Annotated in this window: 42 protein-coding genes and 1 pseudogene (2 of these 43 only partly in view); 30 read left to right on the forward strand and 13 right to left on the reverse strand. The window is 66.4% G+C overall.

The window, feature by feature from the left end; genetic code table 11:
• On the forward strand, positions 1-80 hold the 3' end of the coding sequence (locus D5S08_RS02865; protein ID WP_126665478.1) for a DUF6491 family protein. 325 nt of this gene lie to the left of the window's left edge; only the last 80 of its 405 coding nucleotides appear in the window; its start codon lies off the left edge, out of view; the stop codon is at positions 78-80.
• A gap of 12 nt (positions 81-92) precedes the next feature.
• Here D5S08_RS02865 and D5S08_RS02870 read toward each other — a convergent pair whose 3' ends face one another.
• Positions 93-1,523: an AMP nucleosidase gene (locus D5S08_RS02870; RefSeq protein WP_121115278.1), complete on the reverse strand. Its 1,431-nt coding sequence runs from the start codon at positions 1,521-1,523 to the stop codon at positions 93-95.
• 434 nt (positions 1,524-1,957) lie between these two features.
• Here D5S08_RS02870 and D5S08_RS02875 point away from each other — a divergent pair, with 434 nt between their 5' ends.
• The 7 genes from D5S08_RS02875 (at position 1,958) to D5S08_RS02905 (ending at position 7,935) form a co-directional block, all read left to right on the forward strand.
• Complete coding sequence (locus D5S08_RS02875) at positions 1,958-2,560, forward strand: helix-turn-helix transcriptional regulator (RefSeq protein ID WP_162301906.1); 603 nt, start codon at positions 1,958-1,960, stop codon at positions 2,558-2,560.
• A gap of 250 nt (positions 2,561-2,810) precedes the next feature.
• On the forward strand, positions 2,811-3,218 hold the full coding sequence (locus D5S08_RS02880) for a curli assembly protein CsgF (RefSeq protein ID WP_241557176.1): 408 nt from the start codon (positions 2,811-2,813) through the stop codon (positions 3,216-3,218).
• 14 nt (positions 3,219-3,232) lie between these two features.
• A complete protein-coding gene (locus D5S08_RS02885; RefSeq protein WP_121115282.1) occupies positions 3,233-4,264 on the forward strand; it encodes a CsgG/HfaB family protein in 1,032 nt (343 codons plus the stop codon).
• 493 nt (positions 4,265-4,757) lie between these two features.
• Complete coding sequence (locus D5S08_RS02890) at positions 4,758-6,425, forward strand: beta strand repeat-containing protein (protein WP_121115283.1); 1,668 nt, start codon at positions 4,758-4,760, stop codon at positions 6,423-6,425.
• A 78-nt stretch (positions 6,426-6,503) separates the two neighbouring features.
• Positions 6,504-6,863 carry a hypothetical protein gene (locus D5S08_RS02895; RefSeq protein WP_121115286.1) on the forward strand — a complete coding sequence of 120 codons (360 nt, stop codon included), beginning with the start codon at positions 6,504-6,506 and terminating at the stop codon, positions 6,861-6,863.
• Entirely contained in the window at positions 6,860-7,303 is a 444-nt protein-coding gene (locus D5S08_RS02900; protein WP_121115288.1) for a hypothetical protein, read from the forward strand. The genes D5S08_RS02895 and D5S08_RS02900 overlap by 4 nt, the downstream gene beginning before the upstream one ends.
• Complete coding sequence (locus tag D5S08_RS02905) at positions 7,303-7,935, forward strand: hypothetical protein (RefSeq protein ID WP_121115290.1); 633 nt, start codon at positions 7,303-7,305, stop codon at positions 7,933-7,935. Before D5S08_RS02900 ends, D5S08_RS02905 begins: the two co-directional genes overlap by 1 nt.
• Positions 7,936-7,944: 9 nt before the next feature.
• Here D5S08_RS02905 and rarD read toward each other — a convergent pair whose 3' ends face one another.
• Both rarD and D5S08_RS02915 read right to left on the reverse strand, forming a co-directional pair.
• On the reverse strand, positions 7,945-8,838 hold the full coding sequence (gene rarD, locus D5S08_RS02910; protein WP_121115292.1) for an EamA family transporter RarD: 894 nt from the start codon (positions 8,836-8,838) through the stop codon (positions 7,945-7,947).
• An 84-nt stretch (positions 8,839-8,922) separates the two neighbouring features.
• A complete protein-coding gene (locus D5S08_RS02915) occupies positions 8,923-10,029 on the reverse strand; it encodes an NADH:flavin oxidoreductase/NADH oxidase (protein ID WP_121115294.1) in 1,107 nt (368 codons plus the stop codon).
• 262 nt (positions 10,030-10,291) lie between these two features.
• Between D5S08_RS02915 and D5S08_RS02920 the strand changes: the two genes are divergently transcribed.
• Positions 10,292-12,025 carry a M20/M25/M40 family metallo-hydrolase gene (locus D5S08_RS02920; RefSeq protein WP_121115296.1) on the forward strand — a complete coding sequence of 578 codons (1,734 nt, stop codon included), beginning with the start codon at positions 10,292-10,294 and terminating at the stop codon, positions 12,023-12,025.
• 198 nt (positions 12,026-12,223) lie between these two features.
• The gene (locus D5S08_RS02925) at positions 12,224-13,015 is read left to right on the forward strand and encodes a ThuA domain-containing protein (protein ID WP_121115299.1); all 792 of its coding nucleotides are present in this window, start codon (positions 12,224-12,226) and stop codon (positions 13,013-13,015) included.
• Positions 13,016-13,092: 77 nt separating this feature from the next.
• Here the strand turns inward: D5S08_RS02925 and D5S08_RS02930 are convergent, their stop codons facing one another.
• Positions 13,093-16,038 carry a TonB-dependent receptor gene (locus tag D5S08_RS02930; RefSeq protein WP_241557177.1) on the reverse strand — a complete coding sequence of 982 codons (2,946 nt, stop codon included), beginning with the start codon at positions 16,036-16,038 and terminating at the stop codon, positions 13,093-13,095.
• Positions 16,039-16,413: 375 nt separating this feature from the next.
• Between D5S08_RS02930 and D5S08_RS02935 the strand changes: the two genes are divergently transcribed.
• The 8 genes from D5S08_RS02935 (at position 16,414) to D5S08_RS02970 (ending at position 26,489) form a co-directional block, all read left to right on the forward strand.
• Positions 16,414-17,709, forward strand: coding sequence for a DUF2264 domain-containing protein (locus tag D5S08_RS02935; RefSeq protein WP_241557178.1), 1,296 nt, complete (start codon positions 16,414-16,416; stop codon positions 17,707-17,709).
• 173 nt (positions 17,710-17,882) lie between these two features.
• Positions 17,883-20,264, forward strand: a complete 2,382-nt coding sequence (locus tag D5S08_RS02940; protein WP_121115301.1) for a TonB-dependent receptor — start codon at positions 17,883-17,885, stop codon at positions 20,262-20,264.
• Between the two features lie 11 nt (positions 20,265-20,275).
• Positions 20,276-21,931 (forward strand): alkaline phosphatase D family protein, encoded by a 1,656-nt coding sequence (locus tag D5S08_RS02945; protein WP_121115303.1) that lies wholly within the window; start codon positions 20,276-20,278, stop codon positions 21,929-21,931.
• Between the two features lie 165 nt (positions 21,932-22,096).
• On the forward strand, positions 22,097-22,399 hold the full coding sequence (locus D5S08_RS02950) for an alkylphosphonate utilization protein (protein ID WP_121115305.1): 303 nt from the start codon (positions 22,097-22,099) through the stop codon (positions 22,397-22,399).
• A gap of 56 nt (positions 22,400-22,455) precedes the next feature.
• On the forward strand, positions 22,456-22,686 hold the full coding sequence (locus D5S08_RS02955; RefSeq protein ID WP_338322933.1) for a DUF167 domain-containing protein: 231 nt from the start codon (positions 22,456-22,458) through the stop codon (positions 22,684-22,686).
• A 322-nt stretch (positions 22,687-23,008) separates the two neighbouring features.
• A complete protein-coding gene (locus tag D5S08_RS02960) occupies positions 23,009-24,157 on the forward strand; it encodes a Gfo/Idh/MocA family protein (RefSeq protein ID WP_241557179.1) in 1,149 nt (382 codons plus the stop codon).
• Entirely contained in the window at positions 24,154-25,209 is a 1,056-nt protein-coding gene (locus D5S08_RS02965) for a sugar phosphate isomerase/epimerase family protein (RefSeq protein ID WP_121115309.1), read from the forward strand. Before D5S08_RS02960 ends, D5S08_RS02965 begins: the two co-directional genes overlap by 4 nt.
• Positions 25,210-25,256: 47 nt before the next feature.
• A complete protein-coding gene (locus D5S08_RS02970; protein ID WP_121115311.1) occupies positions 25,257-26,489 on the forward strand; it encodes an MFS transporter in 1,233 nt (410 codons plus the stop codon).
• A gap of 65 nt (positions 26,490-26,554) precedes the next feature.
• Here D5S08_RS02970 and D5S08_RS02975 read toward each other — a convergent pair whose 3' ends face one another.
• Complete coding sequence (locus D5S08_RS02975; protein WP_241557180.1) at positions 26,555-27,505, reverse strand: 3-keto-disaccharide hydrolase; 951 nt, start codon at positions 27,503-27,505, stop codon at positions 26,555-26,557.
• A gap of 303 nt (positions 27,506-27,808) precedes the next feature.
• Between D5S08_RS02975 and D5S08_RS02980 the strand changes: the two genes are divergently transcribed.
• Genes D5S08_RS02980 through D5S08_RS03000 form a run of 5 tightly spaced genes read left to right on the forward strand, consistent with a single transcriptional unit; the run spans position 27,809 to position 32,647 of the window.
• On the forward strand, positions 27,809-28,717 hold the full coding sequence (locus D5S08_RS02980; protein ID WP_241557181.1) for a hydroxypyruvate isomerase family protein: 909 nt from the start codon (positions 27,809-27,811) through the stop codon (positions 28,715-28,717).
• Positions 28,714-29,553, forward strand: coding sequence for a 3-keto-disaccharide hydrolase (locus D5S08_RS02985; protein ID WP_121115317.1), 840 nt, complete (start codon positions 28,714-28,716; stop codon positions 29,551-29,553). Before D5S08_RS02980 ends, D5S08_RS02985 begins: the two co-directional genes overlap by 4 nt.
• A complete protein-coding gene (locus tag D5S08_RS02990) occupies positions 29,550-30,110 on the forward strand; it encodes a gluconate 2-dehydrogenase subunit 3 family protein (protein WP_121115319.1) in 561 nt (186 codons plus the stop codon). Before D5S08_RS02985 ends, D5S08_RS02990 begins: the two co-directional genes overlap by 4 nt.
• Positions 30,107-30,952 carry a sugar phosphate isomerase/epimerase family protein gene (locus tag D5S08_RS02995; RefSeq protein WP_121115321.1) on the forward strand — a complete coding sequence of 282 codons (846 nt, stop codon included), beginning with the start codon at positions 30,107-30,109 and terminating at the stop codon, positions 30,950-30,952. The genes D5S08_RS02990 and D5S08_RS02995 overlap by 4 nt, the downstream gene beginning before the upstream one ends.
• Before the next feature lie 18 nt (positions 30,953-30,970).
• Positions 30,971-32,647 carry a GMC family oxidoreductase gene (locus tag D5S08_RS03000; RefSeq protein WP_121115323.1) on the forward strand — a complete coding sequence of 559 codons (1,677 nt, stop codon included), beginning with the start codon at positions 30,971-30,973 and terminating at the stop codon, positions 32,645-32,647.
• Between the two features lie 56 nt (positions 32,648-32,703).
• Here D5S08_RS03000 and D5S08_RS03005 read toward each other — a convergent pair whose 3' ends face one another.
• From D5S08_RS03005 to D5S08_RS03020, 4 genes are all read right to left on the reverse strand, one after another.
• Positions 32,704-33,087, reverse strand: coding sequence for a c-type cytochrome (locus D5S08_RS03005; protein WP_121115325.1), 384 nt, complete (start codon positions 33,085-33,087; stop codon positions 32,704-32,706).
• A gap of 149 nt (positions 33,088-33,236) precedes the next feature.
• Positions 33,237-36,302: a discoidin domain-containing protein gene (locus D5S08_RS03010; RefSeq protein WP_175578858.1), complete on the reverse strand. Its 3,066-nt coding sequence runs from the start codon at positions 36,300-36,302 to the stop codon at positions 33,237-33,239.
• Positions 36,299-37,738 (reverse strand): glucoamylase family protein, encoded by a 1,440-nt coding sequence (locus tag D5S08_RS03015; protein WP_121115327.1) that lies wholly within the window; start codon positions 37,736-37,738, stop codon positions 36,299-36,301. The genes D5S08_RS03010 and D5S08_RS03015 overlap by 4 nt, the downstream gene beginning before the upstream one ends.
• Before the next feature lie 82 nt (positions 37,739-37,820).
• Entirely contained in the window at positions 37,821-40,913 is a 3,093-nt protein-coding gene (locus tag D5S08_RS03020) for a TonB-dependent receptor (RefSeq protein ID WP_241557183.1), read from the reverse strand.
• A gap of 412 nt (positions 40,914-41,325) precedes the next feature.
• Here D5S08_RS03020 and D5S08_RS03025 point away from each other — a divergent pair.
• The 4 genes and pseudogenes from D5S08_RS03025 to D5S08_RS03035 all read left to right on the forward strand — a co-directional run.
• A pseudogene (locus tag D5S08_RS03025) lies at positions 41,326-43,053 on the forward strand (glycoside hydrolase family 3 N-terminal domain-containing protein); the annotation flags it as partial.
• A 174-nt stretch (positions 43,054-43,227) separates the two neighbouring features.
• Entirely contained in the window at positions 43,228-43,470 is a 243-nt protein-coding gene (locus D5S08_RS17440; protein ID WP_421757444.1) for a fibronectin type III-like domain-contianing protein, read from the forward strand.
• A gap of 62 nt (positions 43,471-43,532) precedes the next feature.
• Positions 43,533-44,327: a carboxylesterase family protein gene (locus D5S08_RS03030; protein WP_126665479.1), complete on the forward strand. Its 795-nt coding sequence runs from the start codon at positions 43,533-43,535 to the stop codon at positions 44,325-44,327.
• A gap of 114 nt (positions 44,328-44,441) precedes the next feature.
• Positions 44,442-46,292 (forward strand): M2 family metallopeptidase, encoded by a 1,851-nt coding sequence (locus D5S08_RS03035; RefSeq protein WP_121115333.1) that lies wholly within the window; start codon positions 44,442-44,444, stop codon positions 46,290-46,292.
• 71 nt (positions 46,293-46,363) lie between these two features.
• On the opposite strand, the gene D5S08_RS03040 is transcribed toward D5S08_RS03035, so the two are convergent.
• Complete coding sequence (locus D5S08_RS03040) at positions 46,364-47,461, reverse strand: metallophosphoesterase (RefSeq protein ID WP_206610269.1); 1,098 nt, start codon at positions 47,459-47,461, stop codon at positions 46,364-46,366.
• 241 nt (positions 47,462-47,702) lie between these two features.
• On the opposite strand from D5S08_RS03040, the gene D5S08_RS03045 reads away from it, so the two are divergent.
• A complete protein-coding gene (locus tag D5S08_RS03045; RefSeq protein ID WP_121115337.1) occupies positions 47,703-50,159 on the forward strand; it encodes a S9 family peptidase in 2,457 nt (818 codons plus the stop codon).
• 94 nt (positions 50,160-50,253) lie between these two features.
• On the opposite strand, the gene D5S08_RS03050 is transcribed toward D5S08_RS03045, so the two are convergent.
• Positions 50,254-52,038 carry an SLC13 family permease gene (locus D5S08_RS03050; protein WP_121115339.1) on the reverse strand — a complete coding sequence of 595 codons (1,785 nt, stop codon included), beginning with the start codon at positions 52,036-52,038 and terminating at the stop codon, positions 50,254-50,256.
• Positions 52,039-52,406: 368 nt separating this feature from the next.
• On the opposite strand from D5S08_RS03050, the gene D5S08_RS03055 reads away from it, so the two are divergent.
• Positions 52,407-54,401, forward strand: coding sequence for a BCCT family transporter (locus D5S08_RS03055; RefSeq protein WP_175578859.1), 1,995 nt, complete (start codon positions 52,407-52,409; stop codon positions 54,399-54,401).
• A gap of 16 nt (positions 54,402-54,417) precedes the next feature.
• On the opposite strand, the gene D5S08_RS16980 is transcribed toward D5S08_RS03055, so the two are convergent.
• Together D5S08_RS16980 and D5S08_RS03065 are read right to left on the reverse strand one after the other, a co-directional pair.
• Positions 54,418-55,590 carry a hypothetical protein gene (locus D5S08_RS16980; protein WP_206610270.1) on the reverse strand — a complete coding sequence of 391 codons (1,173 nt, stop codon included), beginning with the start codon at positions 55,588-55,590 and terminating at the stop codon, positions 54,418-54,420.
• 36 nt (positions 55,591-55,626) lie between these two features.
• The gene (locus D5S08_RS03065) at positions 55,627-56,412 is read right to left on the reverse strand and encodes a MipA/OmpV family protein (RefSeq protein ID WP_121115341.1); all 786 of its coding nucleotides are present in this window, start codon (positions 56,410-56,412) and stop codon (positions 55,627-55,629) included.
• A gap of 534 nt (positions 56,413-56,946) precedes the next feature.
• Between D5S08_RS03065 and D5S08_RS03070 the strand changes: the two genes are divergently transcribed.
• Positions 56,947-57,671 carry the 5' portion of an AraC family transcriptional regulator gene (locus D5S08_RS03070; RefSeq protein WP_241557185.1) on the forward strand. It continues 286 nt past the right edge of the window, so 725 of the gene's 1,011 nt are visible here — the first part of the coding sequence; the start codon lies at positions 56,947-56,949; the stop codon falls past the right edge of the window.

The raw sequence follows: 57,671 nt of genomic DNA on the forward strand, positions 1-57,671 counted from the left end.
AGCGCTGTCTCGTCAGCAACATCCGCAAGCTGTCCGATCAGGAGATGGCCACCGCCTGGGGCCGCCAGCCCGCCGATTGACGTCGCCGGAGGTCAGCGGAACGGCGGTTCGTCGAAGGCGCGCAGCTTGCGGCTGTGCAGCCGCCCGCCGACCTCCCGCAACTGCGCCACCGTCTCGATGCCGATGGCGATATGCTCGCGAATGGCGCGTTGGTAGAACCGGTTGGCCTGGCCCGGCAGCTTGATCTCCCCATGCAGCGGCTTGTCCGATACGCATAGCAAGGTGCCGTGCGGCACGCGAAACCGCTGCCCCTGGGTGGCGATGGTTGCGGATTCCATGTCCACCGCCACCGCGCGCGACTGATTGAAGCGCAGCGCATATTCGGCGTAGCGCAGTTCCCAATTGCGATCGTCGGTGGTGACCACCGTGCCCGTGCGCAGCCGGTCCCGCACTGTCGCCGCGTCTTCCCCCGTCACGATCTCCGTCGCGCGATGCAGCGCCTGCTGGACCTCGGCGATGGGGGGCACCGGGATCTCCGGTGCCAGCACCGCGTCCAGCACGTGATCGTCCCGCAGATAGGCATGAGCCAGGACGTAATCGCCGATCAGCTGGCTGGCGCGCAGGCCCCCGCAATGGCCGATCATGATCCACGCTTCCGGCCGCAACACGGCCAGATGATCGGTCAGCGTCTTCGCATTGGACGGCCCGACACCGATATTGACCAGCGTGATGCCTTCCCCACCGGGCGCGATCAGGTGATAGGCCGGCATCTGGTGCCGACGCCAGGCATCATCCGCCACCTCGTCCTCCGGCGGGCCGCCGCGTTCGTAATAGGCACCGCCGGCGGCGCTGAAGGCGGTGAAGCGGCTGTCCTCGCGCAACTGCTCCGCCGCCCAGCTGGCGAAGGCATCGACGTAGCGATGATAATTGGTGAACAGCACATAGCGCTGGAAATGCTCCGGCGGGGTGCCGGTATAGTGGTTCAGCCGCGCCAGGCTGAAATCCGTGCGCAAGGCATCGAAATGGGCGAGCGGCCGGAACCCGTCTCCGCGCCAGCTGCCGTCGGAGATCCGGTCCCCGACCAGCGCCAGCTCCGTCGTGGGCAGGATCGCGGCCAGATCGGCCGGGGGCACATCCTGCATGTCCAGACCGTCGATCGCGTAGGGGAACGGGATCTCCGCCGTGGACTGGCCCACCTCGATCTCGATCACATGGTCGCGCTCGACCGCGGCCAGCTGCTCCACCAGATAGCGGCGGAAAAGCGCAGGCCGGGTGATGGAGATGCGATATTCGCCGGGCGTCAGGAACTTGCGGTCGGCCCGCCGCGTGCCCTGTCCGCCGCGAGAGCCGATGACGCGCACACGCAATTCAGGATAGGTGAAGGCCCCCGCTGCCCGGCGCTCCGCCGCCGGGGCGCTGCCATCATGCACGAACGCGGTCACCGCCCCGCGCAATTCACTCAGCGCACGCTGGTATCGCTGTTCCAGCAGGTCCACGATCGCGTGCGCAGTCTCACCAGCCATAGTCTCTCTCCATCTCGCCTCTTGGTCCAAGGCCGGCAGATTTACAATGCAGCCCTGCGCCGTTGCCGGCCAATGGCGAACTTCCGAACCCGGGGCGCAGTGGCCGGTGATCCCTGCCCGCGTGCGGCAATCCAGTGCTATCCCCGTCGCGCCATGACAATGCAGTTCGAGGGCGTCGCAGTATAGTGACCGTTTCTGTCGTCCTGCCCCGGCAACTCTGCATGCATGAACAGAATCGCGGCATCATTCCGGCCGAACAGGGCCGGCGGCGACTTGCAGCACGTCGTTACCCAAATTGGGGCATGCGCAATCGCCTTGGCGCTGGCAATCCTGCGGCACGGCCGCGATGATGGCCGCCAAGAAAACAAGAGGATGCAAGAAACGGAATGCCAGACAGCAGGGGGCTGCCGTCTTCCGACCGGGATTCTGGGCAGATGATCGGGGCCGACAGCGATCAGGCCCACCGTTCGCCGGGACTCGCCGATGCGTTCGCGATGGACGTGCTGCGACGGTACGACGTGCCGGTGGTCGTGATCGGGGAAGGTAACGAGGTCCGCTGGACGAGCGACGGGGCCGAACGCCGGTTGTGCGCGCCATCGCCGGTATTCCTCCAGGCCGGGCGGTTGTGTTTCGATGATCAGCACTGGCGCGGCGGCATTGCCCGGCTGCGCACGCGGCTGGAAGGGACGGACCGCAGCCAGGTCCTGCTGGGCGATCCATCGGGATCGAGCTGGGTGATCATCACGGGATGGACCCGGCAACTGGCGGAGGAGCGGGTGCTGATCACCACCTATCGCCTGGCGCATCCGTCGCGGCGGGCCGCGCAGAGCGGGCTGGCAGAGCAGTTCCGGCTGACTCCGGCGCAATGCGCGGTGCTTGACCTGTTCGCTCACATGCTGCCACCCCGCGATATCGCGGAAGCGCTGGGCCTGACGGTGCACACGGTGCGCAGCCACTTCAAGACGATCCATGCCAAGATGGGCGTTCGATCCAGCATGCAGCTGCTGCAGCTCGTTCGGGCCTTCTGCGATGCTTGACGGGGAAAAGTGCCACATTCCGGGACATGTTCGCGATGAACCGTTCTTAACCATCGACGTACCCAAGTTGCGGGTAGTCACCAGCGAAACCGATCAATAACATGGCATTAACAAAGTAACGGCGGTCCACAGCAAGGGTCGCCGGATGGGGACGTCGAAAATACTGGCCTGGAGCCTGGCAGAAATGCCGTGACGACTTGGGGGATACCTGATGTTTCGTGTTACGTTGCCTCACGCCGTGAAAGCGGTGATGATGGCACTTGCCCTTTCGGCAACAGTTCCGCCTGCTTTGGCGCAGGACATGGTCTACGAGCCGGTCGATCCGAGCTTCGGCGGTAACGCATTCAACTCCGCCCACTTGCTGGGCATCGCGAATTCGCAAAACGACTACCGCGATCCGGCTGCCTCCACCTCCTCCACCGGGTCGCAGGCGGACATCTTCGCGCGTCAGCTGCAATCACGATTGCTGTCGTCATTGTCCGGGCAGATCGTGTCAGCGATCTTCGGCGAAAACCCGCAGGAACAGGGCACGATCAGCTTCGGCGGGCAGACCATCAACTTCGTGCGGGGCCTGACCGAAGTCACGCTGACGATCACCAATGACGAAACGGGCGAGATTACCGAAATCATCGTGCCGACCTTCGTGGACGTCAACTGACCGGACGGCTGGCGATGAACCTTTTCAACCTTGTGGCCGTGGCGCGCACCCTTCCCCTGGTGCTGGCGCTGGGCGCCTGCTCCACGGTGGGTGAGGACGGGCGGACGCTGTTCCCTGAGACGCGACCCGATGCCTACACCCCGGAACGGACCCAGGCGGGACGCATGCTGCGGCAATTGCCGCCTCCCAGCCGGCCGGTCGCGGTGGCGGTGTATGGTTTTGTCGACCAGACGGGTCAGTTCAAGCCGAGCGAGGTGGGCTCCAACCTGTCGCGCGCGGTCAGCCAGGGCGGCGGGTCGATCCTGGTAAAGGCGCTGCAGGATGCAGGGCAGCGCCAGTGGTTCACCGTGGTGGAACGCGAATCGCTGCGCAATCTGCTGAACGAACGGCAGATCATCCGCGAAATGCGCGAACGCTATCTGGGGGAACAGGGCGTCAATGCGCAGGCGCTGCCCTCCCTGCTGTTCGCCGGCGTGCTGCTGGAAGGCGGCGTGGTCGGATATGACACGAACACCGTCACCGGTGGCGCGGGCGCGGCCTTCCTGGGCATCGGTGGCAGCACCGAATATCGGCAGGATACGGTGACGGTCTATCTGCGGGCGGTATCGGTTCGGACGGGCGAGGTGCTGAGTTCGGTCACCGCGTCCAAGACCATCGCCAGCCGATCCGTGGGCGCGAATGCCTTCCGGTACGTGGCCTACAAGGAATTGCTGCAGGCGGAGGTCGGCTACACCACCAACGAGCCCGACCAGATGGCACTGCAGCAGGCGATCGAACGCGCCGTGTACTCGCTGGTGCTGGAAGGGGTCGAGCTGAAGCTGTGGGACTTTGCCGATCCGCGCAGCGGCGCGGCGCTGCTGGACCAGTTCCAGCGCGAACGCGACGGCGAGGTGGACGAGGCGCAGATGACGGCTGCGCTGAACGCCCTGCCGCCGATGGAACCGCAGCGGATCGCGCGCCCTGTGGTGGTCGCCGCCGACCAGGTGGCGGGCGGGCCACGGCAGAACATGCGCACGCCCTCTTACCCAGGAGGCGGCGCGCGCTGATCTGAATCACGAGTTTCGATCGCCGGATGGCGACCGCAGGCCGCGTGGCTGGTGCCGGACCAGCCGCCGCAAGGGCCACCATCTCCGGCAGCACCCTGGGTGAAGTTGCAGCTTCGCCAAGGGGGCGGAAACGAATGGCGCGCCGGAGTTGCAGCTCCGACGCGCCGGGTGACTGAAGTTGTGTCCACAACCACGTCTGCCCTGCGCCAAGGCGCCGGACAGGCATGGTTATGAAATTCCTGAAGGGGTTTTACAACCGTGATCGATCAACGCGCTGTCGCACGAAAGGCTGCATTCACCGGCCGGCCGCGCGCATCATCGGGCGCAAACCCCTTTCGGCACCGAAATCGCAGGCCGGGCACGATGCCCCGCCCGCGATCCATCAACATGAAGCCCGGATAACGGGCCGAAGCCTTCGGCAATCCGTGCGGATGGTCCGCACGGGGCCGGCGGGCCGCATACCATCAACAGATAGTTCACAGGGGTTTGTACCATGAGGAAGTTTATTCTCACCACCGTCTCCGTCGCCGCGCTGATCGCTGGCGGCAGCGCCATGGCGCAGGACACGTCCAATAACAGCACGGTCACGCAGAGCGGCCAGTTCAACCTGAACGAAACCAACCAGAACGGCAGCAACGCCACTTCCATCGTGACCCAGACCGGCATGGGCACAAACGCGATCGACAAGGCCAATCGCGTCGGCGTGACGCAGGGCGGCGTCGGTGCCCAGTCGACCGTCGTTCAGGGCGGGGCCGACCGCAACGAGGTCGAAGTCGTCCAGTTCGGTGCCAACACCTCCCTCGTCACCCAGACCGGCACCGCCAGCGGCGCCGAAGTACGGCAGACGGGCGAAGGCAACGACTCGGTCATCTCGCAGGCGGGCAACAGCGTGCAGGTCGGCAATGCGCTGAACAGCTCCGCCTCGGGCGTGGAGCAGGTCGGCATCGGCAACACGTCCAATGTCGATCAGGACCCCAGCAGCTTCGCACTGGCCAACGTCAACCAGTATGGCGAGTACAACGCGTCCTCCGTGCGGCAGGAGATCACCGAAGGACCGGCCGGCGGGGCCAATCGGTCCGTTGCCGACGTCATGCAGAACGGCGCCAACAACGACGCTGGAATCACGCAGACCGTGCGCCGGGCCGACGCCTCGATCAACCAGGATGGCGACAGCCATCTGGCCACCATCACCCAGACCGGATCGGAAGCGATTGCATCGGTAGTCCAGGACGGCTTCGCCAACGACGCTAAGGTGATCCAGCAGGATGATGCCGGCGGCCTGGCCGAAGTCACGCAGGCGGGCGGGGAGAACACGGCGTCCGTCAATCAGACATCGGTCAATTCCGTTGCCGACGTGTCGCAGAATGGCCAGCGAAACAATGTGGATCTGGCGCAGGGCCGTTCGGCCGGCAACAACTTCCAGACCAATGGTCAGCAGGCGCTGATCACGCAAGATGGTGACGACAACGAGGTGCTGGCAACACAGTCGGGCAGTTCGGGCGACCTGAACGTGCTGCAGACCGGTGACCGCAACCTGGCGGACGTAGTGCAGTCCGGCTTCGACAATGCGGCGGGCGACAACACCGGCATGGCCGGCATCACCCAGAGCGGCAATGATGGTCAGGCCTATGTGACCCAGTCGGGCCAGCTGTCCGTCGCCTTCATCGACCAGATCGGCGACTCCAACTTCGCCGACATCAACCAGTCGGTGAACAATGCCCCGAACCCCGCCGGCGGCCCGGATCCGAGCGTGGTGACCGCGTCCATCACGCAGGGCGGCAGCGACAACAGCTCCACCATCGACCAGTTCGGCGGCGACGCCACCACCAGTGCCCGCCTGATGACTGCCAGCAGCGACCAGGCAGGTGACGGCAACACCAGCACCATCAGCCAGACCAACACCCTGGCAGCACTGGCCGCATCCGAGAACAGCGCCACTGTCACCCAGGACGGGAACGACAACTTCAGCGATGTGATGCAGAACGGCGCAGGCAACATGGCGATGGTGAACCAGTTCGGTGACGGCAACACCTCGATGTTGACGCAGGCCGGGCTGGATCACTCCGCCACCGTAAACCAGTATGGCGCGGGCGACATGTCCACCATCGACCAGAGCGGCAGCTTCAACTCCGCCATCGTGACCCAGGGCGTGGCCAACTAAGCGGCCCGGCCACTCCGGACCCGGCGCTCCTTCTGAAAGGGGGCGCCGGGTTCCGGCATATTCAAGGGAGAGTGTTCAATGACAATCGCCCTCACCAGTCTGGCCCTGCTCGCCGCAGTGACGGCAACGCCCGGTACAGCGTGCGAAAGGGATACGGGCATGACGAGCGGACGCGGCAGCACCACGATCGTGCGCAGCGGCAGCGGCCATACGGCCGAAGTCACCCGCAGCGGCGAGGGGACGGTGCACATCGCGCAAACCGGTGCCGATCACGCCAGCGTGGCGGTGCAGTCTGGAAATGGCGACCGGCTGGTAATCGACCAGAGCGGCCATTCCGCCGATGCACAGGTGACGCAGGACGGGCCGTGCAACACGGCCACCGTCACGCAGTCGGGCAACGGCAACAGCGCGGTCGTTCGCCAGGGGCCGGCGCGATGATCGCGCGCCCCGGCCTGGCTCTGCTCCTCGCCTTGTGCGGCAGCGGCATCGCGCAGGCGCAGGATGCCGGCAATCGCGCGGATGCCACCCAATCGGGCGAGGCCAACCTGCTGGAGCTGCTGCAACGCAGCGATGGCGGACAGGACGCCATCGTGCGCCAGGATGGCACCGCCAACACGATGCTGATCGACCAGACCGGCGCCGGGCCCACCAACGAGATCCTTGCCGTGCAGAGCGGGGCCGACAATATCATGCGGCTCGAACAATCAGGTTCGGGCAACCAGGCGGTTCTGGCGCAGCATGGCACCGGCAACCGCATGAGCGCGGTGCAGATGGGTGACAACAACAGCCTCGGCTGGACACAGATCGGTGACAATCTGGCCGATCTCGCCATCACGCAGACCGGCAATCAGGTCATGCAGGTCACGCAGGCGCGCTGATGCGGTGGATGCTGCCATTCGCCGCGCTGCTGGGCTGGATCGGACCCGCTGCGGCGCAGGACGGCACCGATCGTGCGCGGCTGGACGACTTCGCCATCCCGCGGACCGGGCAGGAGGATGGCTCGCTCCGGATCGAGCAGCTGGAGCCTGATGCCGCGCCGCTGCCGCCCCCGACACCGGCCCCCATGCGCGATTCCACCGCGCCGGCGGGGGCCTCCACCGCCGCCGACAGCGCGCCCCGAGCGACGCCGGCGATCTCCGGCACCGATCGCTGCGATCCGCAGCAGCCATCGGCCGATCAGGCGGAGTGCCGCGCCATCCTGGAAACCCGCGCGCGCGACTTCGCCGCGACCGCCCCGGCTGCATTGAGTGCGGAACAGGCGCTGATCGCCAGTCAGCCCGCACCAGCCATGCGGCAGGATTCTGTCACCGCCAACCGGAGGGTGCGGGCGGCCGGCACCGGGCTGGCGGATGACGAATTGCGCAGCAATCAGGAACTCGCCACCATCTACCTTGCGCGCCAGCGCCAGCAGGGGGAGCCGCCGCCGGAGCCGGAGCCGACCGAGATCCCGGAGGCGCTGGGCGAAGTCATCCAGGCATTGCAGCAGGCCGGGGACGGCACCGGACGCTGAGGCTGCAGTTCAGGCCGGCACGCGCCGCGGGCGGCCCAGCACGCTGCCACCGACATAGACCGCCAGCCCGGCCCAGATCAGGGCGAAACTCGACAGCTTCAGCGCATCCAGTTGCTCGCCGAACAGGGTGATCGCCAGCAGGAACTGCATGCTGGGCGCAAGGAACTGGAGCAGGCCGAGCGTCGCCATCCGCAACTGCCGCGCAGCCGCCGCGAACAGCAGCAACGGCACGGTCGTGACCGCCCCCGCCATTACCAGCAGCGCGGTCAGCCCGCCTTCCTGGCCGAAGCTCAGCCCGCCATGGCTCGACAGCCAGACGAGATAGCCGAGAGCCAAAGGAGCCAGCAGCAAGGTCTCAATCGTCAGCCCTTCGAACGCTGCCACCGGCGCCACCTTGCGGATGAGGCCGTATGTGGCGAAGCTCAGCGCAATGGCCAGGCTGATCCACAGCCCGCCGCCCGCGCCGACCGCCAGCACCGCGACGCCCGCGCCCGCCAGCAGGACCGCCACCGCCTGCATCCGCTTCAGCTGTTCGCCCAGCAGCGCCACGCCCATGGCGATGTTCAGCAGCGGGTTCAGGAAATAGGCCATGCTGGCAGCCAGCACCTGATGATGCAGCACCGCCCAGACATAGAGCAGCCAGTTGGCCGCGATCAGCAGCGCGCTTGCGGCCAGCATCGCCAGGACACGCGGCGTCCGCATCGCCTGCCACAGCGATCCGCCCCGCCGCAGCAGCAGCACGATCGGCACCAGCAGCACGACCGACCACAGCACCCGCTGCGCCACGATCTCGCCGGCATCCACCTGGTCGATCAGGTGGAAGTAGAGCGGCAGCAGGCCCCACAGGCCATAGGCGGCGGCGCCGTGGATCAGCCCACGGCGGCTTTCAGGCATCTGCGTCATGTGTCGAAGTCTGCACCCGGGAGAAGACGTTGCCGCCGTGGTGCCAAAACATCGCCATGTCCAGCCGCCCCTTGCCGCATCCGGTCACAGGGTGGCGAACAGATCCCGGTATCGGCGCGGCTGGGATCGCCAATATTGCGGCGGCGCCTGAACCTGCGCGCCGAGATGGGCCGCAGCATGCCAGGGCCAGCGCGGATCATACAGCACCGTGCGGGCGAGCGCGATCATGTCCGCGTCGCCAGTACCGACGATCGCCTCCGCCTGATCATAATCCGTGATCAGGCCGACGGCGATGACCGGCATGCCGCAGGCCTGCTTCACCGCGCGGGCGAGCGGAACCTGGTAATTGGGGCCGACGGGAATGTCCTGCCTGGAATCGAGCCCGCCGCTCGACACGTGGATCGCCGAACAGCCCCGTGCCTCCAGCGCCTGGGCAAAGGCGACGGTGTCCGCCACGTCCCAGCCGCCCGCGACCCAGTCCGTGCCGGACACGCGCATGCTGACGGCGCGATCGGCCGGAAAGGCGGCCCGCACCGCGTCGAACACCTCCAGCGGAAACCGCATGCGGTTCTCCAGGCTGCCGCCATATTCGTCATCGCGCCGGTTCGACAGCGGCGACAGGAACTGGTGCAGAAGGTAGCCATGGGCCCCGTGCAGCTGGACGACATCGATGCCCAGCCGGGCCGAGCGGCGGGCGGCCTCTGCGAAAGCGTCACGGATGCGGGCAAGGCCCTCCCGATCGAGCGCGAGCGGTGACGCCTCGCCCGCGGTGAAGGGAAGCGCGGACGGCGCCTGCGTCTGCCAGCCATTGGCGTCGCCGGGTGGCAGCTGGGCCCCGCCCTTCCACGGCACCTCGGTCGAGGCCTTGCGCCCGGCATGGGCGAGCTGGATCGCGATCGGCATGTCCGACCAGCGACGGATGCTTTCCAGCACATCCGCCATGGCGGCTTCGGTCGCATCGTCCCACAAGCCCACATCGGCATAGGTGATGCGCCCTTCGGGAACCACGGCGGTCGCCTCGATCGTCAGCAGGGCCGCTCCGGACAAAGCCAGTTGGCCCAGATGGATCTGGTGCCAATCGTTCATGCAGCCGTCCCGGGCCGAGTACTGGCACATAGGTGCAATCACGATCCGGTTGGCGAGTTCGAGGCCGCCGACAGTCAATGGGCGGAACAGGGCCGGCGTACTCATGGCGCGACCTGCTGCAAACGCTTCGGGGTCTCTGCCGCCCGTTCTCCGCTGCCGCTCGGCGCGCCTTTGATGACGGCAACCTGGCCGCTCAGATCCTGCATCTTCATCCTGTCACTCCAGCGCCGGTGGGCGCGAACACATCAACGGAGCGGGCCGGGCCTGGTTTCGGCGACCACCCGGATTTCACCCTGCCGTTGCTGGCTGCGCCGCAATCGCCCTATACGATCCGGATCTGGCGCAATCGCAGTCGGAGTACCATTTCATGCACACAGGCCACATCGAACCCGCTCGTCTGTCAAAGGCGCGCTGGCTGCGGACCCTCCCCTTCCTCGCTTTGCCGCTCCTTTCGGCATGCGCGACCAGCGGAGCTGGCCCGACACTGCATGCCGCCGCGAGCGCTGATCCGGCAGCAGGTATCTCCGCCGAAAACCTGTCGCGTGACGTCCGCACCCTTGCCTCCGATGCGTTCGGCGGCCGCGCACCCGGCACCGCCGGAGAGGCGCGCACGATCGACTGGCTCGTGGCCGAATTGCAGGCGATCGGATTGCAACCGGGTGGTCCGGGTGGCGAGTGGACGCAGCCTGTCCCGCTCGTGCGCACGCAATTGGGCACCGGATCGGTCTCCGCCAGCATCGATGGCAGCACGCTCGAGCTCGGCCAGGGCCGGGATATCTATCTCAGCACCCTGCGGCCCGTATCCGCGATCACAGTGGCGCAGGTCCCGATGGTCTTCGTGGGTTATGGCGTCACCGCACCCGAACGGGACTGGGACGATTTCAAGGGCACCGACCTCCGGGGCAAGGTGGCGGTGTTCCTCGTCAACGATCCCGATTTCCGCGCTGCGGCCGGTGATCCGGCCCATGGCAGGTTTGGTGGGCAGGCCATGACCTATTACGGCCGGTGGACCTACAAGTTCGAGGAAGCGGCCCGCCGCGGTGCGGTCGCCGCGCTGATCGTGCACGACACGGACGGCGCCGGCTATGGCTGGGAAACCGTCACCGCGCCGGGCGGAGAAAACTACGACGTCGCCGCGGCGGCGAACCGGGTGGCGCTGCAAGGGTGGCTGAGCGGGGCTGCGGCCGACCGGCTGTTCACGGCCGCAGGACACGATCTCGCTGCCTTGCGCGCGGCCGCGGCCTTGCCGGGTTTCCGGCCCGTCGAACTTGGCACCACCTTCAGCGCGGACCTGCCGGTCACGCATGAAAGCCTGATGAGCCGCAACGTCCTTGCACGGCTGCCCGGCACCACCCGGCCCGACGAGGTCATTCTGTATGGCGCGCACTGGGATGCCTATGGCGACGGCGAACCCGATGGGCAGGGTCGCACCATCCGGCCCGGCGCCAATGACGACGCGCTGGGCGTCGCCGGGCTGCTGGAAATCGCGCGCGCCTTCAAGGCCGGCCCGCCTCCGCAGCGAAGCGTGGCTTTCGGGTTCTGGACGGCCGAGGAGCGCGGCCTGCTGGGATCGGAGACCTACGCCCGCAACCCGGCCACGCCGGTCGCGAAGACGGTGGCGAACATCACGCTCGACATCTTGCAGACCGGCGGATTGTCGCGCGACGTGCTGCTGGTCGGCCAGGGGCAGACCACGCTGGAAGACATGCTGACCAGCGCCGCCTCCGCACAGGGACGCGCGGTCACACCCGAAACCCTGCCGGAACGTGGCCTGTTCTACCGCGCCGATCATTTCTCGCTGGCCAAGCGCGGGGTGCCGACATTGCTGCTGATGGCCATCAGCGGGGCTCCGGACCTGGTCAATGGCGGCCGCACCGCCGGCCAGGCCTGGCTGGACGGGTACATGGCCTGCTATCACCAGACATGTGATGCGTGGAGCGCAGACCTGGACTTCGCAGGCGCCGCCCAGGACACCGCGCTGGCCTTCCAGGTCGGGCGCGACCTCGCCTTCTCCGGCCAGTGGCCCGAATGGAACCAGGAATCGGAGTTCCGGAGTATTCGCGGCGCCTCTCTGGAGAAGGAGGCCGCTGCGCCGCAGTGACGAGCCCGACGGTCGGTGGCGTGTTCGGGGCCATTGTGCCTGGCTCCGATCAACCTGGAAACCGCGCCGGAATATCGTGCAATCAATGATGCATCAGCCGCCCGGGAAAGAAGCCGTTTGCGGACAAGCGGCTTTCGGGCGATTGTTCGTGAAAGGCCGGCCTTCATTCAGGCTATCGAGCCAGCGGGAGATTGAACGATGCGCAAGGTGCTGGCGTTGATAGCATTGCTGACGATGGCCCAGTCAGCGCCCGACCCACATCAGCCAACCCCCATACATGATGTCGAGGCACCCGTGCTGCCGGACGGTCTGGAGCGTGCTGTGCTGATCGTCTCGAAGACCAATGGCTGGCGGCATATCGAGCACATTCCGCATTCGAACACGGTTCTGGCCGAGATCGCACAGGGCCTCGGCCGTGCGAGCTACGTCACCGAGAATGCGGCCGTCTTCAATGACGAGCAGTTGCGGCACTTCTCGGTCGTCGTGCTCAACAGCGCCAGTGGCGACTTCATGACGGAGGATCAACGCGCGGCCCTGGCCGGCTTCGTGGCGCGCGGCGGAGGCGTGGTGGCGTTGCATGCCGCAGGCGACGGCAGTCACACCGACAGCTGGTACACCAGCACGATCATCGGTGCCGACTATGTCGGACATCCGGGCGGCGCCGATCAGTTTCAACCGGCCCGGATCATCATCGACCAGCCAGACCATCCCACCATGGCTGACGTGACGTTGCCGTGGTCGCCCGTCGATGAATGGTATTCCTATGCCGCAAGCCCGGAGGCACGCGGCATGACCGTGCTCGCGCGGATCGATGAGGCGAGCTACCGCCCGGGGTCCAGGCTTGCGATGGGGACGCACCCGGTCATCTGGATCAATCCGTCGACAGACGGCCGGGTGTTCTATTCCGCGCTTGGTCACTCGCCGGAAACCTATGACGATCCGAACTACCGGCGCATCCTTGCCAACGCGATCCGCTGGGTGGGGCGATAGGCCAGGACCAACAGGCATCGTCTGGCGGCAGAGGGCGACAGGACGCCCGGCACCACGGCCGGGCGCCACTCAGGTGATCAGAACCTGCCGCGAACGCCGAAGGCGATCGTCGTGCCGTTGAAGAACGAATTGTCGCGGTGCGTCTTGCCGTTCGGCTGCTGCGGATTCTCGAAGTAGTTGAACGCGTTTTCGTTGGTGATGTTCAAGGCATCGATGCGCAGCTCGATCAGATCATTGATCTCGTAGGACATGGTGGCGTCAAGATAGCCCTGTGGGGCGAAGAAGTTGATCTCGTCGCTGCCATTGTTCACTTGCGCGCCACCGGTCTTTGCCCGGTAATTGTACGACCCGCGGATCGCGAAGGGTCCATTCTCGTAGAACCCGGTGATGCTGTAGGTGTATTCCGGAACCGACTGCAGCGAGATGATGTCCCCGTTGGTCAGAACGAAGTTGAAGTTGTTGTTCCCCTCCTGATTCTGATCGATGAGGGTGAAGCTGCTGGTGATGCCCAGGCCGTCGAACGGCGCCGGCAGGAAGGTGAAGTTCTGCTGGTATGCCAGTTCCAGCCCCTTCAGCGACAGCTCCGCCGAGTTCTCGACGATGGTTCGCCTGACCACAGGATTTCCGTTGGTCAGGGCGTTGATCTCTTCGAGCGTACAGGTTCCTGTCCCGCCGCCGAACGCCGCGCAGCTGAAGAAGCTGGCGTCCAGGCCGGCTTCGGCAAACGGGATGTCCTGCGTGATGGCGGTCGGGCGGTCGGTGATATCCTTCTTGAACACACCCACGCTCAGCAGTGCGCCGGGCGCGAAATACCATTCCAGCGCGGCGTCGTAGCTTGTGGCCACCTGAGGGCGCAGGTTCGGATTGCCCACGGTGACGGCATTGTTGAAGAAGTTCGGCACCACAATGCTGCCGGCGATGTCGTTCAGCGCGCCGCGGGTGACCGTCTTGCCGATGGCGCCGCGCAGCAGCAGTTCCGGCGTAATGTCGAAGGCGAGGCTCATGGAAGGCAGGAAGTTGTCATAACCGCCTTCGCTGTTGTTGGGCGTGAAGGTCCCGCCGATATTGGTGAAATTGTCGATGACCGTCTTGGTGTCGGAATAGCGCAGGCCGACATTGCCGCGCAGCTCGCGCCCGGCGATCGGGAACTTGAAGGTGGTTTCGAAGAAGGCGGACTTCACCAGCTCTTCGGCTTCATAGGTCGCGTTCAACTGAAGCGGCGCCTGGCGGTTTGAGTCATTGGCCGCCAGCGTGTCCATGACGAGCGAGCGGGGGAAGGTGGCGAAACTGGACGGGTACCCACTGTTGCCGCCATTGCGCAGCTCCCCATATTGCACGAACGGATCCATGTAGGCGAACACGTCCGCCGGATTGGTGCCGACGGTTCCGCCGTTCGGCAACTGGATGCCCCGGGCAATGGCCGAGCCGTCCTGAGAGGTCCGCTCCTTCACACTGGAGACGATGCTGCCGCCGAGCTTGAAGACGACGGAGGCCGCGCCTGTATCGATGGCCGTGTAGTCTGCCATCGCGCGGACGCTTTTGACCCGGTCGCGTTCCTGCTGGAGGGAGAAGCCCAGCGAGGGATCGCGGAACAGCGACGGGTCGGTGAAGTCGACGGGGGACGAGATCGTCGGATAGGTGATGTCTACGGTCGGATCATAGGTGGTCTCGATACCATAGATGTTCGACACGAGGCGGTTGCCGGATTGCCAGGCATCGCTGTCGCTGATCGCGCCCTGTGCGGACAGCTTGAGCGTATCGGTCGCGTCATAGACTGCGCGCGCGACGACATATTTGTACTCCGTCTCGAAATCGCGGAAGAAACTCTCGGCGATGATGCTGGTGTTGCCGAACCGGCCGTACAGGTTGTTGTACTCGTCGATGCTGACATCGAGCGGGATGATGCCTGAATTGGTGCCGCGACCCGGAATGTCGGTGGTCCCCGGGGCGGTCCGCGTGCTGCGGACCGGGACACCGAAGGTGAACTCGTCCATCTGGTCGGTCAGCTTGGAATAGATGCCGTCGACGCTCGCTTCGAAGCGGTCGCTTTTGTACTGGAGCGATCCCACAAAACCCAGGCGTTCGCGTTCGGTATTCGATGTGTACACGCGGTAGAAGCGCGGCATCTGCGCATTTGCGACCTGATCCCGGGTGAGGCTGCCGAAATTGGCCAGCGGATTATCGAGGTCGAGCTCGAACTGGAACGGTCCGCTGGTGTTGGGCGCAACCGGGTTGGCGGCGGTCCCGTAGTAAGGGCGACGCCCCAGCGCTGACGAGTTCGTGCCCCCGGTCGACTGGAAGCCGGAACGCTCGTTGACGGTCTGCGCATAGGCAACCCCGAGCAGGGCGCCGAAATTGCCCCATGTGTCGCTGAGCAGCAGCGATCCGCGTGGGCGCCATTTCTTCGACTGGGTATTGTAGTTGTACTGCGCGGTATAGCGGATGACGCGTTCATCGCTGTCGAACGGACGCGGCGTCTGCAGGTCCACATTGCCGCCGATGCCGCCCTCTTCCAGGCTTGCGAGCGGCGACTTGTAGACATCCACGCGGCCGAACAGTTCGGATGGGAAAACGTCGTAGTTGAAGGCGCGGCTTGAGCTGCCGACGCTTCCGGCGGAGGTCGTACGGACCGGCGCACCGTTGAGCGTGGTCACGACGAAGTCGGCGCTGAGGCCGCGGATTTCGACGCGCTGGCCTTCGTTGGTGCCCGAGCCGCCATCACGGGACAGGATCACGCCAGGAATGCGCTGCAGCGAGTCCGCGACGTTCGCTTCGGGAAACTTGCCGATATCCTCGGCGACGATCGAATCGCGAAAGACGATCGCCTCCCGCTTCAGCTCCACCGCTTGGGCCAGGCTGCTGCGGAACCCGGTTACGACGATCTCCGCGCCGGCATCCGTGCCGGCTGTGGTTGCATCCGGCGGAGCCGTCTGGTCGCCGGCTGATGCGGCGGTTCCGGCCTCGGTCCCGGCCGGCATGTTCGCCTGCGCCGCGGCGGGCGTAGCGTAGAGCGCCGCAGCCATCGCCGCGCACGAAATCCCACTGATTACCGAAACTTTCATGGTGCCCACCTCTCCGGTCCGCCCGCTATTCTGCGGTGCTGGATGACAAATTATCATACAAGTATTTGCCCGAGTCAATCACTCGCCAGAGGCAGTCTCCAATATTCGCCTTCTTGCACATGCGAGATCAACTTCTGCAATCCTGGTGCTCGGCTGCATCTTTCTTCGCGTAAGCAACAAATCGTTGGAATATTGGGAAACAGACGCTGGCCGGATGCAATCTGGATGATTGTCGCTGACCCGCTTGCTTTTGTCACAGAGCTGTTGTCTGCTGACCGCGGAGATTAAAGTGATATGACCGATCTGGCTTACCAGCCGGGCTGAGGGAGGACAGAGATGCTTGATCGTCGGCAGATCTTGGGGGGCGCCGCCATCGGTGCCGCGATGGTCGGCAGCGCTGGCCTGACGATGGCTCAGGCCCGGTCCGGGTCGACCAGCCACTGGACGCCGGACATGCCGCTGCCGGATGGCGCGGCCGACCGCGCCTTCTCGCTCGACCTGCTGCAGCGCATGGCCGAACCGGTGCTGAGCCGGATGGCGCGCGGACGCCTGCGACAGGAATGGACACCGGAGGTCAGCCCCACCTGGGACGGACGCAATATCGGCGTCAGCTATCTGGAGGCATTCGGCCGCCTGCTGGACGGGATTGCGCCCTGGCTGGCCCTGCCGGACGATTCCTCCGCCGAAGGGCAACTGCGCGCCAGGCTGCGCGATAAGGCGCTGCAGAGCATCGAGCATGCGGTCGATCCCGCCAGCCCGGACTACCTGACCTGGAAGGGCGAAGGGCAGGTGCTGGTCGATTCATCCTACCTGACCAGCGCCCTGTTGCGCGCGCCCGACACCCTGTGGCGCCCGCTATCCGCCGCCACGAAGCAGCGCATCGTCGCCGAGATCAAGGGGCTGCGCACCATCGATCCGCCCTACACCAACTGGATCCTGTTCGCCGCCATGAACGAGGCATTCCTGCTCTCCATCGGGGAAGCGTGGGATCCGATCCGGGTCAGCCTGGCGGTCCGCAAGTTCCTGGAGTGGTATGTGGGCGATGGCTGGTACGGTGACGGGCCCGACTTTCATTTCGATTACTATAACAGCTACGTCATCCAGCCGATGCTGGTGCAGATCCTGACGACGCTGGTGGCCGGCAATGTGCGGATGAACGCCGTAAACCTGCCGGAACAGCTGGAGCTCGCGATCCGGCGGGAGCAGCGTTATTGCGAACATCTGGAGCGGCTGATCGGCCCCGATGGCGCCTACGCGGCGATCGGCCGCTCGCTGACCTACCGCACCGCCGTGCATCAACCGCTGGGGCAGCTGGCCTGGCTGGGAAAGCTGCCGGGATCGCTGCCGCCGGGTCAGGTGCGCGCCGCGACGATGGCGTCGCAGCGGCGCGTCTTTGCCGACCCCAGCAACTTCAATGCCGACGGCTTCCTGACGATCGGCTTCGCCCGCCACCAGCCCACGCTGGGCGACGTCTATTCCAACGCCGGCAGCATGTATATCGCGTCCGAAAGCCTGATCGCCATGGGGCTGCCCGCCACCCATGCCTACTGGACCGATGCACCGCTGGCCTGGACGATGCGGCGAGCGTTTGGCGGCGAGGATTTCCGCAAGGATTACTACGTCAACTACTGACCGGCCCCCCTGACTCTCCCGCGCAGAATGGGCGGCAAGCGCGCGAGCGCGACAGCTGTGGATTGCAGGTGATGCGCCTGTGCAACGCCAGTTAATGAATATGTCACACAAATGACTGCGCGTGGTCACACGCCGCAGATAGCGGGCGCTCAACCCATCGTTGAGGACCTGCCATGTTGTTGTGCCGCGCCGTTCGCCTGCCGCTCCTGTTGACCACCGCCCTGGTCGCCGTCCCGCTTCAAGCACAGGATGGCAGCGGCGCTCCGCAGGACAGGAGCGGTGCGGGCGATGCCGGCAACGACATCATCGTCACCGCGCAGAAGATCGAGCAGCGGGCGCAGGACGTGCCGATCACGATCTCGGCCCTGACCGGGGAGCGGATCGAGGAACTGGGCGTCACCGATCTGGACGAGCTGTCGAACTATGTCCCCGGCCTCAACATCCAGGAACAGAGCGCCAACAATCCGGGCATCGTGATCCGCGGCGTCACCTCGGACTCCGGTTCCGCCCAGCAGGGTCCGCGCGTCACGTTGTACTACAATGGCGTCGACATCTCGCGCTCGCGCGGCAGCTACCAGTCGATCTACGATCTGGAGCGGGTCGAGGTGATCAAGGGGCCACAGGCGACCCTGTTCGGCACCGCCAGCGCCGTGGGCGCGATCAGCCTCGTCTCGGCGCGCCCGCGTGAAGGGTACTCGGCCGAACTGACCGGAGGGTACGGCAATTACGACGCCACGCTGCTGACCGGCTTCGTCAATGCGGGCACCGACGTGATCGCTGGCCGGGTGGCATTCGAATGGCGCAAGCGCGACGGGTATGTGAACAATCTCTCGCCCACGCAGGACGACCTGTATGCGCGCGACAACCTCGGTGTCCGCGCCTCCCTTCGCTTCACTCCGTCCGATGCGCTGACCGTGGACGTGATCGGCACGTTCGACCGGCAGCGCAACAGCGGCACGCCGTTCATCTCGCGCCGGCTGCCCCCCGGCGATCCGTTCGGCGATGCCAACCTGGGCGGATCGCCCTATTCGGCGGAGCATCTGGGTAATGCCGAGTTGGGACTGGAGCGCGAGGTCTACGATCTCAACGGCTCCCTGACCTGGCAGATCAATGACGAGTTCGCCTTCACCACCGTCAACGGCTACCGCCAATTCGACAGTGACGAGGTCTTCGATGCCGACGGTTCCGCCGCGCCGTTCCTCGAATTCGGCGAACTGGCGGAAGGCTGGCAGTTCAGCCACGAAGGGCGCTTCGCCTATGCGGGCGATGTGTTCCGGGGATCGTTTGGCTGGAACTACTTCACCGAAGACGGCAATCAGGGCGTGCCCTTCTCCACGGAAGAAGGCGTGTTCATCAATTGCCTGGTGTTCAGCCAGACCGGCCAGCCGGTGGTGCCAGGTGTCGGCTGCGTGGCACCCGATGGGTCTGTTCCAGGCGCGGCACTGACCGGCTTGTTCACCGGCGGCGCGCTGACGGATCTCCCCTACACCTCCTATTTCGAGAACCGCGGGCAGAACGATGCCTATTCGGTCTTCGCTGACCTGACGGCATTGGTCGGGGACCGGATCGAGGTGACGGGCGGCTTGCGCTATCTGTGGGAAGACCGCCGCTCCAGCTACACCACCAACGTGCCCGTGCCGCGCCTGCCGGCCCTGCTGCCGGCCGCCATCCGTGCGCAATTGCTCGCCGCGCTGCCCAGTCTCGCCGCCTCGCTGGTACCGGGGCAAGTCGATACCGGCGGCCAAGTGTTCGAGGCGGAGGAAAGTTACGATGCGTGGCTGCCGCGCATGAACGTGCTGTTCCGCGCGACGGACGAGGTGAACCTCTACGCCACCGTGTCCAAGGGCCGCCGGTCGCCGGTGGTGCAGGTCAGCGCCGCACGGGTCGGCGGCGTGCCGGCGCGCAACCTGCAGCTGGTGCCGGAAGAGACGGTGTGGAACTACGAGGCCGGGGCCAAGCTGGCCTTCGGCACCGTGTCCGGCACGCTGGGCGTGTTCTACCAGATGTATGACGGCTTCCAGGTCAGCGTGACGCAGCCCGATGGATCGAGCAGGACCGAAAGCGCAGGATCGGCCAGCAATCTGGGTGTGGAGGCGGAACTCTCCGTGCGTCCGGCCGACTGGCTGAACCTGTTCGCCAACGGCGCCTATATCGATGCACAGATCGACGACGAGGAAGGCTTTGCCTCCAGCTTCGCCGGCGCGCGCTTCCGCCTGCAGCCCAAGTGGCAGGCGGCGGCCGGCTTTACGATCGACCGCGATCTGGGCAACGGCATGCGCCTGTTCGCCACGCCATCCGTCACCTATCGCAGCCAGCTGTTCTTCGAACTGCCCAACAGCGCGCTGCTGAGCCAGGGCCCGGTCACGCTGGTCAATGCGCGGGCTGGTGTGAGCTTCGCCGACGACCGCTTCGAGATTGCCGGCTTCATCCGCAACGCCTTTGACCGGGATTACCTGCTGGACGCCGGCAACACCGGCGGCGGCTTCGGCGTCCCGACCTTCATTCCGGCCGAACCGCGCTTCTACGGCGTGGAAGCGACCGCCCGGCTGTTTTGAGGAACACGACCATGGAGATGAACCGTCGCGGCGTACTGGCGCTGCTGGGATCGGGCACGGCACTGGCGGTACCCGGTGCCGTGGGCGCGCAGGCGACGACGCCTGCCATCACCTTCGCGCATGGCGTGGCGAGCGGGGATCCGGCAGCGGATGGCGCGGTCCTGTGGACCCGCGCCACGGCCCCGAGTGACCATGCGGGGGACATTGCGCTCACCTGGGCCGTGGCCCGCAGCGAAGGTGGGGAGCCGGTCGCGACGGGGGAGGTGCTCGCCAGGAGCAGCGCCGACCACACGGCCAAGGTGGTCGTCACCGGGCTGCAGCCGGGACACGAATACCACTACAGCTTTGCCGGTCCTGTCGGGGAGCAGTCCCCCACGGGGCAGTTCCGCACTCTGCCGGTCGGCGCCGTGGCGGAGCTGGTCCTGGCGGTCGCCTCGTGCCAGCTCTATTCCGGCGGGCTGTTCAACGCCTATGCCGACATGGCCGCCCTGCCCCGGCTGGATGCCGTGGTGCATCTGGGCGACTACATCTACGAATATGGGGCGGACGGCTATGGCGCGGAGATCGGCCGGCGGCTCGGCCGCCTGCCCGATCCGCCGCACGAGATCGTGACCCTGGACGATTATCGCCGGCGCCATGCGCAGGTGAAGACCGATCCGGACATGCAGGCTGCCCACGCCCGCGCCGCCTTCATCTGCGTGTGGGACGACCACGAAGTGGCGAATGATGGCTGGCTGTCCGGGGCGGAGAACCACCAGCCGGAGACGGAGGGCGATTGGGCCGCGCGCAAGGCAGCCGCCATGCAGGCCTATTTCGAATGGATGCCGATCCGCGATCCGGAGGCGGAGCGCGCGCCCGAGGCGATCTTCCGTACCTTCGAGTTCGGCGCCCTCGCCACCCTGGCGATGGTGGAAACTCGGCTCGTCGCCCGCGACGAGCAGGCCGCGCCCAAGGGCGACGTGCCCGCGGCAGAGCAGGTCCCCGCGCTGCTGGCCGTACGCGAGCAGCCCGGGCGCGAGCTTCTGGGGGAGCAGCAGCGCCAATGGCTGGAAGGCGTGCTCGCCGCATCCGTCAGTGCTGGCAAGCCGTGGCAAGTGCTGGGCAACCAGGTGGTGATGGCGCGGGTCGCCGGGCCGGATCTGGAGGCGCAGCTGGGCGCGGCGGGCTATGCCGCCCTGCGCGCGAAGATGCCGGAGGCGTATCGCGCACGGATCGACCAGGCGATCGCCGGCTATCGCGCCGGCCTGCCGTTCAATCTCGACAGCTGGGACGGCTACCCCCATGCCCGCGAACGGCTGTATGCCACCTTCCAGCGCGCCGGCACCCGCCCGCTGGTGCTGGCGGGGGACAGCCATGCCTCCTGGGCCAACAACCTCCACGATGCGGGCGGCCGGCTCGTTGGGATAGAGGTCGGCAGCACGGCGATCACGAGCCCGTCCTACGGTTCGCTGCTGCCGGGCATCGGACGCCTGCTGGCCGCCGCGAACGAGGAGGTGCTGTTCTGCGATCAGGACACGAAGGGCTATGCTCTGGTGACCTTGACGCCGGAGCAGGCGCGGGCCGATTACATCGCGGTCTCGAGTGTCCTGACCAAGCCGTTCGAGCGGCGAGTGACCGGCAGCTTTATCGCTTCGGCAGAACCGGGGGCTCCCTTCGTGCCGGCTTGACGCTCGTCGTTGATAACCCGGGACGCCGATAGCTCGGCGCGGCGCCGGCCGCGGACGAGCTACCGGCAGGTCACTCCTGCCTGTCCTCTCCGTCGGTCCGACATGGAAACCTCGCGTCACGAGGAGTACGGCCCTGCCGACCACGAAGATCGAGCAGGAGGCGGCATGTCCGACGACGACTATATCTATGACGAGGATAGCGGAGAGTGGATGCCAGCAGCCGAGCTGGCCGCGAAACGCCAGCTCGCCGATCAGGTGCAGGTGTACGACGCGGTCGGCAATCTGCTGGCAGACGGAGATCAGGTCACCTTGATCAAGGATCTGGATGTCAAAGGTGCCGGCCAGACGCTGAAGCGTGGCACGCTTATCAAGTCGATCCGCCTGACCGGCGATCCGCAGGAGATCGACTGCCGTTATGAAGGGATCAAGGGCCTGGTGTTGCGGGCCGAGTTCGTCCGCAAGCGCTGATGGCACGTCCGCGGTCCAGCATGCCTTCCACGGCGGAGATATGGGCGCTGGTCGACATGCGCGGATGTCTGGAAGTGCGCGTAACACCCGGAGCCTCCGCCGACGCGGTAATACTGCCTGCAGCGGGAGGGCCGCTTGCTGTTCGGACCACAGCCTTGCCCGAGCACGGCAAGGCAAACGAGGCAGTCCTGCGGCTGCTTGCCAAGGCACTCGACCAGCCCGCATCTGCGCTGGAGCTGGTGCGCGGCGCCACCAGCCGGAACAAGCTGGTCCGGCTGGCGCCCTGACGCAGAAGCGCTCCTGAGCGGCAGAAAGCGACGCGCTTGTTCGCGTCCAGCGGCCTGACAGGACGCACTCCGCGCGATTGCCGGGTGTTTTCTCCGCTTGCATGTCGGCCGGCGGCGAGAAAGGATGGCGACAACAACGGTGACGACAAGCAACGCTGCGCCGCCGATAGGAGGAGATGAACGATGGCGACCACGAGAAGGCAGGTCTTGCGCCGCGCAGGCGACCGCTTGCTCGCGCGGGCTCGGGCGGGCTCCAGCAATCGGGACGCGCAGATTTCGACGCAGGCCTGCCCCTCCCCTTATCCCATCAAGGGCTGACGCCGTGGAGCCGGTGCGGTTTGCCATGGTGGGTGGCGGCGAAGGAGCGTTCATTGGTCCGGTTCACCGGACTGCGGCAGCGATCGCGGGCAATTGCCGGCTGGTCGCAGGCGCGTTCTCCAGCGATGCCGAGCGGGCTCGCCGCTCGGGCGAGGCTTTGGGCCTGGCGGCCGACCGCTCCTATGCGAGCTGGCAGGCGTTGATCGAGGGCGAGGCACGCAAGGATGCGGCGGAGCGGGCAGAATTCATTGCGATCGTCACGCCCAACCACCTGCACGCGCCGATTGCCATCGCGGCGCTGGAGGCCGGGCTGCCGGTCCTGACCGACAAACCGCTGACCGATACAATTGCGGCTGCGGAGGCCTTCGCCGCGGCTGCCGCGCAAACAGGCGGGCTGGTCGGCGTGACCCACACCTATGCCGCTTACCCGATGGTACGTCAGGCCCGGGCACTCGTTGCCGGCGGCGCGCTTGGCGCGATCCGGCGGGTTGCGGTTCGCTACACCCAGGGGTGGCTGGCGCGGGCCGAAGATGCGGTGGGCAAGCAGGCCGAATGGAGGGTGGACCCGGCGCGATCCGGTCTGGCGGGCGCATTCGGCGACATCGGCACGCACGCCTTCAACCTGGTCGAAACGATCGCGGGCGAACGGATGGTGCGGCTGTCGGCCGAACTGCGTGCCGCAGTGCCCGGGCGCACGCTCGACGATGATGGCGCGGCGATGTTCCATCTTGCGGGCGGAGCGCGCGGGACGCTTGTCGCCAGCCAGGTCTGCGCGGGCGACGCCAACGGGCTGGCGATTTCGATCTGGTGCGAGGAAGCTGGCCTGCATTGGGAGCAGGAAAATCCCAATGTTCTGCGCGTCGCCAGAAGGGCGGGGCCGGAGGAGATCTGGACGGCCGGGGCGGACCGCCCCTATCTCGCCCCGCAGGGCAGCCGTGTGATCCGCACGCCAGCAGGCCATCCCGAAGGATATCTGGAAGCCTTCGCGAACATCTATCAAGATTTTGCGCTGGCTGTGCGCGGCGATGCCCCGGCGGATCCGTGCTATGCCAGCCTGTCAGCCGGAATGCGTGCGATGCGGTTCATCGCCGCAGCCCATGCCAGCAGCGAGGATGACGGGCGCTGGATCGATCTGGAGGACACAAGGGCATGAAGGGACCAGCCATTTTCCTGGCGCAGTTCGCGGGCGACGCGGCGCCGTTCGACAGCCTGCCGGCGATTGCCCGGTGGGCAGGCGATCTCGGCTATGTCGGGGTGCAGATCCCCACATGGGATGCGCGGCTGTTCGATCTGGAACGCGCGGCCGAAAGCCAGGATTATTGTGACGAGGTGGCGGGCATCTGTGCCGAGGCCGGGGTCGCGATCACCGAGCTTTCGACGCATCTGCAAGGCCAGCTGGTGGCCGTGCATCCCGCTTACGATACGCTGTTCGACGCCTTCGCGCCGGCGGAACTGCATGGCCGGACGGCGGAGCGGACCGAATGGGCGTGCCGGCAGCTGCGGCTCGCCGCGCAGGCCAGCCGGCGGCTGGGGCTCGATGCGCACGCGACCTTTTCCGGCGCGCTGCTGTGGCACACCGTCTATCCCTGGCCGCAGCGGCCTGCCGGGCTGGTGGAGGAAGGCTTCGCCGAGCTGGCGCGCCGGTGGCGCCCGCTGCTGGACGCATTCGACGATGCCGGCGTGGACCTCTGCTACGAGATCCACCCGGGCGAGGATCTGCATGACGGAATCAGCTGGGAGCGGTTCCTGGCGGCGGTGGACGGGCATCCGCGCGCCAACATCCTGTACGACCCCAGCCACTTCGTCCTGCAGCAGCTGAATTACCTGGAGTTCATCGACATCTATCACGAGCGGATCCGCATGTTCCATGTGAAGGACGCGGAATTCGTGCCAACGGGGCGCGCAGGCGTCTATGGCGGCTATGCCGACTGGGGCGACCGGCCGGGGCGCTTCCGCTCGCTTGGCGATGGCCAGGTCGATTTCGGCGGCATCTTCTCGCGACTGACGCATCACGGCTATGGCGGCTGGGCGGTGCTGGAGTGGGAATGCTTCCTCAAGCACCCGGAACAGGGCGCGGCCGAGGGCGCGCCCTTCATCGCTGCGCATATGATCCGGCGGGCCGAGAAGGCGTTTGACGATTTCGCCGGCGCGGCCCCCGATCCGGCGCGCAACCGGCGCATATTGGGACTGGATCGCGATCAATGATCACCGGCGGTTGAACGGCAGGTGGCGACAAGGGGAGGAAGAACGGGATGACCAACGGCACGCGGGCGCGGCTGTCGCTGATGATGTTCCTGCAATATGGGGCCTGGGGGGCGTGGTTCGTGCCCTTTGCGACCTATCTGTCGCGGACGGGGCTGCAGGACTCGGTCGGCACGATCTATTCGGCGCAAGGCTGGGCGGCGATCGCCGCGCCGCTGTTTGTCGGGGCCGTGGCCGACCGCTACTTCGCTGCCGAAAAGGTGATGGGGGTGCTGCACCTGTTCGCCGCCGTGCTGCTGTTCGCGCTGGCGCAGATCGGCGCGGATGCGGGGCTGATGTTCCTGGCCACGCTGGGCGTGCTGCTGGCCTTCATGCCGACGATCGCCCTGTCCAATGCCATCGCGCTGAATGCGTTGAGCGACAGCGAGCGGCAGTTTCCCGCCATCCGGGTGTTCGGCACGATCGGCTGGATCGTGGCCGGCCTGGTGGTCAGCTTTGTCCTGCCCGGTCAGGCGGAGCGGACCGCCATGCCCATCCTGCTGGCGGCGGGCATTTCGCTGGTTTACGGCCTATACTCCTTCACCCTGCCGCATACGCCACCAACGGCTGGCGGCGGCAAGGTCTCGATCGGCGCACTGCTGGGGCTGGATGCCATCCGCACCTCCGATCGCAGCTTCTGGGTGCTGATCGTCTGCTCGATGCTGATGATGATCCCGTTCTCGTTCTACAACGTCTACGCCAACCCGTTCCTGGACGATATCGGCATGGACAACCCTGCCGCCGTGCAGACGATCGGGCAGGTGTCGGAAGTCGCCTTTGTGCTGCTGTTGCCGCTGTTCTTCCGCTGGGTCGGGATCAAGGGCGTGCTGTTCGTCGGCATGGCGGCATGGGCCGTGCGCTACTTCATCTTCGCCAATGCCTTCACCGCCGACGGCCCGATCGAGCCGCTGGTCTATCTCGGCCTGGCACTGCACGGCGTGGGCTTCGACTTCGTGTTCGTCGCGGCGACGATCTGGGTCGGCAACCACTTCGCCAAGGAAGCCGGCAGCCGGGCACAGAGCTTCCTGGCGCTGATGACCTGGGGTGTCGGCTACCTGATCGGCAGCAACGTCGCCAATGCCGTCCAGGTGGGCGCAGGCGACGGGCTTGGCACGGACTGGCACGGTTTCTGGCTGCTGCCCGCCGGCTTCGCGGCCATCACCGCGGTGGCGTTCCTGCTGCTGTTCCGCGACAAGCGCGGCGGCATGGGTGCGGGCGAGGTCGTGCGCGCGCCGAGCCATTGATGGAGGTGGGGGAGGGTCCGGCCGCCCTCCCCCCGCCCCCGCCCTGTGCGAAGGCTGCGGCGGATCTACTCGGCGACGATCCGTGGCAACGTCTTGATCGGCTCTACCGTGATGTTGCGGAACCAGGTCTCCGCCCCTTCCGACTGAAGCTGGATTCGGCCGTGCGTAAGCGGCCGGCGCGTGCCGTCAGGTGCGATCGTGGCCAGATCCTTCACCTCTGCCACCGGAACGCCGTTGACGACGTGGACCGCGCGATCGCCCACCACGTAGAGGTCGAGCGTGTTCCACTCACCCACCGGCCGTTCAGCATCGGTGGCCGCCTCGACGTTCCAGGTCGGGGTGCCGTTGATCATGTCCACTTCGCGTCCGCCCAGCTGGTAGCGCAGATGCGGCTCGATCAGGCTGGGGTCATAGCCGACCGTCGTGCGGCCGCGCAGCTCCGTGCCCACCATCACCACCATGCCGGTCGAACCGCGCATGATCTCGAACTCGGCGGAAGGCGACCAGGTGCCCCAGACGGCGCCGGGCATGCCGTGGGTGTGGTATAGCAGGCCGTTGTTCTGCGGCTGGGTAAGGCGCGGCGCGTAAGTCCGCTCACCCCACTTGAACTCCAGCCGGAGGTGGTAATCGGCAAGGTCGGCCTGGTGCACCAGGCTGCCCCACGTCTCCCCCTTGATCCAGATCGCCGGCGCGCCGTCCACAGTCCGCACCGCGAAGTCATCGGACATGTCCCGGCCGGTGCCGATCGGGCGCGCAGCCGGGTCCTGCCGGTAGGTCAGGGCCGGATCAGGATAGCCGAGCCAACCGCCCCAATCCGCCAGGTCACGACCGTTGAACAGGTCGCGTGCCGGACCTGCCGCCGCCGGTACATCGACCAGACGCAGCCGCTGCACCGATGCCCTTTCACCCGCGACAGCGCGGGCCTGCTGAAGCGATGCCGGATCGTCGGAAGCCTGCACGGCCGCGGTTTGATCCGGAATCTGGGCGCAGCCACCGCTCGCCAGCATAATGGCCATGATCCTCATCGACCGCCTCACTCACTCTCTCCCCATTCCTTGTTCTTTCGCGCCGAACGTAACGCATTCGCCGGCAAGGCAAGAAGCAAAAATGCCGCGACCTCAGTCGGAGGGCATGAAGAACGGGAGCGATACGTCTTCGGGGTCTCTTCCGGCGCAGCGCCCGGCGCGGCCTGGTCGGAGCTGTCAGGTCGACGCAGGACTTTTTGCCGTTGCCGCTTGTGCTGGCGTCGGTGATCGGCTCTAAACCGGGGCAGGAGCGCGAAAAATCGCGCACGAATTGGGAAAGGAAGCGGCATGGGCATGTCTCGCCGCGTTGTTTTGGGGGCAGGCGCCGCGCTGGTCGCGGCGGGAGGTGCGGGAATCCGCACCTCTGCGCAGGCACAGTCCGCGGCGCGCTTCTCGTTGCACTACGCGCCGCACGAAGGCAGCTTTGCCAGCCGGGGAAGCCGGCTCGAACAGATCGCCTATGCCGCCGATCAGGGCTTTGCCGCGTGGGAAGACAACGAAGCGGCCGGCCGGCCCGTTGCCGAGCAGGAGGCGATGGCCCGCGCGCTGCGCCAGCGTGGCATGACAATGGGCGTCTTCGTCGCCAGCATGCCGAAATGGGCCGATTTCCGCCCACTGCTGGGCGGCAATGACGATGCCGATCGCGAGGGCTTCCTTGCGGATATCCGCGCGTCGATCGAGGTTGCCAGGCGACTGGACGCGAAGTGGATGACGGTGGTTCCCGGCTTCCTCGACCGCAAGCTGCCGATGGAGATCCAGACCGGCCGCGTCATCGACACGATGCGCCGCGCGGCCGAGATCGTGGAGCCGCACGGACTGGTGATGGTGATGGAGCCGCTGAACACGCTCACCAATCATCCCGGCGCGTTCCTGCAGACCATTCCGCAGGGCTTCGCCATCGCCAAGGGTGTCGGTAGCCCGGCGGTGAAGGTCCTCGCCGATCTGTATCACGAGCAGATTCAGGCCGGGAACCTGATCCGGACCCTGGAGACCTGCTGGGACGAGATCGCCTATCTCCAGTTCGGCGACAATCCGGGCCGCAAGGAACCCGGCACGGGGGAGATCAATTATGGCAACATCGTCCGCTGGTTGCGTGCGCGGCAATTCGCCGGCGTGATCGGCATGGAGCACGGCAATTCGGTGGAAGGTCGCGATGGCGAGGACCGGCTTCTCGCCGCCTATCGCGCGATCGACGCGGCATGAAGGCGCAAGACCTGAACGGGGCCGCATGGGCCACCCTCTTCGCAATTGCCACGACAGGGAGCGCGGCCATCGCACAGGAACGGCCCGGCTTCACCGACACGCCGGTGCTGCCCGACGGCAAGTGGCGCGTGCATGATGCGGACCGGCCGGCCCCCGACGTCGTCACGCCGGGCGCGATGCCTGGTGCCCCGCCCTCGGACGCCATCGTGCTGTTCGATGGCGGCTCGCTCGACGCGTGGCAGCCGCAGGGCGGCGCATGGATTATCGAGGATGGCGTGCTCACCGTCCCTCCACGCACGCCAGATGGCGGGGAGAATGCGCTCGTCAGCAAGCAGAGCTTCGGCGATGTGCAGATGCACCTGGAGTTCCGGTCGCCCAACCCGCTCGAGAAAAGCTCGCAGGATCGCGGCAATAGCGGCATCTGGTTCATGCAGCGCTACGAGATCCAGATCTTGGATGGCTTCGACAACCCGACCTATGCCGATGGCACGGTTGGCGCGATCTATGGGTGGAAGCCGCCGCTGGTGAACCCGTCGCGCCCGCCGGGCGAATGGCAGAGCTACGACATCGTGTTCGAGCGTCCGCGCTTCGGCCCCGCGGGCGAGCTGCTGCGCCCCGCCTATGTCACGGCCTTCCTCAACGGCGTGCTGGTGCAGCACCGGCAACCCTGGCTGGGCGGCACGATCTGGCGCCAGGTCGGCCGATATGAACCGCATGGCGACGCAGAGCCGATCCAGCTGCAGGATCACGATTCGCCGGTATCGTTCCGCAACATCTGGGTACGCCCGCTGCCGGAAGCCGCCAGCAGCCATGATTTCGAAGGTGAGGTGAAATGAACATCGATCGAAGGGATGCGCTGGCGGGCATGGTGGCGATGTTCGGCGCCAGCCTGTTCGCGCCGATCGCCCGCGCGGCCGCCACCCAGATGGTGCCGATCAGCGACGGTCCGCCAATCGTCGCGGTCTTCAGCCCGCAGCAACGCGCATTGATGGTCGCGTTGAGCGAGCGGGTGATGCCCACCACCGACACGCCCGGCGCGATCGAGGCCGGCGTTCCGGACTTTGTCGAGAAGCTGCTGGCGGACTGGGCCCTGCCGGAGGATCGCACGCCCATTCTCGCCGGTCTCGACGCGATCGAGGCGCGCAGCCTGGCCGATAACGGCGTCTCCGCCGCCATGGCGACACCGGAGCAGCAGGATGCCCTGCTGACGCTGGCGATGAATGATGCGCTGCCCGGTGGCGCCGCCTTCTTTGAACCGTTCCGCCAGATTGTCCTCACCGGATACTTCACGTCCGAAGTCGGCATCATGCAGGAACGCGAATATCTGCCGGTCCCCGGGCGCTATGATGGCGCCTACCCCTACGCTCAGGTCAACAAGGTATTTTCGTCATGATGATCAGCCGGCGGCGCTGGATGGCGGGCGGTGCCGCGCTTGCGACGACCCTGGCCGCACGGCCGCTGATTGCCGCGACCGTCACGGCACCGGCACGGCCCATCGGCCTTCAGCTGTATACGGTGCGGGAGCTGTTCTCGCGCGATCCGATGGGCACGCTCGAGCAGATTGCCGCGATCGGCTATCGCGAGGTCGAGTTCGGTGGTGGCGGGTATGACACGATGGACCATGCCGCCTTGCGGGCGACGATGGACCGCACCGGGCTGACCTCCCCCTCCATCCATGTCGGATATGAAGCGATGGAGGCCGATCTCGACGGAGCGGTGGCCATGGCGCAGACCCTGGGCGCCGACACGATCATCATGCCGTGGATGGGCGAGGCGCACCGCACGGCCGAAGCCTGGCCGGTGGCGGTCGCGAATTTCAACCGCTGGGCCGAGCAGCTCAGCAAGGTCGGGATCGGCTTTGGCTATCACAATCACGATTTCGAATTCACGGAAAAGCCTGGCGGTCGCAGCCTGTTCGACACGCTGGTGGCGGAATCCGATCCGCAACTGGTGCAGATCGAGCTCGACCTGTACTGGGCCATTGCCGCCGGCGAGGATCCCAAGGCGATCATCGCCCGTCTGCCCGGCCGCATCTACGCCTATCACGTCAAGGATCGTACTGCCGCGGGCGAGATGACCAGCGTCGGCGAAGGGACGATCGACTTTGCCGACATCTTTGCACTGAACACGGAGGCTGGGGTGAAGCACTTCTACGTCGAGAACGACCAGTCGCCCGCGCCATACCTTCCGGATATCCGGACGAGCTTTGCCGCGCTCAGCCGCCTTCGCGCATAATATCGGGGATCGTCGCAAATGGCCAACATGTTCGATGCGATCGTCGTCGGTTCCGGGGTAAGCGGTGGCTGGGCGGCAAAGGAGCTCACCGAGAAGGGCTTGCGCGTGCTGATGCTTGATCGCGGGGTCATGGTCGAACACGGCCAGGACTACGAGTTCGACGGTGCCCCCGCCTTTGCCGTGCCCGGGCGAGACATGATGCCGCCGGCGTTGCTGGAAAGCGATTATTTCATCGCCAAACACGGCTACGTCGCGCCCTCCACCCGCAAGTTCTACAATAACGACCGGCTGAACCCCTACGCCTATGGTGAGGGCGAAAAGTTCTACTGGATCCGCCCAGGTGCGGTCGGCGGCAAGTCCCTGATCTGGGGGCGCTGGAGCTTCCGCTGGGCGCCCGAGGATTTCGAGGCGAACAAGCGCGATGGGGTCGGGATCGACTGGCCGATCCGGTACGATGATATCGCCCCGTGGTACGATTACGTGGAGAACACGATCGGCGTCTCCGGATCGCGGGAGAACCTCCCTTACCTGCCGGACAGCCAGTTCCAGCCACCGATGCAGATGAACATCGCGGAGAACTGGCTGAAGGAGCGGCTGGAGGCGACATCGCCGGGGCGCAAGCTGATCAATGCCCGGCTGTCCAACATCACGGAGGACAAGCCGGAACACGGCCGCACCAAATGCCAGTACCGCAACCAGTGTGGCCGGGGCTGCTCGTTTGGTGCCTATTTCTCGACCCAGGCGGTGACGCTTCCCGCCGCCCGTGCCACGGACAGGCTCACGCTGCGATCGGACGCGGTGGTGACCAGTCTTGAATACGACTCGGCGACCAAGCGCGTCACGGGCGTTCGGGTAGTGGACGCCAATACCGGGCAGGCGGAGATCATCCCTGCGCGGCTGGTGTTCCTCTGCGCCTCGGCGATCGCGTCCACCCAGATCCTGCTGAATTCACGCATTCCCGACAGTGGCACGAGCCATTTTGACACGAGCGGCACGCTGGGCCGATATGTCATGGATCACATCTTCCGTGTCGGCGTGTCGGGCGAGATCCCGGGCTTCACCGACTATATCGAATATGGCCGCCGCCCCGGGGCGGTGTACGTGCCCCGCTTCCGCAACATTGGCGGTGAGGAGGGCGTGGGCTTCCGCCGCGGCTATGGCTACCAGGGTAGCGCAAGCCGCAGCCCGGCCGCGCCGGAAGGTTTCGGCGCCGCGATGAAGCACGGCATGCGCCAATACGGACCCTGGCGCTTCAGCATGGGCGCGTTCGGCGAGTGCCTGCCTTACGAAGACAATCGGGTCAGCCTGCACGCAGACCGAACGGATCGCTTCGGAATGCCGTTGATGCGCTTCGACGTGACCTTCCGCGACAACGAGCTTCGCATGATGGACGATGCACGCATTGAAGGCGAAAAGATGCTGCGCGCGGCCGGCCTGTCCAACGTGACAAGTGGCCGGAGCGAGCACGTCCCCGGCGACGCGATCCACGAGATGGGTGGCGCCCGCATGGGCGCCGATCCCCGGCAATCGGTGCTCAACAAATGGAGCCAGGCGCACGACGCCGCGAACCTGTTCGTCACCGATGGAGCCCAGATGGCGTCGATCTCGTGCGTGAACCCCTCACTGACCTTCATGGCGCTCACCGCCCGTGCCGCCGACCACGCGGTGAAGGAGATGGAAGCGGGGGCAATCTAGCGGCGGTGGCTGCCAGGCCCTGTGCACGAGCCTGGCAGCACCGGAAGGATGCGGCCTTACTTCGCCCGGCCGAGGTAATCGATGACCGCCCTGCGCTGTGCCGCATCGGGCAGGGCCACGAACATCCTGGTGCCCCGCACCGTATTTGTCGGGGACGCGAGGAAGCGGTCAAGATTGGCGGGGGTCCAGGTCAGATCGGATGCCTTCATCGCCGCCGAATATTTGAACGTTCCCGCTCCCGCCTGCCGGCCAACCACCCCGAACAGGTTGGGTCCGGCGGTGGCGGCGCGATCGGCCGCGATCTGGTGGCAGGCGGCGCAGCGTTGCCGGAAAACCGCTTCTCCATTCGGTGCCGGCTGCGCGGCGACGCTGGGAACAAAGGACGCGCCGCCAACGGCAAGCAGGACGGCGCCTGCACACAACAAAGCTTGATAATTCATCGGCATCTTCTCGACTGTGCGGAGGAGTCGCGCCCCTGCGCTTATTGCTGAACGAGTCGCCCACGATCATACAGCAGCCTCCGGCACCGGCAATCGCGGGCGAATTGGTCCTGTCCAGCTTGGCTTGGCTTGGCTTGGCCTGCCGTCTTTCAGTGTTGCCAGCGGATCGTTGTCGCACCCGCGGGCAGGATGAGCAGCCCGTCCCTGACAGGTGCCCGCCTGCCATTCACGAGAGCCGCTCCGGGCTCACTCGCAAAGGGCCAAGGCACTGCCAGACCGTTCGGAGGCGCAGCGGTGCCGGCCACTGACATCTCCAGTGCGCCGTTCCGCTCCCGAGCCGTCAGGTCGATCGTGCCCCAGCGGGTGCGCATTCCCCTGACCCGCACCCCATCCCCGGCAAGCCATTCCGGCGTCAGTCCTGCCACCAGCACCAGCCGGTCCGCCCCGATATCCTCGTATGCGAACAGGTCCAGCGCTGCGCGGATGTAATCGGACGCGACCCAGGCATGGGGCATGTCGCCGATGAAGCGGATTTCCCGCGGATCGCGACCGACCACTTCCGCCCAGCCGTTCCACGCCTGCGGACGGCGATCGGCCATGTAGCTGTCGAGCAGCGCATTGGCATCATCCCGCCGTCGCAGCCGCACCAGAGCCGAGACATTGCGCAGTTCGTAGGGTGTGTAGTCCGCCCAGTCCGCTCCCGGTTCCTGACGTCCCAGCACCCGTTCGACCTGCCGGGTGAAGGTCCGGTCGAGCAGCTCGGGATCAAGCCGGGCCTGTTCGCCCGCAGGGTCCAGCGCCATGGTGGTGGAGGTTGCATCGAAATCACCCAGGCTGGTGGCGCCGGGAATGTAATCGATGTTCCAGTGATCCACCGCCGCATGGATGGCGGCGTGGATGTCGCCGGCGAACTGGTCGCGTTGCGCCGCGATGGCGGCCGCTTCAGGCTTGTCCAGCACAGTGGCCGCAAACGCCGCGTCCTTGTAGCCCGCAAGGCCCCAGAAATCATCCCACAGGCTGTATTGCGGCTTGGCTGAATAGGCCTCGTGGCTGATGGATGGCGGCAGCAGGCCGTACAGCATCCGCCGCCCGGGGATCTGGTTTGCGGCCGTCCGTTCGGACAGACGCTGGGCATCCATGTACCGCCGCGCTGCATCCAGGCGGGGCCAGTCCCGCTCCAGCGACGCGCGATCGCCTGTGTAGCGATAGAGCTGCGTGACGAGGTGGATATACTCCCCCTGGCTGTCATTCTCCGGCACCGGATCGGGGCCGCGCGCATCGACGCAGCAAGGCACCTTGCCATTGTCGAACAGCTTCGTCCCGTACCAGTCGGCGAAGGCGCGCACCGGCCCGGGCTGCCCCAGGCGCAGCAGCGTATCGCCCATCATCGCGCCATCCCGGATCCAGCTGCGCGCATAGGAGCGCGTGCCCGGCTTCAGCGCCGGCCCGTCCCGGCTCATCAACACATGGGCCAATGCCGTGCGGACCGTGTCGGCCACGGGCTGCTTGTCTCGCGGCACGGACAGCTCCACGCCGCCCAGCGTCTCGCGCCAGTAATCGGCGGTTTGGGCGATTGCCGCATCGAAGGCGGCCCTGTCCTCCGGCACCTCGTCGCCCAGCACTACCGGCAGATCGAAACTTTCCCCCGGAGCCAGTGCGACCGTCCACCTCATGGTCGCCGAGCCGAGGGCTGCCGGGTCGTCGATCGTTGGCGCCCCGTCGACGCTGGCCGGGTTCGCCAGAGCACCATGGTCGAAAGGTCGGGCGGCGACGGCTTGCGGTGCGACAAGCGGCACCACCTGCCGCGTGATCGCCGGATCGCCCGTCAGAGCGGATGGCGTGGTTACGGCCAGCCGGTTACCATCCCATGTGATGCCGGAGATCGGACTGACGCCGCCCTGCTGCGACAGGAACTGGGCCGGAGGGTTCACTTGGAACGGTCGCACGGCAAGCGCCAGCGTCAGGTTGCGCGGCGCGGAACCCGTGTTGGTCAGGCGATAGCGGGCCAGCAGGCGTGGACTGTGCTGATCGGCGGTCAGCGCAGTGTCCAGCGTCCACCCCTGTCCTGCCCAGGTGACATGGGGAAGCGGCAGGTAGCCGTCCGCCAACCCCTGGCGGCTTTCCACCTCCGCCCAGCCGACTGGCTGTTCGCCATCGATGATGAAGGGCTCAATGGAGAAGCCGCCCTTGGCGACCTCGATCGCACCATCTTCCCCGATCACGCCGCTGACCGCACCGCCATCGCTGGCCGCCAGCGTCCAATAGCTTTGTTCGGTAAAGCCGCGCGGATAGGTGCCACGCGGAGCATCCTTGGCCAGCGCGGTGATGATCGCGTTGGGCGTTTCCGACCATTCGCGCGGCAACACTGCGATCTCGGCCAGTTGCGCCGGCCGATCCGTGACAATGCGCAGCCACGCCGCTTCCGTCTGCGGCAAAGGGAGCAGGTCGCGGGCGCCATCTCCGCCTTCGACCGCGCGCAGCAAGCGCCATTCGCTTCCGTCGTCCGATGCCTCGACGCGATAGGCGCTGGCGAAATCCTCCGGTGCCCAGTCCAGCGCCAGTCCGCCCAGTTCGCGGCGCCCGCCGAGGTCGACCACCAGCGGCCGCGTCAGCGACACCGCCGTGTCGGCGCGCCCGTCCAGCACCGCGGGTTCGCTGGCCGTCGGTTCCGGGGGCGGACCCGCAGGCGGCAGGGCTTCAAGACGAAGGTCGTCGACTTCGAGCATGCCCTCCCCACCATCCCGGCCGCGGACCACCACGATCTCCACCGCCTGGGTGGAACGCAGGCGCTTGTCGTCGGTCGGTCCCCAGGCGAACTCCACGTCTCGCGGGCGCAACCGCAGCGTCTGCCAGTCGCCCGTGGGCCGGAAGTCCGGGCGCTGCACCCACCAGACATTGCTGCCATCGGCATCGGTGAACTTGATCTGCAGATCGTTCAAGCCGCCCGTGCCGCGCACCCTGACCGTCAGGAGGAAGTTGTCGGGCCATTGGATCGGCAGCGCGCGGCGGGCGACGGCATATCCCGAAACCTGCCCGAAATCGTATCGAAGCGTCAGGGCGCCATCGGCGTCACCCACCTCGGCGGCAACGCCGTCCGACCCGCTCGCGCCCCATGCACCCGGCCGGTCGAACCCGTCGAGCAGGGTCGGGCCTTGCGCGCCTGCCGTCGCGGCGATGGCCAGCAGCGGCAGCATCAGCAGGGTGGAACGCCTCATCCCAGCCAACCGCCTGTAAAGCCCGCTCGCTGGAGGCCGCGGCGGATGTGGGGATTGCGCCTCATGGTCTCCCACACCAGGCCCGTGCGCATATTCTCGATCATCGCGACGATCGGGCCCTGATCGATGCCAAGGTAATCGCCATCGACCCAGCCCACGCCGGGCACGATCCTGCCATGCTGCAATGTCTGGCTGGTGGCGGTCAGCGTGGGGTTGAAGGAATCGAGAAAACCGTATTCGCCCCAGATGCCCGCGCCGTAACGCCGGTGCATCGCGGTGATCGCCTGCGTCGCCAGCTCCGGCTCGAAGGCGATGGACCCGGCCGCGGCTGTGGGCGCGATCGTGCCGTCGTCCCGGTCACCCGGCCCGCGCGCGGAATAGCTGAAGAACTGCCGCTCCTGTCCGTCGATCGTCTGCTTGAAATCGCCCGGCCCGTCGCAGGCGGTCAAGCCCCAAACCTCGGCATCATAGCCCGCCCATACCCCCGCATTGGCGGTGGCATAGGCGCGATGGGCCCGCACGGCACGGCGGCTGTTCTCGAAATAGTCGATGCCCTTGTCCGCCATGTAGCGGTCCTGGATGCCGCGGAAATCGATCCACACATGGCTGTACTGATGCACGAACAATGGCGCGTAATGCAGATGCGGCTCGCCGCCCCACTGGTCGGTCCACTGTGCATCGAACCGCGCGGTCCAGGCGTCCCAGGTTTCCGGCGGAAGCGGGTGCGTGGGGGAGCCGAGCGCCAGCACGTAGAGCAGCAGGGCTTCGTTGTAGATATTCCAGTCATGCGGGATGAAGCCGGTTTCCGGATGCCAGCCCATCGACACGAATGGCGGACGAGGCGTGATCCACGTCCAGTCCACCGCGGCATAGATCTGCTCGGCCAGGGCGCGGATCCGCGCCTCTTCGGGATGATCGCCATCGAACCAGCTCTGCGCAAACAGCACGCCGCCCAGCAGCAGCGACGTGTCTACGGTGGACAGCTCGCATCGGGCGAAACGGTGGCCGACCGTCACGCCAAGGAAATGATAGAAGAAGCCCTTGTAGCCGCTGTCGCTGCTCTGGCTGTCGCCCTGCGGTGCATTGGCGAAGAATTCCAGCGTCGCCAGCGTGCGGGTGCGGGCCTGTTCGCGGGTGATCCAGCCACGGGTCACGCCGATCGGATAGGCGGTCAACGCATAGCCGACGGCCGCGATCGAGGCGAAGGACGGTGTCGGCCAGCGATCCGGCGCCAGGCCGTTCTCCGGATCCGTCGTGTCCCAGAAAAAGCGGAAGCTGCGCTGCTGCAACTCGCCCACCAGCGGATCGGAGGCGGCCGCAACCGGGGCTCCGCCCGAAGACAGGCCAGACCCGCCAAGGACCGCCCCGCCCCGCGTACAACCGGCCGCAAGAGCCGCGATGGCGGTGGAAGCGATGAAGTGACGACGGGCGAGCATGGGCTCCTCCGGTGCAAGGGTCATTAAGGGAAAAAATGGGGTGGGCGGCCGCGCTGTTGCGGCCGCCCGCCCATGGGCAGGATCAGAAGTTGAAGCCTGCCGACAGCTTCACGGTGCGCGGCGGATTGCCGCCGATGCTGAAGCTGGTCCGCTCCCCGAAGATGGTGGAGGAGCCGTCCGTGCGGGAGTTGTCCAGCGGGTTGTCGTTGAAGTCGGTGTAGTTGTAATCGTTCAGCACGTTGATGACGTCGACGCGGAAACGCAGCTCCGTCTGGTCGCTGATGAACGGCAAAGGCACATACTTCGTGACCGCCATGTCCAGCTGACGTCGACCCCAGCGCGATCCGTTGCCGTCGCGGAACCCGCCAAGCCAGGTCCGCTCGAAGGGAACGGCCGTGCTCACCTGGTTGACCAGATAAAGCGGGGATTCGACCTGGAACTTGGCCGAGACGGAGAAGCCCAGCGGCACATCCGCCGTGCCCGCGACCACGAAGCGGTGCCGCGGCACGCCCGCGGAACGCAGGAACGGGTAATCCTCGATATTCTCGTAATCGAGCGAGAAGTTCTCCCCGAACTTGCGGTTCTCTTCCGCCTCCGTGAAGGTGTAGGTTGCATCCACGCTCCACGGGGAAGAGAGGGTGTAGGCCTTGGTCACCTTGGCGTAGACGCTGTCAGCATTGGTCTCCAGCCCGTTGGTCCCCAGGATGATGCTGCCGTAACCCGCCGGGGCGAAGCCGAAGGGCGATCCGGGCACGTCCGTCGTGCTGGCCGGATCGTCGAAGAAGAAGCTGCCATCGGGCCGGCGGTTGCCCAGAAGCCAGGCGAAACCGTCGCGGCTCTGGATATGGGTATAGCCCACCTCCAGCTGCACCGGATCCGCCACGCGGGTGCGCAGTCCCAGGCTGAACTGGTCCGAATAAGGCACCTTCAGGTCATTGTTGATGAAGCGCAGTTCGCGCCCGCCACCCACGACGTTGCTCGCCAGCAATTGCTGGCGCCCTTCCTCCGTCAGATAGACCGGATCCCATTCGATGCAGGTCGGTGACGCGACGCAATCTTCCGCCGCGATCGAGTTCTGGCCGATGAAGCGGAAGTCACGCCGCGGGAACGCGCCGAAGCTCAGCTCCTGCTGCAGGAAGTCGAACTGGTTGCGATCGTAGGACCGGCCGTAACCGCCGAAGACGGTCCAGTTCTCGTCCTCGTCGAGGCGGTAGGTGAAGCCGATGCGCGGCTGGAAGGCCCCGCTGAACGCCTCACGGTTATACCCGCGCCCGATATAGTCGTTGATGTCGTAGCCGGCATTGCCCAGGTTCGGGTAGTTTTCCGGAGACACCGCCGCCAGGTTCGAGCCTGGCGTCACGAAGCCGAGATAGGCGGGCGTTTCCTCGTAATCCCAGCGGATGCCGATGTTCAGCGTCAGGCGGTCGCTGACGTCCCAGTCATCCTGGATATACAGGCCGAGCTGAAAGTTGTCCGATTGCACCTCCGGCGTGCCGAAATCGCCCGGCGCACCGAACTCCAGCCGGTATGGGACCTCGTCGTTGAAACTGTCCTGCCCGAACAGGTTCACGTCATAGGTGTAGAGCGGGTTCAGCAGGTTCTGCTCGGTCGTGCGCAGCTTGATCCAGCGCAGCTTCACGCCCGCCTTGATCGTGTGCCCCTCGAACCCGGTCCAGGTGAAGTCGTCCTGCACGGTCCAGCCGCTCTGGCCCTTTTCCTGGAAGTTCGCGCTGGCGCCGGTCCGCAGGATGCCGAAGCGGGCGACACTGTCGCCGTTGCGCTGCGTCGCCTCGAACAGCTGTCCATTGCCGAATTCGTTCGGGGTTGGCGCCCAGGTCACGTCCTCGTAAGCGACGCGGAAATCGTTGATCCAGTTATCTTCCGTGTGCTGCCACCGGCCCAGACCGCGCCATTCCTCGACCCGGTTGAGACTGCCGGTGGACACCGTGTTGATGCCGCTGCTCAGCTGGAGGCCGCTTTCGTCACGATACTTGACCGAGAACTCGACCAGATCGGCATCGGTCGGCACGATATCGATCTTGCCGAAATACAGGTCTTCCTTGAAGCTATTGGTGAAATTCCCGAACAGCCCCTGATATTGCGACGGCAGGCTGGAGATGGCGTAGCCATTGCCGGGCTGGATATCGACCGGGCGCTCCTGCCGCTTGCCTTCATAGCTGCCGAAGAAGTGCATCACATCCTGGATGATCGGCCCGCCCAGTGCGATGCCGAACTGCTTGTCCAGCGTGTCGACCTTGTCGACCCGGGTGGGATAGATCTCCGTCGGGCGGCGCGATCGCAGGCTCTGGTCGGTGTAGTCGAAGAAGCCTTCGCCGTGGAACTCGTTGGTGCCGGACTTGGTGGTGGCCGTGATGGCGACGGAACTGACCTGGTCGAACTCCGCCTTGTAGTTCGACGACAGCACCTGATACTCACCGATGGCGAGCTGCGGGAACGGGTTGCCGGGGGTGGAATCCTGCCCGGTGATGCCGTTCTTCAGGACGTAGTCCTTCTGGCTGATGCCATCGATGAACACGTTGACGCTGTTGGACCGCTGCGCACCACCCTGAATGCTGGTCTGCCCGTCCGCGCCCTCGATCAGGCGGACGCCCGGCGCCAGATCGGCGAAGGCCAAGAAGTTGCGGTTGTTCTGCGGCAGCTGCTCGATCAGGCGCTGGGTGATGTTGATGCCGACCTGCCCGCCGGACAGTTCGCGGATGCGGCCGCTGGTGACGACGATCTCGTTGCCGGTGCTGGTCGGAGCGGCACCGGTGTCGCCATCGGTTCCGACATCCGTGCCGGTGCCGGTGCCGTCGGCCGCTGCGCCGGTTCCCGCCGCCAGATCGATATCAAGCCCGGCATTCTGGCCCACATTCAGCGTGAACGCGTCCGAATTGCTGACGGTGCCGCTCTGCAGCGTGATCTCCAGCCGGTAAGTGCCGGCCCCCAATGATGCGAAATTATAGCTGCCGTCCGGACCGACCGAAATGGACCGCCGGATGCCGCTGGAAACCTCCACAGCGGCCACGGACACTGCGGGATTGTCGGCTGGCGCGGTGATGGTGCCGCGCAACGATGCCTGCCCGACCTGGGCCACTGCGGACGGGGCGATCAGCACCCCGCACGTCAACGCGGTCATGCTCGCCAGCGCGACGCGCAAGGTAAAGCTGTTCATGATGTTTCCCTGTCTTTGTATCATTGTCTGTGCCTAGAACCCGTCATCTCGCCACATGCAGGAGAGGCGCGGACGGCGCAGGACCGCGCCTGCAGCATACGACAAGATGGCGGGAGTGCCTGGATGCAGCCCCACCTGTCATCGTAATCCCCGCAACACCTCAGCAGCATCCATGTTCCCGCATCTCCCCACTTGGGTGAAAGGCGTTAATGATGTAATCTGTTGCACGAGCTTGCGAAAGTTTCAATCGCTGGAAATGAGAGGCGTGCCGATGTTTAAAGATGTTTCCCGCCGTGCAGTGCTGATGGGCGCTGGCGCGGTCGCCGCCTGGGGCGCTACCCCCGCCCGCGCTGCGCTCCGGGCGCTCGACACCGCCGTACTGCCCCCGCAGGTCGAGGCGCTGATCGCATCCATGTCGGTCGAGGAAAAGGCCGGGCAGCTGACCCTGATGGCGGCCGCCTGGGCCGGCGGTGCTGCGGTCTCGCTCAACCCCGCGGGCTCGGCCACCAGCTTCGACGCGCAGCTGGCGGAGGTGCGCGCCGGGCGCATCGGCGGCGTGTTCAACGGCAATGGCGCGGAAATGGCGCGGCAGATGCAGATCGCCGCCACCCGCGAAACGCGGTTGAAGGTGCCGATGCTGTTCGCCGCCGATATCATTCATGGCTTCCGGACCGTCTTCCCGATGCCGCTGGCGGAGGCCGGCAGCTTCGATCCCGAACTGGCGCGGCGCACCGCCCGCGCCGCGGGTGCCGAGGCGGCGGCAGCCGGCATCGACTGGACCTTCGCCCCCATGGTCGATGTGGCCCGCGACGCCCGCTGGGGCCGCGGCATTGAAGGGTCTGGCGAGGACGTCCTGCTCAACCGCATCATGGCCGATGCCCGCGTCCGCGGCTTCCAAGGTGAGAACGGACTGGATGCGCCCGATGCCGTCGCCGCCTGTGCCAAGCATTTTGCCGCCTATGGCGCGGCGGAGGCCGGGCTGGACTACAACACGGTGGACGTGTCCGAACGCACTCTGCGCGAGATCTATTTTCCGCCCTTCCAGGCCGCCTTCGAAGCCGGCGCACCCACCACCATGGCATCATTCAACGAATTGTCGGGTGTCCCCGCCACCGCCAATGAATGGCTGTTGACCCAGGTGCTGCGCGACCAGTGGGGTTTCGACGGGTTGGTCGTGTCCGATTATACGGGCGACATGGAACTGATCGCGCATGGCTTCGCCGCCGACGAGCTGGAGGCGACGCGACTGGCCTTCATGGCGGGCGTGGACATGAGCATGCAGAGCGGCTTCTACATCCAGCACCTGCCCGATCTGGTGGCCAAGGGCGAGGTGCCGATGGCCCGGCTGGACCAGGCGGTCCGCCGGGTGCTGGCGCTGAAGGTGCAGCTTGGCCTGTTCGACGATCCGTTCCGCCGCATCGACCCCGATCGGGAACGCACCCGCGTGCGCACGGCCGAAAACCTGGCGCTGGCGCGGGAGGCGGGGAGTCGGTCGATCGTGCTGCTGAAGAATGATGGCGACCTGCTGCCGCTGCCTCGTGACGGCCGCCGGATCGCCCTGATCGGACCCTTCGCGGCGGGTCAGCATGATCTGATCGGGCCCTGGAATGTCTACGGTACCGATGCGGAGGCGGTCGATCTTGCCACCGGCATCAGGGCCGTCGTGGCCAACCCCTCGCAAATCACGGTGACCGAAGGGTCCGGCATCGACGAGGCGCTGGACGGCGGCATCGAGCAGGCCGTCGTCGCGGCGCAGGCAGCCGATGTGGTGGTACTGGCGATCGGCGAGACGCAGCGCATGTCGGGCGAAGCGCAGTCACGGACAGAGATCGTGGTCCCGGCGGCGCAGATGGCACTGGCCGAAGCGGTCGCCGCCACGGGCAAGCCGGTCGTGGTGCTGCTGCGGACCGGGCGGGCGCTGGCGCTGGAACAGCCGGTGCTGGATGCGCCGGCGATCCTGGTCACCTGGTTCCTGGGATCGCAGGACGGGCCGGCCATTGCCGACGTGCTGTTCGGACAGGTCGCCCCTTCGGCCCGCCTGCCGGTGTCCTTCCCCTTCGCTACGGGTCAGGTGCCGTACCACTATGCCCACAAGAACACCGGGCGGCCCAATCCTCCGGGCGATCTGCTGGAATACAAGGCCCGGTACCGCGACTACCCCAATGCGGCACGCTTCCCGTTCGGCCATGGCCTGACCTATGGCACAATCAGCTATTCCGGGCTCGACCTGGGCGATGCCCGGCTGACCCAGGACGGAGAGCTGACGGTCAGCGCCACGGTCGCCAACAGCGGCCGGCATGCGGCCGAGGAGGTGGTGCAGCTGTATATCCGCGATCTCGCCGCCAGCATCACCCGACCCGTGCGGGAATTGAAGGCGTTCCGCCGCGTGGCGCTGGCCGCGGGGGAGAGCAAGACCGTGTCCTTCACCCTGCGGCGGGCGGACCTGCTGTTCGTCGGCGCAAAGCTCGAACCCACGGTGGAACCGGGCCGCTTCCAGCTGTGGATCGCCCCTTCCGCAGAGGCGGATGGCGTTTCGGGGGAATTTACGCTGACCTGACCGGCCGGGCAGCGGCAACAACAAGGGACGGGCAAACCTGCCCCGATTGCGGGAGAATGTTCATGACACCAGCGAGCGGCTCCCTGCCACCCTTGCGCCGGGTGAAGCGGCTGCTGCTGCCCATCATCCTGGCGCCGCTGTTCGCCTGCGTCGCCCCGCTGGCCAGCGGGGCGGCACCGGTGCCGCTGGTGGCGGGGCAGTTTCCGCAGCCGGCGCTGGTTGACCGGGGCTACCCCTACCAGCTGTTCATCCCGCGCGCGGCAGCGGCGGTGGAGGATGACGGACAGGATGCCCGCTGGCCCCTGTTGATCTTCCTGCATGGATCGGGCGAACGCGGCGTGGATATTGCGCGCGTGAAGGCTCACGGCCCGCCCAAGATTGCCGATCGCGATCCTGATTTCCCCTTCATCCTGGTGTCTCCGCTGCTGCCGGCGGAAGAGGATTGGGACATCGCCAAGCTGGACGCCATCGTGGATCACGTCGCCGCACGACTGCCGGTCGATCCGGACCGCATCTACCTCACCGGGCTCAGCCGCGGCGGCCATGCGACCTGGCGGTGGGGCGCCGCGGAGCCGCAGCGCTTCGCGGCCCTGGCCCCGGTCGCCGGACGCGGCGACCCGGCCACCGGCTGCGCGTTGGTCGACGTGCCGGTCTGGGCACTGCACGGGGACCGGGACGATGTGGTCGTGCCGGAAGGCAGCTTCGCCATGGCGCGCGCGATCCGCGCCTGCGGCGGGCAACGATCGCGGCTGACGATCTACCCTGATCTGGGCCACAATGCCTGGGATCCGGCCTATGACTCTCCCGCGCTGTATCTCTGGCTGCTGCAGCAGCGTCGGCAGCCAGCGGCGCAGTGAGGTAGCAGACCTGCTACGCGGCGATGGCCGGGTTCCTGATCGACCGAACGCATGGACGTGCCGGGTCGTCGTTGGTAACGGACGCAACTTCAGTTCTTTAGGAGCCCACCGCCCATGAAGCGCCATGCGTCCGTCGCCCTGTTCGCCATTGCTGCCGCGATGGCCGCCGCGCCCGTCGCCGCGCAGCAATCCGCGCCTGCGCAGGAAAGTGCCCCGGCCTATCCGCTGACGGCGCAGGGCGCTGCCGAATTCATCGCCGCGGTCGAGGGCGACCTTGCAGCCTATTCGATCGATGCAAGCCGCATCGCCTGGGTCAACCAGACCTACATCACGCCCGATACCGATGCGCTGTCTGCGCAAAGCAGTGCCACCGGAACCGAGAAGCGCGTGCGCTATGCCCTGGATGCTGCCCGCTATGCCGAGGTGCCCGGCCTGGATCCGGAGGTGGCGCGCAAGCTTACCATGCTGCGGACCGGCATCACCCTGCCGGCCCCCACCACCGAAGGCGCGGCGGCCGAACTTGCGACCATCGCCACCGGCCTGCAGTCGCAATATGGCAGGGGGCGCGGCACCCTGAACGGCCAGCCGATCAACGGCAGCGATATCGAGGCGGAGATGGGAAATCTCGACCATACGCCGGAAGAATACGCGGAGATGTGGGCCAGCTGGCACACCAATGTCGGCGCCCCCATGCGCGACGACTATGCCCGCATGGTCGGCATCGCGAATGAAGGCGCGCGGGAGCTGGGCTTCAGCGATGCAGGTGCGATGTGGCGGTCCAACTACGACATGGACCCGGACGAATTCGCCGCGACGACCGAACGGCTGTGGCAGGAGGTGAAGCCGCTCTACCTGGCGCTGCACACCTATGTCCGCAGCCAGCTCAACCAGAAATATGGCGCTGATGTCCAGCCCGCGAGCGGGCCGATCCGCGCGGACCTGCTGGGCAACATGTGGGCGCAGGAATGGGGCAACATCTACCCGCTGGTGGCCCCGGAAGGCGCGGGCGACATCGGCTACGACCTAACCGAGCTGATCGCGGCCAAGGGGATGAGCGAGCTGGACATGGTGCATGCGGGGGAAGGCTTCTTCTCCTCGCTGGGCTTCGCCCCGCTGCCGCAGACCTTCTGGGAACGCTCCATGTTCGTGAAGCCGGCCGATCGCGAGGTCATCTGCCATGCGAGCGCGTGGAACCTCGACAATGTCGACGATATCCGCATCAAGATGTGCATCAAGCCCAACGCGGACGATTTCACGACCATCCATCACGAGCTTGGCCACAACTACTACCAACGCGCCTACAACCAGCAGGATCTCCTGCATCTCGACGGCGCCAATGATGGCTTTCATGAGGCGATCGGCGACATGATCGCCCTGTCGATCACGCCCGAATATCTGGTGCAGATCGGCCTGCTCGATCGTGCGCAGGTGCCCGGGCCGGAGAAGGACATCGGCCTGCTGCTGCGCCAGGCGATGGACAAGGTCGCCTTCCTGCCGTTCGGCCTGCTGGTCGACAAGTGGCGCTGGGGCGTGTTCGACGGGTCCATCCCGGAGGCGCAGTACAATGACGCCTGGGTGGCGCTGAAGCGCGAATACCAGGGCATCACGCCGCCGGTGGAGCGACCGGCGGATGCCTTCGACCCGGGTTCCAAGTACCACATTCCCGCCAACACGCCCTACATGCGCTACTTCCTGGCGCGCATCCTGCAGTTCCAGTTCTACAAGGCGGCCTGCGATGCGGCTGGCTGGGAAGGCCCGCTGCACCGGTGCAGCTTCTACGGCAATGCGGAGGTCGGCGGGCGACTCAACGCCATGCTGACGATGGGCGCGAGCCAGCCCTGGCCCGATGCGCTGGAAGCCTTCACCGGCACGCGCGAGATGAGCGCGCAGCCGATGGTGGAGTATTTCGCGCCGCTGAAGCAGTGGCTGGACGAGCAGAACGCGGGAAAGCCCAGCGGCTGGTAAGGCAGCGGTAGCGAAGCGATCGAGGGGAGGATGGGTGTGACCCCCTCCCCCGATCGCTTCTGCCGCCGAAGCTATGGCCGGGCTCGCAAGGTTATGCGGGTCAGTTCGGACGGTCGCCCGAGACGCAGGGCGAAGCCCGGCCACAAGGCGGTGCCGTTGCTGACGTAGAGTGTCATCCCGCCAACCTCGTAGCGGCCGGATACGAACCCGTTATTGGCCGGGGCGACGAGCCGGTCCAGCCCGACGACCATGCCGCCATGCGTATGCCCGGACAGCTGAAGCGCCACGCCGCCCGCAGCGCCGCGCCGCGCCTGCCTGGGCTGGTGGTCGAGGAGGATGACCGGCACACCCTGCGGTGCCCCGGCCAGGGCGCCGGCGAGGTCCGGACCCGGCCGCCCATGCTGCGGCGCGGACAGGTCGGTCACGCCGGCCAGCACCAGCCGGGCCGCTCCGCGCGCGAGCACCACATGCGCATTGGGCAGCATGCGCAATCCCATGCCAGACAGGTGCCGCATCCACTCGTCGTGATCGAAGAAATATTCGTGGTTTCCTGGGATCGCGAACACACCGTCCGGGGCGCGCAGATCGCGCAGCGGCTCCACATCGGCGCGCCGCATGGCCACGGAGCCATCGATGAAGTCGCCGGTGATGACGATCAGGTCGACATCCGTTTCGTTGGCACGCGCGACCATTGCTCTGGCCCAGCTTGCCGGAAACAGGCGGCTGATATGCAGGTCGGTCAATTGCAGCACGCGGTAGCCGTCGAATTGCGGCGGCAGCCCGCGAATGGCGATCTCCACATCCTTCAGCGGCGGCACACGCGTGGCATTGCCAACGCCGATCGCCGCGATGATCGCTGCCAGCGTGGCAGCCGCATAGCGCAAGGGATCGGGTATAGTGACGCTCTGCCACCGCGCCGCCATCACCGCCAATGTGCCGAGATCGAGCAGGATCTGCAGGACGGCGAGCAGCAGAATCGCGCCGAGCGCCCAGTTGAACAGAATGACCATCGCCCGCGGAAACTCGGGCGCGAACACCGAGCCGGAGGAGAGCCGGCTCCACAGATGGTACTGCGATGCAGCCAGCAGCAGCACGGCGATGCCGAGCTTGACGGGGAGCGGCAAGGTCAGCGGCCAGAGCGTGCGCGCCAGCAGATAGAAGACCGGCATCGCGAAGATGAGGTGAAAGATCGTCGGAGTCCTTGTGGGAGGATGCAGCGGGGTCGCGACCCATCGGCATGCTGTAGCGCATCAGGATCGGGCGCGACATCCCGCAGCATCGTGAGTCGCTCAGCGTCGGTCCGTTTTTCTGCATTGCACAGGTCGGGTCATCGGTGGTTTAGGCGACGCATCTTCAACGGCCGCAGCACCATCTCGCTTCGGCCAACCTTCACGATTTCGGGGTGCGATCATGGGCCGGATTTCCACTGCTTGCCTGCTGCTGGCCACGGTCGCGCTGCCCTTGTCAGCCGCGGCGCAAGGCTCTGCCGCTCAGGAAACGGAGACGACCATCTACCATCGGGCCCCCGACGCTATCGCGCAGATACTGGAAGCACCGCAGACACCGGCGGTGGCCGTCAGCCCCGATCACCGGATGCTGGCGATCCTGGGGCGTGAGAGCCTGCCTTCGATCGCCGCCGTGTCTCGCCCGATCCTGCGGCTGGGCGGGTACCGGATCGACCCGGCGACCAACGGCCAGGCGGAGATGCGGGTGCAGTGGCTGAACGGGTTGACCCTGCAGGACATCGACAGCGGGCAGCAGGTCGCCGTCACGCTGCCGGAAGGCGCCCGCTTCACGCAGCCCAGCTGGTCGCCCGATGGCCAGCGGCTGGCCATGCTGGTGCAGCAGCCGGACGAACTGCAATTGTGGACGGTCACGCTGGACGGACGAGCAGCGCCGGTGCTGGGCGGCGTGAACGCGGCCTTCTCCGGCAAGGCTTACGAATGGTTGCCGGACAGCAGCGGCCTGATCGTCCGCACGGTGGATACGCAACGCGGCGCAGCGCCGGTGGCCAGCAGCACGCCGGCGGGGCCGGTGGTGCAGGAAAGCAACGGGCGCAAGGCCGCGGCGCGCACCTACCAGGATCTGCTCGCCAGCCCGCATGACGAGGCGCTGTTCGACCATTACTTCACCGGCAGCCTGACCCGCGTGGCAGCCGATGGCACCGGAGCCACGGCGATCCTGCCGGCCGGGCTGTGGCCCCAGTTCTCCGTCAGCCCCGATGGGCGGTACCTGCTGACGGAGCGGCTGAAGCGTCCGTTCTCCTACCTGCTGCCCGCCCCCTCCTTCCCGACCGAGATCGCCATCTCCGCAATCGACGGGACCGCCGTGCGCACATTGGTCGACCGGCCGCTGGCGGACGACCTGCCGATCGCCTTCGATGCGGTCGTGACCGGGCCGCGCGACGTGGAATGGCGGGCGGATGCCCCCGCGACGCTGCTGTGGGCAGAAGCGCAGGACGGTGGCGACCCCAATGCCGAGGTTCCCTTCCACGACAGCCTGTTCGTGCAGGCGGCCCCGTTCACGGCGGCTCCGGCGAAACTGGCCGATCTGGAGCGGCGCTATGCAGCGACATTCTGGGGCACGGGCAATTTCGCCATGGTGGTCGACCGGGAGTGGAACACCCGGACCGAGCACCGCTACGCCGTGGCCCCGGACCGACCAGGCCAGGTGGTCCCGCTGCTGACGCGCAATTTCCAGGAGCAGTACAACGATCCGGGCTTCCCGCTGACCGAGGCCAACGAAGCAGGCAAGCCGGTGATGCGCTTCACCGCCGACAAGGATGCCGTCTTTGTTGCGGGAGAGGGCGCCACCAAGGCGGGGGCCTTCCCCTTCCTGGCCACTCTGCCTGTCGCTGGCGGAGAGCAGACGCGTTTGTGGACGGCGGAGGCGCCATTCTACGAAGAGGTCGTCGCCCTGCTGGACGATACCGGGGGGCGTGTGCTGACCCGGCGCGAAAGCGCAGAACAGGCGCCCAATTACATGGTGCGGCAGGTGGATGGCGGGGCGGGGCGCGCCGTCACGAACTTCGCCGATCCGGCGCCGGTCTTTGCCGGTGTGACCAGGCAGACGATCACCTACACCCGTGCGGACGGGCTGCCGCTGTCAGGCACGCTCTATCTGCCGGCCGGCTATGATGCGCAGCGGGACGGACCGTTGCCGACACTGCTGTGGGCCTATCCGGCGGAGTTCACCGACCCGGCCGTGGCCGGCCAGACGGTGGATACCGGCAACCGCTTCACCCGTCCGCGTGGCATCAGCCACCTGTTCATGCTGACGCAGGGCTATGCCGTGCTGGATGACCCGGCCATGCCGATCGTCGGCGTTGACGGTGCCGAGGCGAATGACACCTATGTCGAGCAGCTGCGCGCCGATGCCGAGGCGGCGGTGGAAGCCGTGGTCGCCATGGGCGTGGCCGACCGCGGGCGTCTGGCTGTTGGCGGGCACAGCTATGGCGCGTTCATGACCGCCAACCTGCTGGCGCATACCGATCTGTTCCGTGCCGGGATCGCGCGATCCGGCGCCTACAACCGGACGCTCACGCCCTTCGGCTTCCAGGCGGAGCAGCGCAGTTACTGGGAGGCGACGGACATCTACACGCAGATGAGTCCCTTCACCTATGCCGACCGGATCAACGAACCCGTCCTGCTGATCCATGGCGGGGCGGATGACAATTCCGGAACCTTCCCGGTGCAGTCGGAGCGGATGTACGCGGCGCTGAAGGGGAACGGGGCCACGGTGCGCTACGTCGTGCTGCCGAACGAGGCGCATGGGTATCGCGCGATGGAGTCGACGCAGGAGACGTTGTGGCAGATGACCGACTGGCTGGACCGTTACGTCAAGCCGGTGAAGGCGGGATCGATGTAGGGTTGCCTCGGTGCCGACGGCCGTGCCTGAGCAGCGCGGGTGCTTACGGATGAGATCCTGAGCCTCGCGCTGCCGTCTGGCTGACCGGCACCAGCTAGCTGATCAGCCAGTGGATGGCGCCGCAAGTCGCCAGGCCGACGGTGATGTTCATCGGCAGCCCGATCTTGATGAAGTCGGCAAAACGGTAATCGGCCGCAGCATAGACCATCGTGTTGGTCTGGTACCCAATGGGCGTCGCGAAGCTGGCCGAGGCAGCAAACATCACCGCCACGATCAGCGCGCGCGGCTCGTTGCCCGTCGCTTCTGCCAGCCCGATCGCAACGGGGGTCATGATCACGGCGACGGCATTGTTGGTCACCGTTTCGGTCAGCAACGATGTCAGGAAGTACAATACCACGACCAGCATCAGCGGCGACAGCGTGCCCAGCCATGGCGAGACCGCATCGACGATGAGCTGCACCGTGCCGACCGCCTCCAGCCCGGCGCCGATCCCGAGCATCGCGAAGATGAGGACAAGGACGCTGCCGTCGATCGAGCGCCAGGCTTCCTCCGGATCGACGCAGCGGGTCACCAGCACCACCCCGACTCCGACCAGCGCCACCGCGACGACCGGCAGGACGCCGAAAGCCGCAAGGACAATCACGCCCAGCAACGTGCCGACGGCGATCGGTGCGCGACGTCGGCGGAAGCGGCGAACATTGCTTGTGTCCTCCGCGATCAGGTTTGTGTTCTCGCGTAGTTCGGCAATCGCCGGGGCCGCAGCGGCGACCAGCAGATTGTCGGCAGCGCGCAGGCGGACGCTGCCAAGGTCGGGGCCCGGCAGATGCCGCGCCCGGCCAATCCCCAGGACGCGCGCCGGCACGTTCGAGAGGAACGGGATGTCGCGCAGTTCACGGCCGAGCGCCGGGTGCGAAGGTCCGATCGTCAGCCCGATCAGGCGGACATCGTCGCTGCGCTCATCATCGGCCAACCGGATGGGGCGTCCGACATTCTGCAGCCCCACAACCACACCGCTGCTGCGCGCCAGCCCGTCAAGCTCATCAGCCGAAGTGGCGACCACGAGCCGGTCCCCCGCGGCGAACTGCATGTCAGGCTCCGGGTTGCGGATGATGCTCAATCCGCGCTTGATCGCGATCAGCCGCACGGCATCGCGCCTGAAGAACGACACTCCGGCGACAGTCGGCAGATCTCCCGCCCCTTCGTCGGCAAAGGCGAGCTCGGTCAGGTAGGTGAGTTCGTGGCGATCGGCGATGTCGTTGTCCTTGCGAGCCGGCAGCAGGCGCGGCCCCAGGATCAGCATCGTGGCGACGCCGGCCGCCATGGTGACAAGACCCACGCCCGTGATCTCGAAGATGCCGAACGCCGGCTGGCCCTGCGCGCGCGCCACGCCATCGACCAGGAGGTTGGTCGAGGTGCCGATCAGGGTCAGCGTCCCGCCCAGGATCGAGAGGTACGACAAGGGTATCAGCAGGCGCGTGGCCGGGATGCCGACCTTGCGCGCAAGTCGCCTGACCAGCGGGATCAGCACGATCACCACCGGGGTGTTGTTGATGAAGGCCGGCGCGGTGGCGGCGCCCGCCAGCAATTCGGCCACCGTCCTGCGGGGATGATCTTCGGCGCGGCGGGTGATCACGCTTGCGAGCGCCTCGATCGTCCCGGTGCGGATCAGGGCCCCGGACAGCACGAAGAAGGCAGCGATCGTGATGGGGGCGGAATTGGCGAACGCGCCGGTAATCAATGGCGGGGTAAGCCAGCCAAGCGCGATCATCACGCCGGCGCCGACCACCGCAATCGTGACCGGTGGAAAGCGCTCCATTGCGAACGCGATGAACAGGAGGACGGTGAAGCCGAGACCGAGCAGAGGCAGGTACTGGCTCATGAGATCCCGCCAGTCCCCCGGACGGGGCCGCTCCGGCTATCGAAGATCATGGGTGCGCGCCTCCCTCTCGATTGCAGGCTTCGCACCTTGGGGCTCGATAGCAAGAACCCGTCCGGCGCTGCGCCGTTCCTTGCCGCCAGCGGGCGGCACTGCGCGCGAGTGCCGCAATCCCGCCGTCACTTCAACACGCCCGCCGATTGGTCCGGAACGTGCGCGATAACGCGTCATTGATGGAACGTGCTCCGTTCGGCGCTTCCGGGTCGCGGCTTGCTGCTGGCGATCGTCATGCTCATGCCGTGGCGCGACTTGCCCCTTGCGCCAAACGGGGCCCATGATTGAACCACCTGACGTCCCGGGGGAAAAGCGCAATGTCCGATCCAGTCCTGACAGACGCCGCGCCGCCGGCCCGGGCTCCCTGGATGAAGGTCAATCCGCCCGTCTTCTTCGTGTCGTCCGGGCTGATCCTTGCCTTTGTGCTGTTCAGCGCGGTGTTTCCGGGCCAGGCAGAGCGGCTGTTCGCCAGCGTGCAGGCGACCATCATCCTGGATTTCGGCTGGTTCTACATCCTCTCCGTCGCGGGATTTCTGGTCTTCGTGCTGTTCCTGATGATCAGCCGCTATGGTGACGTGAAGTTGGGCCCGGACGACAGCGAGGCGGAGTACAGCTACCTTTCGTGGTTCGCGATGCTGTTCAGCGCGGGCATGGGCATCGGCCTGCTGTTCTTCGGTGTCGCCGAACCTATCCAGCATTACGCCCTCCCCCCTGTGGGCGAGGGCCGGACGATCGCTGCCGCGCGCGAGGCGCTGCCGCTGACTTTCTTCCACTGGGGCCTGCATGCCTGGGCCATCTACATCGTGGTCGGGCTGGCGCTGGCCTATTTTGCATTCCGGCGGGGTCTGCCGCTGACGATCCGGTCGGCCCTGTTCCCGCTTATCGGCAATCGCATCTACGGGCCGATCGGCCACGCCATCGACATCTTCGCGGTGCTTGGCACCATGTTCGGGGTGGCGACGTCGCTTGGCTTCGGCGTGTTGCAGGTCAATGCCGGCTTCAACTATCTGTTCGGGCTGCCGACCGGCCCGCTGGTGCAGATCCTGCTGATCGTCGCCATCACCGGCCTGGCAACTCTGTCGGCGGCAGCCGGGCTTGATGCCGGGATCAAGCGTCTGTCGGAACTCAACATCGTCCTCGCCGTCACTCTGCTGCTGTTCGTGCTGTTCGCGGGCTCCACCATCTTCCTGCTGCAGGCTTATGTGCAGAATATCGGTGCCTATCTCGGCTCCGTCGTTCAGCGCACTTTCCGCATGTATGCCTATGAGCCCAATCCGTGGCTCGGCAACTGGACGCTCTTCTACTGGGGCTGGTGGATTTCCTGGTCGCCGTTCGTCGGCATGTTCATCGCGCGCATCTCGCGCGGCAGGACCATTCGCGAATTCGTGGCGGGCGTGCTGCTGGTGCCGGTGCTGTTCACCTTCCTGTGGATGACCGTTTTCGGCAATACGGCGATTGCGCTTGACCTGAGCGGTGCGGCCCCGATCGCCCGGACGGTCGCCACCGACCTGCCCGTCGCCCTATTCGAGACGCTGCAGCAGCTGCCCTTCTCCTCGATCGCATCGGGTCTCGCGACCTTGCTGGTCATCACCTTCTTCGTGACCTCCGCGGATTCAGGTGCCCTCGTGATAGACATGATCACCAACGGAGCGGCGGAGGACCCGCCCGTGTGGCAGCGCATCTTCTGGGCGGTATGCGCCGGGCTGGTGGCAGCCGTGCTGCTGCTGGCGGGCGGGCTGCAGGCGCTGCAGACCGCCGCGATCGCGAGCGCGCTGCCCTTCGCGGTGGTGCTGGTAATAATCTGCTACGGCCTGCTGCGGGCGCTGCAGACCGAGACGGCGGGATCGTCGATTGACCTGTCGCTCGCCGCCGAGGCGCCGCCGGCCGCCCGCACCGGATTGAGCTGGCAGCAGCGGCTGGACAGCATCACCCACTATCATGAGAAAGAGGAGATTTCGCAGTTCCTGAAGGGCACCGGCCGGCCAGCGGTAGACGCGTTCGCGGCACAGGTGGGACAGAACAGCCTGGTACCCAGCGTGGAGCAGGACGAGGATCAACTCGAGCTGACCATCCCCCATGGCGATCATGGCACCTTCCGCTACACGGTGCGCGCCCGCAGTTTCCGCGCGCCGAGCTTCGCCTTTGCCGAGTCCCGCAAGACCCATGGTGCGGAGCGCCGCCACTATCGTGCAATGGCGCACTCGTCGGAAGGCGACCAGCCGCACGACGTGACCGGCTTCACAGGCGATCAGCTTATCAACGATCTGCTCAACCGCTATGCAAGGTTTCGCCACGCACGGCGGCTGACCTGACAAGGGATGCCGGCCACTACCGGCGGCAGGTCAGGCGATAGACCGTGGCGGGCGGCAGGTTCCACCACGCAGTACCCGTCCGTTCCGCCGCCAGGCCAAGCCGGTGCAGCATGTCGGCAGGCACGGAACAGCGCCGGCCATATGTGAACAAGGTGCAGGCGGCGCCGGACTGCAGCCGGGCGAATGTGGCGGCGAGCACCGCCTCCACTGCGGGCGCGGGCATGTTCAGCAGCCCCAGCCCGCACACGGCCGCCCCGAACGGGATAGTGCCCGCGTGCGGCTCATCCGCAATCTCGGCGGCATCGACGGACAGGATCGTGGCCGCGGGGAACCGCCGGGACAGCAGGCCGGCCAGCGCACCATCCAGCTCCACCAGCGTCAGTGCGGATTCCGGCACGCCGCGTTCGATCAGGCGCTGGGCGAACACGCCCGTACCGCTGCCGAGTTCGAGCACCGGACCTGTGCCGGCATCGATGTCCCGCGTGATCAGCGTGGCAAGCGCCCGGCCCGACGGGACCAGCGATGCCACTGCCAGCGGATCGCGCCACCAGGCCCGCAGGAAGCGCAGCCGGTCCGCCCACCGTGCGGTCATCGCGCTGCGCCAGCGGCCAATCGGTCGCCGCAGCAACAGCACCAATCCGGTGCCGGCCGCAAGCAGCAGGCAGACCAGCGTCAGGTTGATCGATCCGCCGCCCAGCCGGGCCAACAGATAGCCCAGAGCGATGAAGGCGCCGTTCCAGACCGCCAGTCCCCCCAGCATGCGGGGCAGGAACCGACGCGGATCGGCCCGCATCGCCCCACCGATCAGCGGCGCCAGCAGGCGGACGGTCGGCAGCATCTGCGTGGTGAACGGCAGCCCCGATCCACCCCGGCGCGCGGCGCGCAGCCAGCGGCCCCAGCGATCACGCCGCCGCATCAGCGGCTGCAGGCCCGTACCCCCGACGCGTGTCACGGCCAGGCCGGCCGCGTAGCTGCCGGCAGCGCCCAGGCTGCTGCCGGCGACGGACAGCGACAGCGCCGTGGACAGGCACCACAGCCCTTCGGCCGCGGCGATGCCGAAGGCGGCGAACAGGCCCTGCGAAGGCAGGATGGGAACCACCCGCTCCATCAGCGAGAGGACGAAGACCCCGGCGATACCCATCGGCGCAACCAGCAGCAATGCGGTGCCGACCGGATCGGCGCCGATCATGATTGGCGTCCCTGCGCAGGCAAGGTCATCGCCGCCTCAGAACCGGTAAGACAGCGCGATGCCGCCCAACGGTTGCCAGCGGCGACCATCTTCGGTGATCGGACTGTCCGCCGGATCGCCGACCAGATAGTTCGCACCGACGCGCCCGATCACGCCCCAGTGCCGGCTGAAGTAATGTCCGACACTCAGCCCGGCACCGACGTCGCGGAAGCCCGCGCTCGGATCATAGGCCGCCAGGCCGCTGCGCACCGCATCGGCCGGCAGGACGCCGAAATAGGTGCGGGTATAGTCCGCACTTGCCCAGGTGGTCTGCGCATCCAGCGACACGAACGTGTCGCCGGTGCGGAGCGCGGCATAGCTGGCAGTGCCGGTGACCAGCAGGCCGTCATGCACCTGTGACACATCGTGTAATGCGGTCACCTCCAGCTGCACCGCACCCTGCCCCAGGGCATTCCCACCGAAGCGGTAACCCGCAAAGATGCCAGCCTCCACCGCCATGTCGATCTCCGGCAGCAGGCCGACGGGGCCGTCCACATCGCCACGATCCAGCCGTGGGCCGATCACCGGCCCTGCGGAAAGCCGCGGATCGGCCATCAGGTCGACCCGGCCCCGCAGGCCGCGCAGTTCGACGGTGATATCGCCGACGCGCAGATCGCCGAACACCAGCGGGATGGCGCGGACATCGTCCGATCCGTCATAGTCGGGTGCAATACCCGGACCGGCTGCGATCTGGCCATGCAGGCCACCACTGGAAGGGGCCTCCTGCGCCGCGCAAGGCAATGCGGCACAGCAGGCAAGCAGGGCAGAAAGGACGAGGCGCATGGGATAAACTCCTGTGAAGGACTTGGGGGGCCATCGGGCGCCGCTGGTGCAGCAACGCCCGATGGCCACGGCATTGGCCGAGGGGGGAGAACGGCGAATGCCATCCGGACCGGCGACATGGTGGGGTCGAGGTCGGCCGGCCGAATTGCGTGATCGGAACGGCAGTCATTGGTGCTGCCGGAACCGCGCTGCTATGAAGGACTGAAGCCCACCGGGATCAGCAGCCCCGGCAGCAATGGCGCGCCCTGAACTGGAGCAATGCCAGACGTGTCATTAGAAGTATAACTGATCGATCTATCTGACAAATAAGTGTGTTACAAAGGTGACGGCAACAGAAACGCAGGATATATCGAAAAAGATCGTCAGCCTTCTACGTGACGCTCTACTTCTGATGACAAACATCTTTCTGCATTGTCGATGGAGATGGTTGACCTTCGGTGGCAATCTGACATGATGTCTTTGTCTCGCTTGGTTTTCGCATGCTCAAGCTAGAGGGACATCGAAATGAACAGAATACCGGATGCCGCGAAAATCTTGCCTTTTCCTCCAGGGCAGAGCCGTCTGCCGGATGGGCGGGAGCCGCACCGTGCCCCACCGACGCTGGTCATGGCGCTGATGGATGTGATCGAGGCGCAGGGTGGCGGCGAGGGGCAGTTCCTGACTCCGATGGAAGGCGTGCGGATCGTGCGCTCGTGTCAGGAGATCATGCCGATCCGCAACATCTACCGCCCGTCGCTGTGCGTGGTGGTGAAGGGTGCCAAGGAGATCATGTTCGGCGACACCTCCCTGCACTACTATGAAATGGATTGCCTGGTGGTCAGCGTGGAGATCCCGGCCAAGGGCCGCATGGTCGGTGCCACGCCGGAGAAACCCTATCTCGGCATCACCATCGATTTCGACGTAGCCATGCTGCGCGACGTCATGCAGCAGCTGGCCAGACCGCCCGTGCCGTCCTCCGCTGACGGAGCCTGCGTGTTCGTCGGGCAGGTCGACGAACGGCTGGCGGACTGCATCGAGCGGTTGGTCCGCATCAGCAAGACGCCGGACGCCGTGCCGGTGCTGTACCCGGCGGTGATGCGGGAAATCTGCTACTGGCTGCTGACCGGCCCCCATGGCGCGGAAATGGCCAAGCTGGCCCTGCCCGAGAGCCACACCGAACGGGTGTCGCGCGCGATCCAGCTGCTGCACCGGAAATTTGCCGAGACACTGCGGGTCGAACAGCTGGCGGAGGTCGCGCATATGAGCCCGTCTTCCTTCCA

The organism is Croceibacterium ferulae, from assembly GCF_003660445.1.
GTDB lineage: Bacteria > Pseudomonadota > Alphaproteobacteria > Sphingomonadales > Sphingomonadaceae > Croceibacterium > Croceibacterium ferulae.

Bases quoted from the DNA above. Each gene is read 5' to 3' on its own strand.
- D5S08_RS02870 (WP_121115278.1), bottom strand. From the start codon at position 1,523: ATGGCTGGTGAGACTGCGCACGCGATCGTGGACCTGCTGGAACAGCGA.
- D5S08_RS02875 (WP_162301906.1), top strand. From the start codon at position 1,958: ATGATCGGGGCCGACAGCGATCAGGCCCACCGTTCGCCGGGACTCGCC.
- D5S08_RS02880 (WP_241557176.1), top strand. From the start codon at position 2,811: ATGATGGCACTTGCCCTTTCGGCAACAGTTCCGCCTGCTTTGGCGCAG.
- D5S08_RS02885 (WP_121115282.1), top strand. From the start codon at position 3,233: ATGAACCTTTTCAACCTTGTGGCCGTGGCGCGCACCCTTCCCCTGGTG.
- D5S08_RS02890 (WP_121115283.1), top strand. From the start codon at position 4,758: ATGAGGAAGTTTATTCTCACCACCGTCTCCGTCGCCGCGCTGATCGCT.
- D5S08_RS02895 (WP_121115286.1), top strand. From the start codon at position 6,504: ATGACAATCGCCCTCACCAGTCTGGCCCTGCTCGCCGCAGTGACGGCA.
- D5S08_RS02900 (WP_121115288.1), top strand. From the start codon at position 6,860: ATGATCGCGCGCCCCGGCCTGGCTCTGCTCCTCGCCTTGTGCGGCAGC.
- D5S08_RS02905 (WP_121115290.1), top strand. From the start codon at position 7,303: ATGCGGTGGATGCTGCCATTCGCCGCGCTGCTGGGCTGGATCGGACCC.
- rarD (WP_121115292.1), bottom strand. From the start codon at position 8,838: ATGACGCAGATGCCTGAAAGCCGCCGTGGGCTGATCCACGGCGCCGCC.
- D5S08_RS02915 (WP_121115294.1), bottom strand. From the start codon at position 10,029: ATGAGTACGCCGGCCCTGTTCCGCCCATTGACTGTCGGCGGCCTCGAA.
- D5S08_RS02920 (WP_121115296.1), top strand. From the start codon at position 10,292: ATGCACACAGGCCACATCGAACCCGCTCGTCTGTCAAAGGCGCGCTGG.
- D5S08_RS02925 (WP_121115299.1), top strand. From the start codon at position 12,224: ATGCGCAAGGTGCTGGCGTTGATAGCATTGCTGACGATGGCCCAGTCA.
- D5S08_RS02930 (WP_241557177.1), bottom strand. From the start codon at position 16,038: ATGGCTGCGGCGCTCTACGCTACGCCCGCCGCGGCGCAGGCGAACATG.
- D5S08_RS02935 (WP_241557178.1), top strand. From the start codon at position 16,414: ATGCTTGATCGTCGGCAGATCTTGGGGGGCGCCGCCATCGGTGCCGCG.
- D5S08_RS02940 (WP_121115301.1), top strand. From the start codon at position 17,883: ATGTTGTTGTGCCGCGCCGTTCGCCTGCCGCTCCTGTTGACCACCGCC.
- D5S08_RS02945 (WP_121115303.1), top strand. From the start codon at position 20,276: ATGGAGATGAACCGTCGCGGCGTACTGGCGCTGCTGGGATCGGGCACG.
- D5S08_RS02950 (WP_121115305.1), top strand. From the start codon at position 22,097: ATGTCCGACGACGACTATATCTATGACGAGGATAGCGGAGAGTGGATG.
- D5S08_RS02955 (WP_338322933.1), top strand. From the start codon at position 22,456: ATGCGCGGATGTCTGGAAGTGCGCGTAACACCCGGAGCCTCCGCCGAC.
- D5S08_RS02965 (WP_121115309.1), top strand. From the start codon at position 24,154: ATGAAGGGACCAGCCATTTTCCTGGCGCAGTTCGCGGGCGACGCGGCG.
- D5S08_RS02970 (WP_121115311.1), top strand. From the start codon at position 25,257: ATGACCAACGGCACGCGGGCGCGGCTGTCGCTGATGATGTTCCTGCAA.
- D5S08_RS02975 (WP_241557180.1), bottom strand. From the start codon at position 27,505: ATGGCCATTATGCTGGCGAGCGGTGGCTGCGCCCAGATTCCGGATCAA.
- D5S08_RS02980 (WP_241557181.1), top strand. From the start codon at position 27,809: ATGTCTCGCCGCGTTGTTTTGGGGGCAGGCGCCGCGCTGGTCGCGGCG.
- D5S08_RS02985 (WP_121115317.1), top strand. From the start codon at position 28,714: ATGAAGGCGCAAGACCTGAACGGGGCCGCATGGGCCACCCTCTTCGCA.
- D5S08_RS02990 (WP_121115319.1), top strand. From the start codon at position 29,550: ATGAACATCGATCGAAGGGATGCGCTGGCGGGCATGGTGGCGATGTTC.
- D5S08_RS02995 (WP_121115321.1), top strand. From the start codon at position 30,107: ATGATGATCAGCCGGCGGCGCTGGATGGCGGGCGGTGCCGCGCTTGCG.
- D5S08_RS03000 (WP_121115323.1), top strand. From the start codon at position 30,971: ATGGCCAACATGTTCGATGCGATCGTCGTCGGTTCCGGGGTAAGCGGT.
- D5S08_RS03005 (WP_121115325.1), bottom strand. From the start codon at position 33,087: ATGAATTATCAAGCTTTGTTGTGTGCAGGCGCCGTCCTGCTTGCCGTT.
- D5S08_RS03010 (WP_175578858.1), bottom strand. From the start codon at position 36,302: ATGAGGCGTTCCACCCTGCTGATGCTGCCGCTGCTGGCCATCGCCGCG.
- D5S08_RS03015 (WP_121115327.1), bottom strand. From the start codon at position 37,738: ATGCTCGCCCGTCGTCACTTCATCGCTTCCACCGCCATCGCGGCTCTT.
- D5S08_RS03020 (WP_241557183.1), bottom strand. From the start codon at position 40,913: ATGAACAGCTTTACCTTGCGCGTCGCGCTGGCGAGCATGACCGCGTTG.
- D5S08_RS03030 (WP_126665479.1), top strand. From the start codon at position 43,533: ATGACACCAGCGAGCGGCTCCCTGCCACCCTTGCGCCGGGTGAAGCGG.
- D5S08_RS03035 (WP_121115333.1), top strand. From the start codon at position 44,442: ATGAAGCGCCATGCGTCCGTCGCCCTGTTCGCCATTGCTGCCGCGATG.
- D5S08_RS03040 (WP_206610269.1), bottom strand. From the start codon at position 47,461: ATGCCGGTCTTCTATCTGCTGGCGCGCACGCTCTGGCCGCTGACCTTG.
- D5S08_RS03045 (WP_121115337.1), top strand. From the start codon at position 47,703: ATGGGCCGGATTTCCACTGCTTGCCTGCTGCTGGCCACGGTCGCGCTG.
- D5S08_RS03050 (WP_121115339.1), bottom strand. From the start codon at position 52,038: ATGAGCCAGTACCTGCCTCTGCTCGGTCTCGGCTTCACCGTCCTCCTG.
- D5S08_RS03055 (WP_175578859.1), top strand. From the start codon at position 52,407: ATGTCCGATCCAGTCCTGACAGACGCCGCGCCGCCGGCCCGGGCTCCC.
- D5S08_RS16980 (WP_206610270.1), bottom strand. From the start codon at position 55,590: ATGATCGGCGCCGATCCGGTCGGCACCGCATTGCTGCTGGTTGCGCCG.
- D5S08_RS03065 (WP_121115341.1), bottom strand. From the start codon at position 56,412: ATGCGCCTCGTCCTTTCTGCCCTGCTTGCCTGCTGTGCCGCATTGCCT.